The sequence below is a fragment of the Streptomyces sp. 6N223 genome (assembly GCF_052246635.1).
Classification (GTDB): domain Bacteria; phylum Actinomycetota; class Actinomycetes; order Streptomycetales; family Streptomycetaceae; genus Streptomyces.
In genome coordinates this window covers 1-57,671 of record NZ_JBQQCA010000045.1, presented here as the reverse complement: position 1 = coordinate 57,671, position 57,671 = coordinate 1, and the positions used below count along the sequence as shown (strand labels likewise).

Here is a 57,671-nt window from a genome sequence, read left to right as displayed (position 1 = left end):
CGGGATGGCGAGGCGGTGGCGGGAGGCGGCGTACGCGTCGCCCGGTCGCCAGCTGCTGGGGGGCCAGGCGTCGCGCAGCTCGGCCCGCAGCGGGCGGCCCGAGGGGTTGGTGACGGTCAGGTGGACGCTCGCCGTCTCGCCCAGGCGCACGGTGGTGGCGCCGCCGCGGTCGAAGCGGAGCGCGCGCACGGGGGCGGCGAGCGCCAGGTCGCACAGGACCGCGGCGAGCAGCGGAAGGCCCACCGCGAGGATGCCGTGCCAGCCGGGGAGCAGTCCGACGACGAGGGCGCCGAGGGCCGCGAGGAGTGCGGTGCGTCCGGTGAGCGCCATCAGCGGGGGACCGGGACACGGGCGAGCAGGCCGGTGATGACGCCGTCGGCGGTGACGCCCTCCATCTCCGCCTCCGGGCGCAGCCGGACGCGGTGGCGGAGGGTGGGCAGGGCCAGGGCCTTCACATCGTCGGGGATGACGTACTCGCGGCCCGACAGCCAGGCCCAGGCGCGCGAGGTGGCGAGCAGGGCGGTCGCGCCACGCGGCGAGGCGCCCAGGGAGAGGGACGGGGACTCGCGGGTGGCGCGGCAGAGGTCCACGACGTATCCGGTGACCTCGGGGGAGATCGCGACCTTGGCGGTGGCGGCGCGGGCCGCGGCCAGCTCCGCCGGGCCGGCGACGGGGCGTACGCCGGCGGCCGTCAGGTCGCGGGGGTCGAACCCGGCCGCGTGGCGGGTGAGCACGTCGATCTCCTGCTGGCGGCTGGGGAGGGGGAGGTTGAGCTTGAGGAGGAAGCGGTCGAGCTGAGCCTCGGGGAGGGGATAGGTGCCCTCGTACTCCACGGGGTTCTGGGTGGCGGCCACCATGAAGGGCTCGGGGAGGGCGCGGGGGACGCCGTCGACGGAGACCTGGCGTTCCTCCATGGCCTCCAGCAGCGATGCCTGGGTCTTGGGCGGGGTGCGGTTGATCTCGTCGGCGAGGAGGAGGTTGGTGAAGACGGGCCCGGTCTGGAAGGAGAACTCGGCGGTGCGGGCGTCGTAGACCAGCGAGCCGGTGACGTCGCTGGGCATCAGGTCCGGGGTGAACTGGACACGCTTGGTGTCGAGTTCGAGGGCGGTGGCCAGGGCGCGGACCAGCAGGGTCTTGGCGATGCCGGGGACGCCTTCGAGGAGGACGTGGCCCCGGCACAGCAGGGCGACGACCAGGCCGGTGACGGCCGCGTCCTGGCCGACGACGGCCTTGCCGATCTCCTCGCGCAGGGCCTCCAGGGCGGCGTGCGGGCTTCCGGATGGTGGGGCGGCGGTCACGGGGTGTGGTCCTTGTCCTTGGTGTCCTTGGTCGGGTCGAAGGCGTCGAGAGGGGCGAGACGGCGTTCGAGGGCGTCGAGGTCGTCGGCGAGGCGGACGAGGGCGGTGTCGTCGGCCGGGGGCGGTCCGAAGAGGAGGGCGTGCACGGCGGCCGGGGCCTCGCCGGTGCGGGCGGCGACCGCCGGGGGCAGGGCCTCGGGGGAGTGCGCGGCGGCCGGCGGTACGCCGGTGAGGGGTGCCAGGCGGGTGCGGGTGGCGGCGCGCAGGGCGTCGGCGGCGCGGTCGCGGGCGTTGGTCTGGTGGTAGAGGCGGGCCCGGCCCTCGGTGGTCTCCGCGGCGCGGACGGCGACGGGGAGGCGTTCGGGGACGACCGGGCCGAGGCGGCGGGCGCGCCAGAGGGCGGCGAGGGCCGCGGCGATGGCGAGTTGCAGGGCCGCCCAGCGCCAGCCGGGGTCGATGAGGCCGGTGATGCTCTCCTCGTCGCCGGAGGCGGGGGCCTCGCCGGAGGGCAGGTACCAGACGAGGTGGGGGCGGGAGCCGAGGAGTTGGAGGGCGAGGGAGGCGTTGCCGTCCTCGTCGAGGTTCTGGTTGTAGAGGATGTCGGGGGCGCCGAGGAGGACGGTGTCGCCGCCCGCGTCCTTCTGGATGCCGAGGAGGGTCGGCACGGTGTAGGGGACGCCGGGGATCGGGTAGCAGGCGAGGACGGCGTCGGTGGGGGCGCCGGCCTGGACGTAGCCGTAGCCGCCGAGGCGGGCGCCACCAGCGCGGCGGGCCGCGGGCACGTCGCAGTCGGGTTCGAGCTCCTGCGCCTCGACCGGGTCGATGGCGCGGACGCCGGGGGCGAGGTCGTCGAGGGTGACCTGGCCGGGGGCGACGAGCACGGTACGGCCGCCGGTGCCGGCCGTGGCCTCGGCCAGGGTGCGGCGCTGCCCGTCGGTGAGCGCCTCGGGGCGCGCCACGAGCAGCGTGGTGTCGGGGCCGGCGGCGCGGGCGGCCTGGGCGGCGGTGGTGGCCAGGGTGGTGTCGACGCCGCGGTCGGCGAGGAGCTCGGCGACGGCGCGGCTGCCGTGCTGGGTCGCGGAGCGGGGGTGGAGCGTGCCGTCCTCGCCGGCGCCCAGCAGGGCGAGCAGCAGGCCGGCCAGCACCAGGGCAGCGACCGCGACGAGCGGGCCGCGGCCGCGTCGCCACAGCTGGCGTGCGTCGGGGGAGACGGCGGTCGTGGTCATGGGGTGGCCGTCCCGGCGGGGGCGGTCAGGTCCGGCTTGCTGCGCTGGAGGCGTTCGTCGAGCTCGCGCAGCCGGGCGTGGTCGGCCTGGGTGGCGTGCAGGCCGCCGTAGGTGACGGCGTCGAACGTGGTGGCGGCGGCGCGCAGGTCGGCGGCGAGGGCGGGCATGGGGCGTGCGGCCTCGGCGGCGGCCTCGTCGGCGGTGCGGCCGGGGCGGGGCTGCAGCAGGGCGCGTTCCTCCAGGGAGCGGACGATCGCCCGCAGCTGCTCCTGGACGGCCTGGTCCCAGCGGGCGGCGCGGGCGTGCTCGGCGGCGGCGGCGCGGTGCTCGGCGGCGCTGCGGGGGCCGTCGGTGAAGAGCGCACCGCCGCCGCGGCCCGGCCCGGCGGCGGTGCGCAGAGCGCCCATGCGCAGCCGGAGCGCGACGATCAGGGCCACGACGAGGGCGAGGATGATGAGCAGGCCGAGCCAGCCGCCGGGGGTGGCGAAGGCGGCGGATTCGAGCGTGCCGACGATGCGGTCCCACAGCCAGTCCCAGACGCGGCGGGCCAGGCCGGGTTCGTGCTCGGCGTAGATCTGCTTGGACAGCTCGCGCTCTGCCGCCTCGCGGGCCGGGTCGCGGTCCACGACGACCGGCGGGCCGGGGTCGTCCACCGCTGGGCCGGCCAGCAGCAGGGGCATGGGCGTCAGCTCCCCCGGACGGGCTCGCTGCCGGTGCCGCCGATGCCCGCGGCGCGGGCCAGCTCCAGGTCGAGGGCCTCGCGGCGTATGCGCTGGTCGATGTAGAGCAGGGCGGTGACGCCCGCGCTGATCGGGAGGGTGATGGTGGAGGAGATGACCGCGCCGACGCCGGAGATGGCGAGATAGGTCCAGCTCAGCTCGCTGAAGGAGCCCTCGAAGAAGCTGTCGGCGCCCTGGCCCGCGACGATCCCGGCGAGGATCGACACGGGGAACTCGATGATGCCGGCGACGATCGTCACCAGCACCTGGATCAGGAGCAGGATGCCGAAGATGCGCCACCAGGCGCCGCGCACCAGCTTCCAGGAGCGGCGCATGGCGGCGTTGATGCCCTGCCGCTCCAGCATCAGGGCGGGGGCGGCGAGGGAGAGCCGGACCCACAGCCAGACGGCGAGGACGACGCCGCCGAGGACGGCGAGGACGGCGAGCGGGAAGCTGCCGGTCAGGGCGGCCAGCAGCGTGGGCAGGCCGACGGCGATGACGGCGGCGAGGGTGACGAGGACGACGAGCGCGAGCAGGCGCAGCAGCCGGCTGCGCGAGTCCTGCCAGGCCTCGGCCATGGTGACGCTGCGGCCGAGCACCGCCCGGCTGACGACGATGGTGAGCATGGCCGTGGCCAGGACGGTGCCGAGGAGGGTGACGACGCCGGCGACGGAGAAGAAGGCGAAGAGGTCGCCGAGGGCGGCGCGCAGCTCCTCCTCGGTGGGCTCCGGGTTGTTCTCCAGAGCCTCGAGGCCGGAGCTGTCGCTGAGCCAGACGCGCGTGGCGATGGTGGAGATGAGCTGCGTGACGATGGCGATGCCCAGCGCGATGGCGAGGACGGTGCGCCAGTGGGCGCGGGCGGTGGAGACGGCGCCGTCGAGGATCTCGCCGACGCCGAGGGGGCGCAGCGGGATGACGCCGGGCTTGGCGGTGAGGGCCTGCGGGTGCCAGCCGCCCCAGCCGGTGGGCTGCGGGCCTCCCCAGCCCTGCTGGGGAGGCTGGGCTCCCCAGCCGCCGGGCTGCTGGCCGCCCCAGCCGGGGTGATAAGGCTGCTGCTGCGGCGGCTGGCCCGGCTGTTCCGGGGGCGGGGCGCTGCCCCAGCCCTGAGGTGCGCTGCTCCCGGACGGGCCGGCGGGCGGCGTCGCGCCGCTCCTCGGGTCGTCGTCCTCCGGCGGTGGCGATCCGGGCGAAGTCCAGCCCGGCGTGTCGCTCACGGTGAATCCCTGCCCCTGTGCCTTCTCGGATTTCTGCTCGCTCGCCGCGTGCCGCCCGCCGTTCGCCGGCCGCTCGCGCTCGCGTTCCTGTGGTCCTTCAACTGTTCCTTCAACGCCGTCCTGGCGCCCATCGTGCCATGGCGGAACGGGGTCGTCGCCCGGAGCACTCGGCACTCCCGGTTTCGCCTGGCGCGCGCGGACGGGCAGACTGTGCGGACGGCTGAATTCGCACCCCCCGGAAGCGCGCGGTGACCTGTGGTTGACCAGCAAACCCGGCGGAAGTGTGTTCCAGGACACGTTCGGCAAAGTCACGATCAGGTAAATGGGATGATGATGGCATGAAGGGACGCGTACTCGTCGTCGATGACGACACCGCGCTGGCGGAAATGCTCGGCATCGTGCTGCGCGGCGAGGGGTTCGAGCCGTCGTTCGTAGCCGATGGGGACAAGGCCCTGGCCGCCTTCCGGGAGATCAAGCCGGATCTGGTGCTGCTCGATCTGATGCTTCCCGGGCGGGACGGCATCGAGGTCTGCCGGCTCATCCGGGGCGAGTCGGGGGTGCCGATCGTGATGCTCACGGCGAAGAGCGACACGGTCGACGTGGTCGTGGGTCTGGAGTCGGGCGCGGACGACTACATCGTCAAGCCGTTCAAGCCGAAGGAGCTGATCGCCCGCATCCGGGCGCGGCTGCGGCGTTCGGAGGAGCCCACGCCGGAGCAGCTGGCCATCGGCGATCTGGTGATCGACGTGGCCGGGCACTCGGTCAAGCGCGGCAGCCAGGCGATCTCGCTGACGCCGCTGGAGTTCGACCTGCTGGTGGCGCTGGCGCGCAAGCCGTGGCAGGTCTTCACCCGCGAGGTGCTGCTCGAGCAGGTGTGGGGGTACCGGCACGCCGCCGACACGCGGCTGGTGAACGTGCACGTGCAGCGGCTGCGTTCGAAGGTCGAGAAGGACCCCGAGCGGCCGGAGATCGTGGTGACCGTGCGCGGCGTCGGCTACAAGGCCGGGTCGAGCTGAGGGCCCGGCTGACGTGACGGACCGGCTGTGGCGGCACGGCTCCCGGTTGCTGTCCGAGAGCGCGACGGCGACGGGCGGCCGGGCGCAGCCCGCGATACGGATCTTCGGCCGCTGGGCGCGGGGCCCGCTGCTGTCCGTGATGCGGCTGTGGCGGCGGAACCTCCAGCTGCGGGTGGTCACCAGCACCCTGGTGCTCTCGGCCGCGGTGGTGCTGGTGCTGGGCGTCGTGGTGATCGGCCAGGTGCGCAACGGGCTGCTGGAGGCCAAGCGGCAGACGGCGCAGAGCCAGGCCGAGGGCGGCTTCGCGTGGGCGACGAACCTGGCCAACGACCCCGAGGATGCGGCGGAGACCGGCGCGGGGCAGGTGACGGACCCGGGGCAGTGGGTCACGGACGTCGTGGAGCAGCTCGCCAGCGGCGGTCAGGGCGTGTACTCGGTGGCGGCGCTCCCCTCCGAGATGGCGGCGTTTCCCAGTGACGACGGCGCGGCGCCGCCGCGCGCGTCACGGGCTTCGACCGACGTGCCGCCGGAGCTGAGCATCTCGGAGGAGCTGCGGGAGGAGCTGGACCACAGCGCCGGCACGCACATGCAGTACGGCACGATCCACGGGCCGGAGGGCCGCACCGAGGCGGGGCTGATCATCGGCAAGCGGCTGACGGACAACCGGGGGAATCAGTACCAGCTGTACTACCTCTTCCCGTTCACGCAGGAGGAGAAGTCGCTCGGTCTGGTCACGGGGACGATCGCGACGGCCGGGCTCTTCGTGGTGGTGCTGCTGTGCGCCATCGCGTGGATGGTGGTGCGCCAGGTGGTGACGCCGGTGCGGATGGCGGCGCGGATCGCCGAGCGGCTGGCGGCCGGGCGGCTGCGGGAGCGTATGAAGGTCAGCGGCGAGGACGACATCGCGCGGCTGGGCGAGTCGTTCAACAAGATGGCGCGGAACCTGCAGCTGAAGATCCACCAGCTCGAGGACCTCTCGCGGATGCAGCGGCGTTTCGTCTCCGACGTCTCGCACGAGCTGCGTACGCCGCTGACGACGGTGCGGATGGCGGCGGACGTGATCTACGAGTCGCGCGGCGAGTTCGATCCGGCGACGGCGCGCTCGGCGGAGCTGCTGCTGAGCCAGCTCGACCGGTTCGAGTCGCTGCTCACCGACCTGCTGGAGATCAGCCGCTTCGACGCGGGCGCGGCCCATCTGGAGGCGGAGCAGACCGACCTGCGGGACGTGGTGCACCGGGTCGTCGAGGGCGCGGAGCCGCTGGGCGAGCGGAAGGGCAGCAGGCTGCTGGTGCGGGGCGACGCGCTGCCGGTGGCCGCGGAGGTCGATCCGCGGCGCATCGAGCGGGTGGTGCGGAATCTCGTCGTCAACGCCATCGAGCACGGGGAGGGGCGCGACGTGGTGGTGCGGCTGGCGGCCAGCCGGGACGGCGGGTCGGTGGCGATCGCGGTGCGGGACTACGGCATCGGGCTGCGCCCGGGGGAGGCGGAGCGGGTCTTCAACCGCTTCTGGCGGGCGGATCCGGCGCGGGCGCGCACGACGGGGGGGACGGGTCTCGGGCTGTCGATCGCGATGGAGGACGCGCACCTGCACGGCGGGCGGCTGGAGGCGTGGGGGGAGCCGGGGGGCGGGGCGCAGTTCCGGCTGACGCTGCCCCGGTCGGTGGGCGGGGCGTTGCGGGGGTCGCCGCTGCCGCTGGAGCCGCACGACGCGCGGGGGAGGCGGGCGGCGGTCGGTGGCGGGGGGATTCCGGCGCAGCCGGGGAGCTCGGGCGCGGCCGGGTCGGCGTCGACGCCGGGGGTTTCGCCGGCGGTCTCGTCGGCGTCCGCGGCGGCGGGCGGCGCGCCGGGGCGCGGAGAGAGCGGGAACAGGGAGGGCGGACGTGAGGGCTGAACGCGGACGGGCCGCGGGCGGCCGGCTGCCGCTGCGGGGCCGGCGCCGGCGTGGCACGGCGTTGCTGACGGCGGCGGGCCTGCTGCTGGCGGGCTGCGCCTCGATGCCGGGCAGCGGCCCGGTGCAGCGCGTGGAGTCCTCGCAGCGCGCCGACGGCGACGGCGAGTCGCAGACGCGGGTCTTCGGCGTTCCCCCGGAGGAGCGGGCGCAGCCGCAGGAGATCGTCAGCGGCTTCCTGGAGGCGGTCACCAGCGACGAGGCGGGGTTCGACACGGCGAAGCAGTACCTGACGCCGGAGCGGCGCGAGGAGTGGGACCCGTTCCTGGGCATCAGCGTGCTCTCCGCCGGTCCGACGGTCGCCACGCCGGTCAGCGAGACCTCGCTGGACGGATCGGGGGAGACCGTGCTCGTCGGGGTCAGCGGCACGCAGCTCGCGGCGGTGGACTCCTCACAGGTGTACGTGCCGCACGAGGGCGACTACCAGACGGTCTTCGAGCTGCGGCAGGTGCGCGGTGAGTGGCGCATCGACTCCATGCCGGAGGGGCTGGTCATGCGGGAGGCCGACTTCCGCCGCAACTACCGCTCGGTGAACGCCTACTACTACGCCGACCTGGGGCCCGAGACCGGGCGGGTGGCCAACGGGGACAAGGTGCTGGTCGCCGATCCCGTCTACGTGCGGAAGCGGATCGGCACCATCGAGGAGGTCGTCGCCTCCCTGCTGAACGGGCCGAGCGACTGGCTCGGCCCGGCCGTGCGCACCGCCTTCCCGCCGGGTGTCAGCCTGGCCGACGGCGGCGCGCCCGAGATCGACGAGTCGGGAACGCTGACGGTGCGGCTCGCCGGCGTTCCCCGCGAGTGGTCGGAGCACCGGTGCGAGCGGATGGGCGCGCAGCTGCGGTACTCCGTGCAGGAGCTGGCCACGGTGGACGTGGGCGATGTCCGGATCGCCAACCCGGCCGGGACCCAGCTGTGCCTGCTGACCGCGGACCGGGCCGAGCAGTACGCGCCGGGCCTGCTGGACGGCGAGGCGCGGCGGGCGTACTTCATCGACGAGGAGCACCGCCTGGTGTCGGTGTCCGAGGACCCCGCGGTGGGGCGGACGACGCCGGTGTCCGGGCCGATGGGCCGGGGCGAGGTGGAGCTGGAGGACGCGGCGGTCGCCCGGGGCGAGGACTGGGCGGCGGGGGTGTCCGCCGACGGCATGTCGCTGTACGTGGCGCCGCTGTCGGGGGGCGAGGTGATGCCCGAGCCGGTGTACGCCAGGGCGGCGGTGCCGGAGGGCGACGAGGGGCTGACGGCGCCGAGCTGGGACGGGCTGGGGGACCTGTGGTTCGCCGACCGCGACCCGGCCGGGCAGCGGCTGCTGCGGCTGCCGAGCGGGCGGGGGACGCCGCAGGAGATCCCGGTCCGCGGGCTGCGCGACGAGCAGCGGATCGAGGCGGTGCGGGTGGCCTCGGACGGCGTGCGGATCGCGATGCTGGTCAGGGAGGACGATCGCACCACGCTGCTGCTGGGGCGCGTCGAGCGCACGGAGGGGGCGACCGGGGAGGGCTCGGAGGTCGTCGTCGGCGGGCTGCGGTCGGTGGCGCCGCAGCTGGAGAGCGTGGCGGCGGCGTCGTGGGCGGGCGACAGCCGGCTGGTGGTGGTGGGGCGTCCGGCGGACGGCGTGGAGCAGTGGCAGTTCGTGACGACGGACGGGTCCCTGGCGACCACGCCGACGGTGCCGGGGCTCAACGACGTCACGGGTGTGGCGGCGGCGGAGGACGAGGACAAGCCGCTGCTGGCGGAGACGGAGGACGGCATCGCGCGGCTGGAGGACGACGCGCAGTGGCGCCTGGTCGCGCCGGAGAACGAGTCCGGGCCGTTCTATCCGGGCTGATCCGTGCCGGCGGCCCTGCCTGGTCGGGCAGGGCTGGTCAGGGCTGGTCAGGGCTGGTCAGGGCTGGCTGGGCTTGCTGACCGGCGGGACTCACTCGTGTGAGTGATGACTGACCGTGGATTCCATGTCACGCTGAGTGACATGTGGGCCTGGGATTGGTGTCAGGAGATCGTCGGGCTGGTGCTGCCCGTGGCGTGCTCGGGGTGCGGCGAGGGGCGCGTCGTGCTGTGCGAGGAGTGCCGGCGCGTGCTGGGCGCCGGGCCGGCGCGGCGGGTGCGGCCGTGGCCGGAGCCGCCGGGGCTGCCGCCGGTCTACGCCGTTGCCGAGTACGCCGACCGGGCCCGCGCCGTGCTGCTGGCGCACAAGGAGCGGGGCATGCTGGCGCTGGCCGTGCCGCTCGGCCGGGCGCTGGCGTTGAGTGTGCGGGCCGCCTGCGGCGAGGGCCGGGGCGGTCCGCTGAGCCTGGTGCCGGTGCCCTCGGCGCGGGCCGCGGTGGCGCGGCGCGGTCACGACCCGGTGCGCCGGATAGCGCGGGCGGCGGCGGGCGTGCTGCGGCGGGAGGGCATGGCGGCGCGGGTGCGCCCGGTGCTGCGGCAGCGGCGCGGCGTCGCGGACCAGGCGGGGCTGAGCGCCCGGCAGCGGCTGGCCAATCTCTCCGGGGCGCTGGCGGTGACGCCGGGCGGCCTGGCCGGGGACGAGCCCGTTCTGCTGGTGGACGATCTCGTCACCACCGGCGCCTCCCTGACGGAGGCGGCCCGGGCGGTGCGGGCGGCCGGCGGCATGCCCCTCGGCGCCGCGGTGGTCGCTGCCATGCCGGTGCGAGCGCTGGGGTGTACGCGCCGGTAAGGGTGCCGCGCCTGGGCCATTGGAGGTACGTTCGGAACAAGACGGGACATCGCTTTCTCTAGATAAGTGCATATGGGTTTTTTACTCTTCACCACTTGACGCGACTGTGCCGATCGCGCCGATCAGGCCAGGCGCCGAGGGGGTTTCGATCTTCTCGCCGGGGGAGAAGGAGGTGAAAGTCGCAACCCCGAGGTAGCGCCGGACGGGTGCCGGTGAGGTCCCTCCGGTTCGAGTGCACCAAAGGAGGTCTCCGCCTCCCAGGCGGAGTCATCCGGGAACGGAGTTCTGCGTGGACATCGTCGTCAAGGGCCGTAAGACAGAGGTGCCGGAGCGATTCCGGCGGCACGTGGCCGAGAAGCTCAAGCTGGAGAAGATCCAGAGGATCGACGGCAAGGTGACCCGCCTGGACGTGGAGGTGTCCAAGGAGCACAACCCGCGCCAGGCCGACCGTTCCGATCGAGTCGAGATCACGCTCAGGCATCGGGGCCCGGTGGTGCGGGCCGAAGCCTCGGCGGCCGACCCGTACGGGGCGCTGGACCTCGCGGTGGAGAAGCTGGAGTCCAGGCTGCGCAGGCAGCACGACAAGCGGCGCTCCCGTCGGGGGCGCGGGCGGATTCCGGCCAGTGAGGTCGGCGAGGTCGTGCGCGACGCCGCCTCGCTGAACGGCGACGGCGAGTTGGCCCCGCAGGCGATCCCCGAGGAAGGGGCGCCGGAGGTGCGCAGGCTGGGAGGCCTGGAGGTCCAGGGCGAGGGCCCGCTCGTGGTCCGCGAGAAGACGCACACCGCGGCACCCATGTCGCTCGACCAGGCACTGTACGAGATGGAGCTCGTCGGCCACGACTTCTTCCTCTTCGTCGACTCGGACACCAAGCTCCCGAGCGTCGTCTACCGGAGGCACGGCTACGACTACGGGGTGATTCACCTGGAGCCCGATCCGTTCGCGGAGACCGAGCCGGGCGCCGCGGGCGGCGCCCTCGGCGGCTGAAACAGCGCGTCAACCCCTGGCCGGACACCGATCCGGCCAGGGGTTGGTCGTGGAATCATGAGCGTGCGTGCCAAGCGGCGTCGGGCGCCTTCCGGTTGGCACGGCTGGCGAGCGTCGGGTGTGTAGGGGGACGAACGGATGGTGGACGGCTTCGGGCCGACGATGCACAGGGGGCTGATCGGCGGTGGCCCGTCGGAGTCCGCCGATGCCGGGACCGCCGGCGAGCAGCGGGAGCCGATCCGGGTGCTGGTGGTCGACGACCACGAGCTCTTCCGGCGTGGGCTGGAGATCGTCCTCGCCCAGGAGGAGGACATCCAGGTCGTGGGGGAGGCAGGCGACGGCGCGGAGGCGGTGGAGAAGGCGGCGGACCTGCTGCCCGACATCGTGCTGATGGACGTGCGGATGCCCAGACGCGGCGGCATCGAGGCGTGCACCTCGATCAAGGAGGTGGCCCCCAGCGCGCGGATCATCATGCTGACGATCAGCGACGAGGAGGCCGACCTCTACGACGCGATCAAGGCCGGCGCCACCGGGTACCTGCTGAAGGAGATCTCCACCGACGAGGTGACGGCCGCGATCCGGGCCGTGGCGGACGGGCAGTCGCAGATCAGCCCCTCGATGGCGGCGAAGCTGCTGACCGAGTTCAAGTCGATGATCCAGCGGACCGACGAACGCCGCCTGGTGCCCGCCCCGAAGCTGACCGACCGCGAGATGGAGGTGCTCCGCCTCGTCGCCACCGGCAGGAACAACCGCGACATCGCCAAGGAGCTCTTCATCAGCGAGAACACCGTGAAGAACCACGTGCGCAACATCCTGGAGAAGCTGCAGCTCCACTCCCGGATGGAGGCGGTGGTCTACGCGATGCGCGAGAAGATCTTGGACCTGGAGACCGGCTGAGCGACACCCTGGCCGGGCTGGCCCGACGGGCCTGCGGCGTCGGGTGGCGCGCCTCGCGAAGCGGGTGACGACGGCACCGCAGCCCGGTTGGGGTGCCGGAGCGCGGGCGGCGGGGGTCCGGGGGCGGAGCGACCCCGGACGCTTCCTCGCGGCGCGGGCGGAGGATGCCCATGTCCGGCGCGATCGCCCGGCCAGGGATTACGCGGAGAGCGCCCGCCCGACGGCCGCGGCCAGCGGCTCCCGCAGCCCGGCCGGCGTGGTCCGCTCCACCCGCACGTCGTGGCACCGCACCCAGCGCGCCGCCTCGACCAGGGCGTCCGCCATCGCCGGCACCGCCTTCGCGGCCCGCGTCAGGGGCCCCTCGAACGCGGCGTGCCGGGCCACCAGCGTGCCGCCCTCCCGGGCGGGATCCACCCGGCCCAGCAGCCTGCCGCCGGCCAGCAGCGGCATCGAGAAGTACCCGTAGATCCGCTTCGGACGCGGCACGTACGCCTCGAGCCGGTGCGTGAAGCCGAACATCCGCTGCGTGCGCGGCCGGTCCCAGATCAGCGAGTCGAACGGCGACAGCAGCGTGGTCCGGTGCCGCCCGCGCGGCGGCGTGGCCAGGGCGGCCGGGTCGGCCCAGGCGGTCTCGCGCCAGCCCTCCACCGACACCGGCACCAGGCCCGAGCCGGGCAGCGCCGCCTCCACCTGGGCGACCAGCAGCCGGTGGTAGTCCGCGAGGTCGGCCCGCGTGGCGACGCCGAGCGCCGCCCCCGCCTGGGCGACCAGGCGCCGCAGGCACTCCCCGTCGTCCAGGTCGTCGTGGAACAGCTCGTCGGGCACGGCCCGCTCCGCCAGCTCGTACACCCGCTTCCAGCCGCGCCGCTCGCGGCAGACCACCTCGCCGGTGTCCAGCAGCCACTCCACGGCGATCTTCGTCTCCGACCAGTCCCACCAGGGCCCGCCGTTCTTCGCGCCGCCCAGCTCGGTGGCGGTCAGCGGCCCGTCGTCCGCCAGCCGCTTGCGTACCTCGGCCAGGGACCGCTCGCCCTCCGCCAGCCGGTGCCAGCGGTGCCCCCGGGCGCGCAGCTTCCGCCGGCGGAAGGCGAACAGCGGCCACTCCTCGATCGGCAGCACGCAGGCCGCGTGCGACCAGTACTCGAAGGACATCCCGCCCTCCCAGTACGCCGACTCCACCGCGCTCCGCCCCACCGGGCCGAGGCGGGCGTAGGGCACCAGCTCGTGCGAGCGGGCCAGCACCGAGATTGTGTCCAGCTGTACTGTGCCCAGGCGGCGCAGCATCCCGCGCACCCCCGCTCTGCGGTCGGGGGCGCCCAGCAGCCCCTGAGCGCGCAGCGCGACGCGGCGGGCCTCATCGGCGGACAAATCGACGGACGGAGGGGTCACAGCGGCAGTCATGCGGGCGATCGTACGGTCGAGCACTGACACTCCTCCCGGCACTCGCATACCATGGCCGGTGCGGCGGGGCCATGCTCGCTGTGCCCGCGCGTAACTCGCGTACTAACTCAAAGGCCCCTGGGCCTGCCCCCCGACCGGCAAGGAGACCAGCCCTCGTGTCCGTCTTCGACAAGATCATGCGTGCAGGCGAAGGCAAGATCCTGCGCGAGGTGCAGCGTGAACTGAAGTGGACCAACTCCGTCGAGGAGGAGCTCGTCGACCTCAGCGACGCCGAGCTGAGGGCCCTGACCGACAAGTACCGCGAGCGCCTGGCCGACGGCACCGACACACTCGACGACCTGCTGCCCGAGGCGTTCGCCACCGTCCGCGAGGCGGCCCGCCGGGTGCTGGGCCAGCGGCACTACGACGTGCAGATCATGGGGGGCGCCGCGCTGCACAAGGGGTACGTCGCCGAGATGAAGACCGGCGAGGGCAAGACCCTGGTCAGCACGCTGCCGGCGTATCTCAACGCCCTGGCCGGCAAGGGCGTTCACCTGGTGACCGTCAACGACTACCTGGCGACGCGCGACTCCGAGTGGATGGGCCGCGTCCACCGGTTCCTGGGCCTGTCCGTCGGCTGCATCACCGCGGGCATGGCCCCGGCCAAGCGCCGCGAGCAGTACAACTGCGACATCACCTACGGCACCAACAACGAGTTCGGCTTCGACTACCTGCGCGACAACATGGCGTGGTCGAAGACGGACCTGGTGCAGCGCGGCCACGCCTACGCCATCGTCGACGAGGCGGACTCCATCCTCATCGACGAGGCCAGGACCCCGCTGATCATCTCGGGCCCCGCCGACCAGGCGACCAAGTGGTACGCGGACTTCGCCAAGCTGGTCAAGCGCCTGGAGCGCGGCGAGGCGGCGGTCCCCACCAGGCAGGTGGCGGAGACCGGGGACTACGACATCGACGAGAAGAAGCGCACCGTCGCCATCCATGACGCGGGCGTGAGCAAGGTCGAGGACTGGCTGGGCATCGACAACCTCTACGAGTCGGTCAACACCCCCCTGGTCGGGTACCTCAACAACGCCATCAAGGCCAAGGAGCTCTACAAGCGGGACAAGGACTACGTCGTCCTCGACGGCGAGGTCGTGATCGTCGACGAGCACACCGGCCGCATCCTCGCCGGCCGCCGCTACAACGAGGGCATGCACCAGGCGATCGAGGCCAAGGAGGGGGTGAAGATCAAGGACGAGAACCAGACGCTCGCCAAGATCACCCTCCAGAACTACTTCCGCCTCTACGACAAGCTCGCGGGCATGACCGGTACGGCCATGACCGAGGCCGCGGAGCTGAACCAGATCTACAAGCTGGGCGTGGTCCCGATCCCCACCCACCGCCCGATGGCCCGCCTCGACCAGCCCGACCTCATCTACCGCACCGAGGTCTCCAAGTTCGAGGCGGTCGTCGAGGACATCGTGGAGCGGCACGAGGCCGGGCAGCCGGTGCTCGTGGGCACCACCTCGGTCGAGAAGTCCGAGTACCTCTCCCAGCAGCTCAACAAGCGCGGCGTGCGGCACGAGGTGCTCAACGCCAAGAACCATGCGCGTGAGGCGGCCATCGTCGCCAAGGCGGGCCGTAAGAAGGCGGTCACGGTGGCGACCAACATGGCCGGCCGCGGCACCGACATCAAGCTCGGCGGCGACCCCGAGGCGCTGGCCGAGGCCGACCTGCGCGCCAAGGGCCTGGACCCGGACGACCCCGAGCACCTGGAGCAGTGGACCGCCGCCCTCCCGCAGGCGCTGGAGCGCGCCGAGAAGCAGGTGGCGTCCGAGTTCGAGGAGGTCAAGGAGTTCGGCGGGCTGTACGTGCTGGGCACCGAGCGGCACGAGTCCCGCCGCATCGACAACCAGCTGCGCGGGCGTTCCGGACGCCAGGGCGACCCCGGCGAGTCCCGCTTCTACCTCTCCCTCGGCGACGACCTGATGCGGCTGTTCAAGGCGCAGATGGTCGAGCGCGTGATGTCGATGGCCAACGTGCCCGACGACGTGCCGATCGAGAACCGCATGGTGACCCGGGCCATCGCCTCCGCCCAGGGCCAGGTCGAGCAGCAGAACTTCGAGATCCGCAAGAACGTGCTGAAGTACGACGAGGTTCTCAACCGGCAGCGCGAGGTGATCTACAGCGAGCGGCGCCGGGTGCTGGAGGGCGCGGACCTGCACGAGCAGGTGCGGTTCTTCATGGACGACACGATCGAGGCGTACGTGCACGCCGAGACCGTGGAGGGCTTCGCCGAGGAATGGGACATGGACCGGCTGTGGGGCGCGTTCAAGCAGCTCTACCCGGTGACCGTGACCGTCGAGGAGCTCGAGGAGGAGGCCGGCGGGCGCGACGGGCTGACGGCCGAGTTCATCGCCAGCTCCATCAAGGAGGACATCCACAAGCAGTACGACAAGCGCGAGGAGGAGCTCGGCTCCGAGGTGATGCGGGAGCTGGAGCGGCGCGTGGTGCTGTCGGTGCTCGACCGGAAGTGGCGCGAGCACCTGTACGAGATGGACTACCTCCAGGAGGGCATCGGGCTGCGCGCGATGGCGCAGCGCGACCCGGTGGTGGAGTTCCAGCGCGAGGGCTTCGACATGTTCACGGCGATGATGGACGGCATCAAGGAGGAGTCCGTCGGCTACCTGTTCAACCTGGAGGTCCAGGTGGAGCGGCAGGTCGAGCAGGTGCCGGTGCAGGGCGGCGCGAAGCAGGCGGTCGCCGCGGGCACCGCGGGCACAGCGGGCCAGGGGCAGGACGGCCCGCCGCAGGACGCGGTGCCCGCCGGGGCGCCCAGGGCCGCGGCGGCGCAGCAGGGCAGGCCCGCGATCCTCGCCAAGGGCCTGGAGGCGCCCAAGCGCCCCGACCGGCTGCACTTCTCCGCGCCGACGGTGGACAGCGCCGGGGGCGTCGTGGAGGGCGACTTCAGCGCCGACGGGGCGCCCGCGGGCGCCGCGACGCGCGCGTCAGGCGCGGGCGGCGCGGGCGCGGGCGGCGGCCAGCAGGGCGAGCAGGGCCAGCAGGGGATGAGCCGCGCGGAGCGCCGCAAGGCCCAGAAGGGCCGCCGTCGCAAGAAGTGACGAGCGCGGGGTGGGGGGCATGCCTCCCACCCCGCCGCTTTCCTGGTTCCTCGCGGGCAGGCGGGCCCCGTGGGCGCCGGCCGGCAGGCATCAGCGCACCGTGTCGAGCTCGACCGCGCAGCACAGCCAGCGGCCGTCCTCGCCTCGCTCCAGGCGGAAGGCGAGCGCCCGCGTCCTGCCGCCCGTCGCGATGCGTGCGAACGCCTCGATGGCGTCCGGATGCGGACGGCACGCCCCCACACCCCGCAGCATCGGCGTCGCGCGGTGGCCCGGCGGCGGGCGCAGCGGGGTGCGCGGCGCGATGCGGCCGAGCTGCTCGTACGCCCCCGGGCGCGTGTGGCGCATCAGCGCATGGACGGGCCGGTGGCCGCTGAGCACCATCAGCAGTTGTTCGGCGAACCAGTCGTGCGGCAGGCGCCGCCGCCCGGGCCTGCCCGTGGCGGCCGGGCGCCGCCCGTCGGCGCGGCCCGGCGGCGCGACCGGTCCGGGACCGCGCCTGCTCGTCCTCACATGGCTCATACGACCACCCCCGTGACACTACTGAACAGTAACTAGCGCGGATCGTAACCAAGTGGGCACGGAACGGCAAGGGGAGCGCGAAGCGCGGAAGCCCGTATTCTTGCCCGGGTGCGCGTCTACGTTCCCCTCACGCTCCCCGGCCTCGCCCGGCTGCACCGGACCGGGCAGGCGGGACCGGCGCCCCTGACGGCCTACGCCGTGACGCCGGCGCTGCGCGAGTGGTATCGCGAGGGCAACCAGGAGGAGCTGGAGTACGCCGCCCTCAGCCGGGCCGCCGAGGCCTCGCTGCGGCTGCTGGCCGCCGATCCCGACGCGCCGCGGCGGCGCGTGGTGCTGGCGGCCGACGTGCCGGACCGGACGGCGGTCGCCGACCCGGCCCGGGCCCTGTCGGCCGAGGCGCTGGGCGAGGTGCGGCTGAGCGAGCCGGTTGCGGTGGCCGCGGCCGCGTCGGTGCACGTCGACGCCGCCGACGCCGAGGCGGCGGTCGCGGCCGCCTCCGCCGCCGTGGCCGACGCCGACAAGGGCGACGAGGACGCCCGGTTCACCGTGGACGGCGCGGCCGACCACGAACTGCTGTGGTACGCGGTGCAGGAGATCGACCGGCTGGTCTGAGCACGCGCCGGTGCGCGCAGCGCTGCGGCGCGCGGGCCCCGGCGCGCGCTGCTCGGCGCCCAGCGCGCGGCGCCCGCGTTTCCTCGCGTTCCCGGGCCGGTCACCGCCGCGGGCGCAATCCGCTTCGCGGTTGTCAGTGGCGGCCTTTACCGTCGAAGGCATGGCTGAACCGACGCGACCACCGACCTCGACCCGGGCCGACGCCCCCCGCCCGGCCCACATCATCTGGGACTGGAACGGCACGCTGCTCCACGACATCGACGTGGTGATCGAGGCCACCAACGCCTCATTCGCGGAGGTCGGCATACCGCCCATCTCGCTGGAGCGGTACCGGGAGCTGTTCTGCGTGCCGATCCCGCGCTTCTACGAGCGGCTCATCGGGCGGCTGCCCAGCGACGAGGAGTGGGCCGTCATCGACAGCGCCTTCGACCGGCACTACACCGCCCGCGCCGAGGCGGCCTGCCTGGCGGAGGGGGCCGCCGGGCTGCTGGCGTCCTGGCAGGAGGCCGGACAGACGCAGTCGGTCTGCTCCCTGGCGTCCCACGAGCGGCTGCGGCCCTGGGTGGCGCGGCTCGGCATCGACCGGCACTTCGTGCGGATCGACGGGAGCAACGGACGGGGCGCCATCAACGGAAAGTCCCGCCAGATGGCCCGTCACCTCGCAGCGCTGCACGAGACGCTGGACGGGCTCGACCCCGGGCGGACCGTCGTCATCGGCGACGCCACCGACGACGCGCTCGCCGCCGCCCACGCCGGCGCCCGGGCCGTCCTGTACACCGGGGGCTCCCACAGCCGCGGCAGCCTGCTCAGCGCCGGGGTGCCCGTCGTGGACACCCTGGCCGAGGCGGTGGCCGTGGCGGCGGACCTCGTCGGTGCCCGGGGAATAGCGCCCTGACCCCACACGCCCCGACGGGGAAGAGTAACTTTAGCTACGTGATCAGCGTGAGCTCCCTCGTGGAGGCGGCGGGAGGCGGCGAAGACGACCGCCCGCCCTCCCGGGATCGCGCTGCGCAACCTTATCCCGACGTCACGCAACGGCGCGCGACGTGCGCGGCAGGAGAGCCACAGGAATGCAGACCAAGCAGCTGGACGAGGCCAAGAGCAATCTGCTGGCGCAGGCAGCCAAGGTGGCCGGGCAGGCCCCGGTCGGCGGGCAACCCGCACACGGCATGGACGCCCCAGCCCTCAGCGCCTTTCTCCAGCGCTACTACCTGTATGTCGCCCCCGAGGACCTGACCGACCGGCAGCCCGAGGACATCGCGGGCGCCGCCATCTCCCACTGCAAGCTGGGCGCGCACCGCCCCCAGGGCACGGCCAACCTCCGCGTCTACACCCCGACCGTCGACGAGATGGGCTGGACCAGCACCCACACCGTCGTCGAGGTCGTCACCGACGACGTGCCCTTCCTCGTGGACTCGGTCACCAACGAGCTGACGCGGCAGGGGCGCGGCATACACCTCGTCATCCACCCGCAGATCGTCGTGCGCCGCGACGTGACCGGGCGGCTGCTCGAGGTGCTCGACGACGGCCAGGACCCGCACGGCCCGGCCGCCACCACCTACGACCGGGCCGGGCTGCCGGCCGACGCCGTGATCGAGTCGTGGATCCACGTCGAGACGGACCGCGAGACCGACCCCGACGACCTCAGGCAGATCGAGGCCGACCTGCGCCGGGTGCTCGGCGACGTGCGCGAGGCCGTCGAGGACTGGCACAAGATGCGCGCCGCCGCCCTGCGCATCGCCGAGGGGCTGCCCGACGAGCCGCTGTCGGAGAGCATCGAGCGGGGGGAGGTCGGGGAGGCCGCCGAGCTGCTGCGGTGGCTGGCCGACGACCACTTCACCTTCCTCGGGTACCGCGAGTACGAGCTGGTGCGGAGCAACGGCGGCGAGCAGGACGCGCTGCGCCCCATCCCCGGCACCGGGCTCGGCATCCTGCGCTCCGACCCCAGCCACGACCCCGGCGCGCCCCACCCGACCGCCTCCGCGGCGTTCAGCAGGCTGTCCCCCTCGGCCCGCGCCAAGGCGCGCGAGCCGCGGCTGCTGATCCTCACCAAGGCCAACAGCCGTGCCACCGTCCACCGCCGCTCCTACCTGGACTACATCGGCGTCAAGACCTTCGACGACCAGGGCAGGGTCGTGGGCGAACGCCGCTTCCTCGGGCTCTTCTCCGCCGCCGCCTACACCGAGTCCGTCCGCCGGATTCCCGTCGTCCGGCGCCGCGTCGAGCGCGTGCTGGCCGCCGCCGGGTTCGGCCCCGACAGCCACAGCGGGCGGGACCTGCTGCAGATCCTGGAGACCTACCCGCGCGACGAGCTGTTCCAGACCCCGGTCGGCACGCTGCGCAACATCACCACCGCCGTCCTCCAGCTCCAGGAGCGGCGCAAGCTGCGGCTGTTCCTGCGTCAGGAGGAGTACGGGCGGTACTACTCGGCCCTGGTGTACCTGCCGCGCGACCGGTACACCACCCACGTCCGGCTGCGCCTGACCGAGATCCTCACGGAGGAGCTGGGCGGCACCGGCGCCGACTTCACCGCCTGGAACACCGAGTCGGTGCTGTCCCGGCTGCACTTCGTGATCCGCGTCGAGCCCGGCACCGAGCTGCCCGAGCTCACCGACGGGCAGGTGGACCGCATCGAGGCGCGGCTCGCGGAGGCCTCGCGCTCCTGGACCGACGGCTTCGCCGACGCGCTGGTGGCCGAGTGCGGCGAGGAGCAGGCCGCCGAGCTCGCCCGCCGGTACCTCGGGGCGTTCCCCGAAGGCTACAAGGCGGACTTCCCGCCGCGCGCCGCCGTCTCCGACCTGCAGTACGTGATCGGCCTGTCCCCGGAGGTCGCCGGCCGGGACTTCGCGCTCAGCCTGTACGAGCCGGTCGGCGCGGCGCCCGGCGAGCGGCGGTTCAAGATCTACCGCACCGGCGAGCCGGTCTCCCTCTCCGCCGTGCTGCCCGTGCTGCACAACCTCGGCGTCGAGGTGGTCGACGAGCGCCCCTACCTGCTGCGCCCCGCCGACGGCCCGACGGCCTGGATCTACGACTTCGGGCTGCGCATCCCCGAGACCCTCGCCAGGAACCTCGGCGGCGCCGCCCGCGAGCGGTTCCAGGACGCCTTCGCCGCCGCCTGGACCGGCTCGGCCGAGAACGACGGATTCAACGCCCTGGTGCTCACCGCCGACCTCACGTGGCGTCAGGCGATGGTGCTGCGCGCCTACGCCAAGTACCTGTGGCAGGCCGGCGCCCGGTTCAACCGGGAGCGCATGGAGGCCACGCTCCGCAGGAACCACCACACCACCCGGCTGCTGGTCAAGCTCTTCGAGGCCCGCCTCTCCCCGCAGCGCCAGGTGGCCGGCCTGGAGCTGACCGACGCGCTGCTGGCCGAGCTCGACGGCGCCCTGGAGGACGTGAGCAACCTCGACGAGGACCGCATCCTGCGGGCCTTCCTCACGGTCATCAAGGCCACGCTGCGCTGCAACTACTTCCAGAACGCCAGCGACGGCCGGCCGCACACGTACCTGTCGATGAAGCTCGACCCCAAGGCCATCCCCGACCTGCCCGAGCCGCGCCCGGCCGTCGAGATCTGGGTGTACTCGCCGCGGGTCGAGGGCGTTCACCTGCGGTTCGGCAAGGTCGCCCGCGGCGGGCTGCGCTGGTCCGACCGCCGCGAGGACTTCCGCACCGAGATCCTGGGCCTGGTCAAGGCCCAGGAGGTGAAGAACACCGTGATCGTCCCGGTCGGCGCCAAGGGCGGCTTCGTCGGCAAGCGGCTGCCCGACCCGGCGGTCGACCGCGACGGCTGGCTGGCCGAGGGCATCGCCTGCTACCGCACCTTCATCTCCGGCCTGCTGGACCTCACCGACAACCTGGTGGACGGCGAGGTCGTGCCGCCGCAGGCCGTCGTGCGGCACGACGGCGACGACACCTACCTCGTGGTCGCCGCGGACAAGGGCACCGCCTCCTTCTCCGACATCGCCAACGACGTCGCCCAGTCCTACGGCTTCTGGCTCGGCGACGCCTTCGCCTCCGGCGGCTCCGCCGGGTACGACCACAAGGGCATGGGCATCACCGCCCGCGGCGCCTGGGAGTCCGTCAAGCGGCACTTCCGCGAGCTGGGCCACGACACCCAGACACAGGACTTCACGGTGGCCGGCATCGGCGACATGTCCGGCGACGTCTTCGGCAACGGGATGCTGCTCTCGGAGCACATCAGGCTCATCGCCGCCTTCGACCACCGCCACATCTTCCTCGACCCCGACCCGGACACCGCCGCCTCCTACGCCGAGCGCCGCCGCCTCTTCGAGCTGCCCCGCTCCTCCTGGGCGGACTACGACGCCCGGCTCATCTCCAAGGGCGGCGGGGTCCACCCGCGCACCGCCAAGTCGATCGCGCTGACCCCGCAGGTCCGCGAGGCGCTGGGCATCAGCACCGGGGTCGCCGTGATGACGCCCGCCGAGCTGATGCGGGCGATCCTCAAGGCCCCCGTCGACCTGCTGTGGAACGGCGGCATCGGCACCTACGTGAAGTCCGCGGCCGAGTCCCACGCCGACGCGGGCGACAAGGCCAACGACGCCATCCGCGTCAACGGCCGCGAGCTGCGCGCCAAGGTGGTAGGCGAGGGCGGCAACCTGGGGCTCACCCAGCGCGGGCGCATCGAGTACGCCCAGGCGGGCGGGCGCTGCAACACCGACGCCATCGACAACAGCGCCGGCGTCGACACCTCGGACCACGAGGTGAACATCAAGATCCTGCTGAACTCGGTGGTCGCCTCCGGCGACCTGACGGTAAAGCAGCGCAACGAACTGCTGGCCGGGATGACCGACGAGGTGGCCGCCCTGGTGCTTCGCAACAACTACGCGCAGAACGTGGCCCTCGCCAACGGCCAGACCACGGCGCCCGGCCTGATCCTCACCCATCAGCGCCTGATCCGCCGCCTGACGGAGGACGGCCGCCTCGACCGGGAGCTGGAGTTCCTGCCGTCGGACGAGGAGATCGCCGAGCGGCGCGCCGTCGGCAAGGGCCTGACCCAGCCCGAGCTGTCGGTGCTGCTGGCCTACGGCAAGCTCGCGGTCACGGCCGAGCTGATCGGCACCGAGCTGCCCGACGACCCGTACGTCGGCCGCCTGCTCCACGCCTACTTCCCGACCGCCCTGCGGGAGCGGTTCCCCGAGCGCATGGAGTCCCACGCCCTGCGCCGCGAGATCATCACCACACTCCTGGTCAACGACACGGTCAACGTCGGCGGCTGCTCCTTCCTCCACCGCATGGGGGAGGAGTCCGGGGCCTCCACCGAGGAGATCGTGCGCGCCCACACGGCCGCCCGCGCCATCTTCCGCATCTCCGACATCTGGGACACCACCGAGCGGCTGGACAACGAGGTCAGCGCCCACGTCCAGACCCGCGTCCGGCTCCACGCGCGGCGGCTGGTCGAACGCGGCGCCCGCTGGCTGCTCAACAACCGGCCGCAGCCGCTCAAGCTGACCGAGACCATCGAGCTCTTCGCGGAGCGCGTCGGTCAGGTCTGGGCGGAGCTGCCGAAGCTGCTGCGCGGCCAGGAGCTGGAGTGGCACGGCAAGATGCACGACGAGCTCGTCGCCAGCGGCGTTCCCAGGGACCTGGCCCGGCGGGTGGCCGGATTCTCGGCCGTCTTCCCCGCGTTGGACATCGTCGCCGTCGCCGACCGCACCGGCAGCGCGCTGATGGACGTCGCGGAGGTCTACTACCACCTCGGCGACCAGCTCGGCATCTCGCAGCTCCAGGACCGCGTCAGCGCGCTGCCCAGGGCCGACCGCTGGCAGTCGATGGCGCGCACCGCGATCCGCGAGGACCTCTACGCCGCGCACCAGCTGATCACCGCCGACGTGCTGGCGGCAGGCGGCGCCGACGCCACGCCCGAGGAGCGCTTCGCGGCGTGGGCGCACCGCAACGCCGCGATCCTCGGCCGCGCCCGCGCGACGCTGCGGGAGATTCAGGCCTCCGACACGTTCGACCTCGCCAACCTCTCGGTCGCGATGCGCACGATGCGGACGCTGCTGCGCACGAACCGCTGAGCGGAGCCGCGTGGCGGCCCGCACAACGCCAGGGCCCCTTCCGCCGCGGAAGGGGCCCTGGCGTTGTGCGGGTTACGCGGTTACCGGGTTCGCGGGCGACGGGGGAGGAGGCTCACTTCACCGCGCCCGCCATCACGCCCGAGACGAACTGCCGCTGGAAGGCGAAGAAGACCGCCAGCGGGATGACCATCGTCAGGAACGCCCCCGGGCCCAGCACCTCGATGTTGCTGCCGAACTGGCGGGTCTGCTGCTGGAGCGCCACCGTCATCGGCTGCGAGTCGGCGTCGGCGAAGATCAGCGCCACCAGCAGGTCGTTCCACACCCACATGAACTGGAAGATCGACAGCGCCGCGATGGCCGGGCCGCCCAGTGGGAGCACCACACGCGCGAACAGCCGCACCTCGCCCGCACCGTCCAGCCGCGCCGCCTCAAGCAGCTCGCGCGGGATCTCCGCGAAGAAGTTCCGCAGCAGGAAGACGGCGAACGGCAGCCCGAACGCCGCGTGGAAGAGGACGACGCCGATGATCGACCCGAAGATTCCCAGGTTGTTGAAGAGCTTCGACACCGGGATCAGTGCCACCTGCACCGGCACCACCAGCAGCCCCACGACCACCAGGAACCACCAGTCGCGCCCGGGGAACTCCAGGCAGGCGAAGGCATACGCGGCGAGCGCGCCCACCACGACGACCAGGACGGTGGCGGGCACCGTGATCGCGATCGTGTTCCAGACGGAGTTGGTGAAGGTGTCGCTCTCCAGCAACTCCTCGTAGTTGGCCGTGGTCCACTGGCCGGGATCGGTCAGCGCCTCCCACCAGCCCGAGGCCGCGATGTCGCGCGGGTCGCGGAAGGACGAGGCGAGCAGCCCGGCGGTGGGCATCAGCCACACCAGGGCGATCACGATCAGCACCACCCGCATCGCGCCGCCCCCGGCGAGGGAGGCCAGCCGCGAGGCGAGGGACGGCTGGGGCGGCCCGCCGGCCTCTGCCCCGGCCCCCTGCTTCGGTTCTGGCAGCTGAGCGGTCATGGTGGGAGTGGTCACCGCTTGTTCTCCCGTCGCAGCCGTCGGATGTTGTAGACCATCACGGGCACCACCAGCAGCAGGAGGAACACCGCGATCGCGCTGCCCACGCCCTGGTTGCCGCCGCTGGTGAAGGACTCCTTGTACAGCGCGAGCGCCAGCACGTTGGCGTCCGCCTGACTGGAGGTCGGGGGGATGACGAGCACCAGGTCGAAGATCTTCATCACGTTGATCATCAGCGTCACCACCACCACCCCCAGCACGGGCGCCAGGATCGGCACCGTCACCCGGCGGAAGACCTGCCACTCGTTGGCACCGTCAACCCGTGCGGCCTCCAGCGTCTCGCGTGGCACGCTGGCGAGGCCCGCGGCGATGAGCACCATGGCGAATCCGGACCACATCCACACGTACGAGCCGACGATGGCCGGAGTGACGAGGCTCGGGCCCAGCCAGTCAACGCCGTTGTAGGGCGCGGCGAAGCTGTCGGCGGCCAGCCGCAGCTGAGCGCCGTCCGCCTCGGCGGGGAGCGCGAACGTTCCGTCGTCCCCCGTCGTGTCCGAGGCGACCACCTCGCCGTCCTTCACCGCCTCCACGGTGATCCCGGCCAGCGCGGGCTCCGCGGCGTCCACGGCGTTGTCCGTGCCCTCGCCTCCCGGGGTGAAGTCCATCCAGACCGTGCCTGTGACCTGCTCCGGGTCTCCCGCCCGGGGCTCCTTCGCCGGATCCGCGCCCTCAAGCTCCGGCGGCGGCACCGCGACCAGCGGCAGCAGCGCGGGCTCCCCGGCCGCGACGGGTGCGTCCAGCAGATAGGAGCCGTCGTCCTGCGGCGTCAGCGGGCCGTCGGGGCGCGGCTCGGCGTCCGGCCACTTGGAGGTGGGGGAGAAGGTGTCGTGCACCGCGGTGACCACGGCGTTGGCCACGCCACGATCCGGGTCCTGCTCGTAGACCAGCCGGAAGATGATGCCGGCCGCCAGCATCGAGATCGCCATCGGCATGAAGACGATCAGCTTGAACGCCGTGGCCCAGCGAATCCGTTCGGTCATCACCGCGAATATCAGGCCCAGCGTGGTGCAGACGGTGGGAGCGACCACGATCCAGATCACGTTGTTGCGCAGCGCGGTCTGGATGTCGTCGTTGGTGAAGATCTCGCCGAAGTTCTCCAGCCCGACGAATCCCTCTCCCGACTTGTCGAAGAGGCTGCGCCACAGCGTGTACACGATCGGGTAGACGACCAGCGCGCCGAGCAGCAGTAGTGCGGGCAGCAGGAAGCACACGACCACCCAGGAGCGGGCCTTGATCACCGCATTGCCGGATGCCATGGGATTCAGTCTCCGTCCGTCCGCTCATTCGTCAGCGAGTTCGTGTCCATCGGCGGGGCCGTCACTCCTCGTACGCCCTGTTCGCCTGCGCCTCCAGGTACTGCTGGGCGCCCTCGACGTCGTCGGGATCGCGCAGGAAGTTCTGCAGGCCCTGCCACATCCCCTGTCCCGTGGTCCCGCCGAAGGCGGCCGGAGTCTGGTCGGACATGTCGAACCGGAAGTCGTTGCCCGCCTCGACCAGCGCCTCGCCGATGGTGCGCTGCACCTCATTCGGGTAGGCGTCCAGGTCCATGTCGCTGTTGGGCGAGATGTAGCCGCCCGGCTCGGCCCAGATCCGGGCGGCGTCGGGGGTCGCGAGGAACGCCAGCAGTGCCTCCTGGGCCTCGCTCACCTTGCCGTCCGGGGTCACCGCGACCGCCGCGTCCCCCGCCGTCACCACCGGGGACTGCCCGCCGCCGACCGCCGGGAAGGGAAAGACCTGGGCGTTCTCGCCGACCACCGCGTCGGTGCTGTCGTTGATGACCGCCCCCACGAAGTCCGCCTCGAAGACCATCCCGGCCAGCGGGGTCTGAAGGTCGGTGAACGTGTTGGTGACGGAGGTGGGGAAGTCCGTCTGCAGCGCGCCGTCCGTGCCGCCGGCGATCAGCTGCTCCTCCCCGAACAGCGCGCCGAGGGTGGTGAGGGCCTCGGCGACGCTCGGGTCGGTCCAGGGGATCTCGTGAGCCGCCAGCCGGTCGTACATCTCGGGGCCGGCCTGGGAGAGGTAGATGTTCTCGAACCAGTCGGTCAGCGGCCAGCCGTCGGCGCCCGCCACCGAGACGGGGTCGGTGCCCGACTCCCACACCGTCCACGCGGTGTCGATGAAGCCGTCCCAGGTCTGCGGCGGCTCCACTCCCGCGTACTCGAAGGCTGTGGTGTTGTACCAGATCAGCGACTTGTTGGCCGCCTTCACGTACACGCCGTACTGCTCGCCCTCGTAGGACCCGAGGTCCCGCCAGCCCTGGGCGTAGTGGGCTTCGAGCTGCTCCTCCACCATCTCGCCGACCGGCGCGATCCAGCCGCTCTCGGCGAACTCCCGCAGGACCCCCGGCTGCGGCACCATCACCACGTCCGGCGGTGCCCCGCCCTCGATCCGGCTGCCGACGAAGCTGGAGACGTTGTCGCCGCTGGGCACGTACGTGACCGACGCGCCGGTCTCCTGCTCGAACGCCTCGACGACGCGCATGAAGTTCTCCTGCTCGGCGCCGGTCCACACGGCGGCGACCTCCAGGCTCTCCCCGCCGAGGTCGGGCAGCTCGATGGAGGAGATCCGGACGTCGGTCCCGCCTCCGCTGTCGTCGCTGGAGCAGGCTGTCAGCGTCAGCGCGCAGGCCGCCACGGCCGCCGCGACCGCACGGGTGGCCTTCCGCCCCGGATTCCGGACCGAACCGCGCATGAATCCCTCTCCATCCGGCTCCACGGTCATCAGGCACGGCGCGGCACCTTCACAACCGGCACAGACCTGCCACGCCGCACGTCCTGTGCCGAAAGTCCTACGCCCGCCCGACCGGGCAGGCAACCCCGACCACATTGTCAAGTGTTCTTTGTGACCGCCCTGTTACCCCTGACCAGGTCATATCGGCCCGTGTCACCCCCCGGCATCGCCTAGACGAGGCTGGCGGTGGCGGCCTGACCCGACTGCGCGGCCCGGGCGGCGGCGCTGGCGAGCAGCGCCACGTCGGTCGGGCCGTTCCCCAGCTCACGGACCGGCCGCCGGGCGGGCGGGTCGCCGACGCGGGCCCAGTCCAGCCGCACCACGGTCGGCCGCAGCGTCGAGGTGCGCGGGATCCGGCCGGTCACCCGGGCCGCCTGGAACGCCACGGTCCCGCCGTCGGCGCGCCACAGCTCGGCCCGGCCGGGTGTCCTGCCCGTCAGCGCGACGCGTATGCCCCCGCCGGTCGTGTCCTGCGGCAGCACGCTGCCCGGCGTGCCGGCCGTGACGAGCCGGACCCCGAGCCGGTGCCCGTCGCGGACCGCCGCGTCCAGCGCCCGCACCACCGAGCCCGCGGCCTGGCGGCCGGGGGCGCCCAGCGGCGGCGACAGCAGCGCGTCGATGTCGTCGACGAGCACCACCAGCCACGGCAGGGGGCCACTGCCCGCCACGCGCATCGCCGGGGTGTCGCCCTCGCCGCGCGGCTCCCCGCGCGCCTCCTCGCCCGAGGAGCGCTGCCCCACCACACGAGCGCCCCCCGCCCGAGCGCCCCCCGCCCCGGATCCCGAGGCCGCCGACTTCGCCGAGGTGCCCGCCGCCGAGGCCGAGAACGCCGTGAAGTCCGCCTCGCCCAGCAGCGCGGCCCGCCGCTTCAGCTCGTCGCGCAGCGCCTGCGCGAACGCCCGCAGCCGCACCGGGTCGGTGGCCCCCACGTAAGAGGCCACATGCGGCAGCTCGGCGCCCGGCCGCAGGCCCTCGCCAGCGCCCTCGACCAGCAGCAGCGAGAGATCCGCGGGCGCCTGCGCCGCCGCGAGGGAGGCGGCCAGCGAGCACAGCAGCTGCGTCCGGCCCGAGCCCGGCTCGCCCTCCACGCGCAGCGGCCCGGCGGCCTCGGCCAGCTCGGCCATCGCCAGGCCCTCGGCCGTCGCGCCGAGCACCAGCGGCAGCCCCGCCCGACGCCGCCACCGCTCCCGCAGCGCGCCCGGCGTCACGCGTGGCAGCTGCAGTACGTCCAGCAGGCGGCAGCTCGCGGGCGGCCCGGCGGCATCCGCGGCCGCCGCCTCCCCGGCGCTCTCCTCGCGGACGGGGGCCAGCGCCCGCGCGAACCGCTCGGCCCAGGCGGCCGACACCGCGTCCACCGTCGCCACCGGCCCGTGGCCGCCGCCGTGCGCCCCGGCCGCGCCGGTCCCGGTCAGCCGCAACGCCGAGGCCACGGCCCCGCTCAGCAGCCCGACGGCGCCGCAGGCGGCGAAGGCGGGGGAGGACTCGCGGGCAAGGGTCAGGGTCTCGGCCAGCGGCGAGGCCGGCGTGGCCGCGGGCGCCTCGGCCAGGCACAGCAGGTGTATTCCGGCGGCCGGGCCCGTCACCGCGAGCCGCGCCAGCGCCTGCGCCAGCGCCGGGGCGCTCCCGACGTCGCCGTCGACCAGCACCACCGTGCGCCGCCCGGACCCGTCCCGGCCCGCCTCGCGCTCCGCCAGCTCCCGGACGCGGGCCGCCGCCTGATCCCGGTCGAAGCCCATCAGCAGCCCGCAGTCCTGCCCGCGCGTGGGGCGCAGGTGCGGCAGCCATCCCAGCCACGACCACTCCTCGGCCCGGCCGGGCGCCACCACCACCAGCTCCAGCGCGCTCGGCGGGTGCAGCGCGGCGAGCTGGGCCAGCAGCGAACGGGCCAGGCCGGTCAGCCGCTGCCGCGGCCCGGCCAGCCCGAGCGAGCCGGCCTCGGGGAGGCCGACCACGACCGGGGCCAGCCGCCCGCCGGGGCGCTGCGTGGTGCCGAGGCGCAGGCCGAAGGCGTCGGGGTGGGCGGCGTCGCGCTCCCACAGCCGGGGTGCCGCGCCGCCGCCGGGCTCCAGGGCCGTCAGCAGCAGCGTGGCGGGGTCCGGCCAGCGCGCCTCCTCGGCCGCGTCCGCCGGGTCCGCGGGCGGCGGTGCCTGCCGCGCGGGCTCGGAGGAGCCCGGCGCGACGCGGGGCAGCGGGAGCCCGGCGTGCGTCTCGCCGGACCCGCCCAGCCGCCTGGCCCACCCGGCCAGCCCTCGCGTGGTCCGCCGTGCCGCGGGCGGGCCCGGCTGCCGCGGCGGGCCGGGCGGCTGCGGCGGCACGGGCGGCCCGGGTGGCACGGGTGGCACGGGTGGGGACGGCGGCCCCGCCGGAACGGCCGGATCGCCGGGCCCGCCCGCCGCGGAAACGCCGGCCGACGCGCCTCCGGACACCAGCCGCAGCGTGGTCTCGCCCAGCCGCAGCGCCGCGCCGAGCGGCACCCGCACCGGACCGCCGACCACCGGCTCGCCGCCGAGCAGCGTGCCGTTGGTCGAGCCCAGGTCGGTGACCGTGACCGAGCCGTTCTCGCCCAGCGAGACCGAGCAGTGCAGCCGCGACACGTCCGGATCGTCTATCGGCACGTCGGCCCGGGCCGACCTGCCGATGCGCACCTCCCCGCCGCGCAGCAGGTGCACCCCGCCCGCGTCCGGGCCCGAGACGACCAGCAGCCGGGCCGGAACCGGCTCGGGAACGGGCATGGCCACGGGGCGGTCGAACGCCAGCACCGCGCCGTCCACCAGCGGCGGGTGTCCCAGCAGCGCGCGCCGGGGATCGAGCCGCAGGTCGCCGCAGAAGAGCGCCGCCGGCGTGCCGGAGCCCGGTGCGGCGGCGGCCGACAGCCCGCTGAGCACGTCGGCGAGCGGCGTGTTCTCCGGGGCGGTGAGCTGCACGTCGGCGCCGCCCCGGCCGCCGGGCTCGCCGGGCGCGCCACGGCCACCCGGCTGCCCGAGCACGGTCACCCTGATCTGGATCGGCATCGGCCCCCTCCCGGTCACCTCACTGGCCCAGGCTGCTACGGCGTGGCGAATGGCTGGCGTCTTGCTTGGCTGTCCTGCATGGCTGACGCATTCAGATGGTGATGCTGAAAGCATCCTCGCACCCGCCACCGACAGTCCGTCCCGCCAGCGGCAGTTAGTGATCTTGATTGGCCAGATCTGACCAGATCTGATCGATGACGGCCCGGTGCACCGGCCGGTCACACGGCCCTGGCCTGGCCGTCCCGCCGCCTGCCCGGTGGCCGGGATCGACCAGAAACAGCCCCACCGCGCAGGCGCCCGGCCCTCAGCGGTGCCCCCAGCGGTCGGGCGGCGTACGGCTGCGTTCGGCGGCGTTCGGCTGCGTTCGGCGGCCCGGGGGCAACCGCCCGGCCGACCCCCCGCGTCCCACCAGGAACACCGTCGGCAGACCGAACTGACGGCCGTCCGGAGGTTCGGCGGGCGGCATTACAGTAGGGAACTCGGGCCCGATCCCCGGGATCACCAGCCGGATCACCAGCAAACACCAGGGAGCGCACGTGCGGCCGGTAGGCAGCAAGTACCTGCTCGAAGAGCCGCTTGGGCGCGGCGCCACCGGCACCGTCTGGCGCGGCCACCAGCGCGAGACCGCCGGCGAGGAGGCCGCGGTCCCGGGACAGCCCGGCGAGCAGGTCGCCATCAAGGTGCTCAAGGAGGAGCTCGCCCACGACGCCGACGTGGTCATGCGCTTCCTGCGCGAGCGCTCGGTGCTGCTGCGGCTGAGCGAGGCCAACCACGACAACATCGTGCGCACCCGCGACCTCGTCGTCGAGGGCGACATGATCGCCCTGGTCATGGACCTGATCGACGGGCCCGACCTGCACCACTACCTCCGCCGGAACGGCCCGTTCAGCCCGGTGGGCGCGGCCCTGCTCACCGCCCAGATCGCCGACGCCCTGGCCGCCGCCCACTCCAAGGGCATCGTCCACCGGGACCTCAAGCCCGCCAACGTGCTGCTGGCCGGCGGCGGCGAGGTCACCGGCAGCGAGCCGCTGCGCCCGATGCTCACCGACTTCGGCATCGCCCGCCTCGCCGACTCCCCCGGGGTGACCCGCACCCACGAGTTCGTCGGCACGCCCTCGTACGTGGCGCCCGAGTCGGCCGAGGGCCGCGAGCAGACCTCGGCCGTGGACATCTACGGCGCCGGCGTCCTGCTGTACGAGCTGGTCGCCGGCCACCCGCCGTTCGTGGGCGGCAGCACCCTCGACGTGCTGCGCGGCCACCTCAGCGCGCAGCCGCCGCGCCCCGAGGGCGTTCCCGATCCGCTGTGGACCGTCATCGAGCGCTGCCTGCGCAAGAGCCCGGACGAACGCCCCGGCGCCGTCAGCCTCGCCCGCGCCCTGCGCACCGTGGCCGCCGGGATCGGCGATCACGCCACCGGCGAGCAGTGGTCGGCGGCGGCCGGCGTCGCGGCGTTGCTGCTGCCCGACTCGGCGCCGGTCAAGGTCCCGGGCACCGGCATCAGCCCGCCCGGCTCCGCCGAGCCGACCCGGGCGATGCCCGGCGGCTCCGCGGCCGTCGACCCGGCCGCCCCCACCAGCGTCCTGCCGCACGCCGGCGCCCCGGCCGCCCCCGCCGGCGGCGACGCCGACCCCACCCGGGTGATGCCCCCGCAGGGCCCCTCGCAGCCCGACGGCCCGCACCCGTGGGAGGAGCAGATGCGGGCCGCGCGCGACCGCAACGAGCCGACCCGGGTGCAGCCCATCGACCCGGCCCAGGACCCCCTCTACCGCCGCCCCCAGCGCCAGCCGCAGCGCCGCCCGCGGCAGCAGCCCCAGCAGCCCGGGTACGGGTACCCGCCGCAGCAGCCCCAGCAGCCGGGGTACGGGTACCCGCCGCAGCAGCCCGCGCCGTACCAGCAGCAGTACGCGCCGCCGCAGCAGCCCGCGCCGTACCAGCAGCCCGTGCCGCCCCCGTACGCCGAGCCGCAGCCGCGCCGGGGCGCCGAGCCGCGCCGCGAGCGCGAGCCGCGCTCCCGCTCGCGCGGCGGCAGCCCCATGCGCATCCCGGGCATGGGCTGCCTGAAGGGCTGCCTCTTCGTGGTGCTGCTGCTGGTCGCCGCCGGCTGGGCGGTGTGGAACTTCACGCCCATGCAGGACTGGATCGCCGACGGCAAGGACTTCTGGACCGCCACCAAGGACTGGTTCAGGGACGTGCGGGAGTGGCTCGGCCTCATGGAGGAGGCCAAGCAGACCCAGCAGGACCTCGAGAACACCACCGGCAGCGGTGGGTGACCTCGGGGATTTATCGACTTCCGAGGGTGGTTTTCCGCCCTGACATGGCATCAAAGCAGGGCAAACCTGGCGCGGTGTCCCGACGTTGTCAGACGGGCGTCGTAGCCTCACGCCATGGCACGGAACATCGGCAGCCACTACACCGCACACCGCGTCCTCGGCCGCGGCAGCGCCGGCACGGTGTGGCTCGGCGAGGGGCCCGAGGGCCCGGTGGCCATCAAGGTGCTGCGCGAGGACCTGGCCGCCGACCGCGACCTCGCCGAGCGCTTCGCCCACGAGCGGCACGCCCTGCTCGGCCTTGAGCACCCCAACATCGTCGGCGTCCGCGAGCTGGTCATCAACGGCGGCCACGGACCCGGCCACGTCCCCTCCCAGAGTGGCGCGCCGGACGACATCCAGGACATCGCCCTGGTGATGGACCTCGTACGCGGCCCCGACCTGCGCAGCCACCTGCGGCGCGAGCGGCGCCTGGCCCCCCGCGAGGCCGCCGGGATCACCGCCGACGTGGCCAGCGGGCTCGCCGTCGCGCACGCCGCGGGCATCGTCCACCGCGACGTGAAGCCGGAGAACATCCTCCTCGACACCGGGGGCGGCCGCACGACCGCGCTCCTCACCGACTTCGGCGTCGCCAAGCTGATCGACGAGCCGCGCCACGGCGGCCGCGGCGGCGTCGTCGGCACCCCGGACTACATGGCGCCCGAGATCGTCGAGGGCCTGCCGCCGCGCGCGGCCGTCGACATCTACGCCCTGGTCACCGTCCTGTACGAGCTGCTGGCCGGGTTCACCCCCTTCGGCGGCGGCCACCCCGGCGCGGTGCTGCGCCGCCAGGTCACCGAGAAGGCGGCCGAACTGCCCGGCCTGCCGCGCGAGCTGTGGGAGCTGATCCAGCAGTGCCTGGCCAAGGCCCCCGCCTCCCGGCTGCGGGCGGTCGAGCTCGCCTCGCGGCTGCGCGAGATGCTCCCCGCGCTCGATGGGCTGCCACCCCTGGACATCGGCGACGTCTCGGACGCCGAGGCGGAGGCCGGGCACCAGCCCGGTGCCCACGTCGGCGCCGCCGTGGGCGCGGTCCTGTCCGCCCAGGCGGCGGAGGAGAGCCCGCCGCGCGGGGCCGTGCCGCTGGTGCGCGGCGCCGCCCCGGACTCCGAGCGCGCCACCCACACCAGGATGCGGGTGCCGGACGCCGACGAGCTGGCGGGCGGCGCCCACGGCACGGCCCGCGCTCCCCGGGCGCCGGGCGAACGCCGCGCCGGCTCGGCCCGGCACCAGACCTCCTCGGCCGCCCGCCGCCGGCGGCGCCTGGCGGTGACCGCGGCCGGCCTGGTCGGCGTGGGCGCCCTGGGCGGCTGGCTGATCTTCGGCGGCGGGGACGACGAGGGCGGCGGAACGGGGGATTCCCCTGAAGTGGAGAACGTCGAGGAGCCGCGTGCTCCGTAACGGTTAGGCTGGGGATGTGGCAGTCGTCGATGTATCCGAAGCTCTGAAGTCCCTCAGCTCCACCATGGAGTCGGTCGAGGCCGTCCTGGACCTCAAGACGATGAGGGACGAGATCGCCTCGCTCGAGGAGCGCGCGGCCTCCCCGAACCTGTGGGACGACCCCGAGAGCGCCCAGCAGGTGACCAGCAGGCTCTCGCTGCTTCAGGGCCAGGTGCGCAAGGTCGAGGAGCTGCGCGCGCGCATCGACGACCTGGAGGTGCTCTTCGAGCTGGCCGAGTCCGAGAGCGACGCGGAGGCCCGCCGCGAGGCCGACGCGGAGTTGGTCGCGGTCAAGAAGGCCGTGGACGAGCTGGAGGTGCGCACCCTCCTGTCGGGCGAGTACGACCAGCGCGAGGCCATGGTCAGCATCCGCGCCGAGGCCGGCGGCGTCGACGCGGCGGACTTCGCCGAGCAGCTCCAGCGGATGTACCTGCGCTGGGCCGAGCGGAGGGGCTACCCGACGGAGGTCCTCGACACCTCCTACGCCGAGGAGGCGGGCATCAAGTCGACGACCTTCACGGTCAAGGCCCCCTACGCCTACGGCACCCTCTCCGTCGAGCAGGGCACCCACCGCATGGTGCGCATCTCGCCGTACGACAACCAGGGGCGCCGCCAGACCTCGTTCGCCGGAGTGGAGGTGCTGCCCGTCGTGGAGCAGACCGACCACATCGAGGTCCCGGAGAACGAGATCCGCGTCGACGTCTTCCGCTCCTCGGGCCCCGGCGGCCAGTCGGTGAACACCACGGACTCCGCGGTCCGCATCACGCACCTGCCCACCGGCATCACCGTCTCCTGCCAGAACGAGAAGTCCCAGATCCAGAACCGCGCCGCCGCGATGCGCGTCCTGCAGGCCCGCCTGCTGGCCCGTCAGCGGGAGGAGGAGCAGGCGAAGATGGACGCCCTCAAGGGCGACGGCGGCAACTCCTGGGGCAACCAGATGCGCAGCTACGTGCTGCAGCCGTACCAGATGGTCAAGGACCTGCGCACCGAGCACGAGGTGGGCAACCCGCAGGCCGTACTCGACGGCGACATCGACGACTTCCTCGAGGCCGGCATCCGCTGGCGCAAACAGCGGGACAAGTAACTTTCACGCAACTTCCACGCGGGATGCGTTATTTAAGGGACATCCCAACTTGACGCCTGTCGGATCAACAGGAAAGCTTGCCGCCTGGCCTGCCTATGTTGTGAGGTGCGTGTTGCGCAAGGGGCGCGTAGGAGCAACGGACAAGCCCCCGGCACCACCACTCCCTTGCGTGAGGCTGTGCCAAGAGACAGAGACAACCTAGGAAGCTGTCGCGAAGTGATCAGCTACAGGGGGTAGTGCATACATGGCCAGTCCCAAGACACGGGCCAACGTGGCGCGGGTCGCCGCTGCCGCGGTCTTCGCCGCCGGGGCCTCCCTCGCCATCGTCGGTACGGCATCGGCCGGCGACAAGGCGTCGACCAAGACGGAGGAGCCCACCAGCCGCGGGGGCACCCTCGCCGGCATCATCTCGGGCAGCTCCGAGGGCACCGAGGGCGTCGCCGTCGGTGTCGCCGAGGGCAGCGAGTCCGAGGGCACGGCGGTCGGCTTGATCGTGGGTTCCAGTGAGGGCTCCGAGGGCGCCGACGAAGGCACGGACGAGGGAACCGACGAGGGGACCGACGCCGGTACCGACGAGGGCACCAGCGAAGGCACCGACGAGGGCGCCGACGAAGGCACGGACGAGGGAACCGACGCCGGCACCGACGAGGGCACCAGCGAAGGCACCGACGAGGGGACCGACGCCGGTACCGACGAGGGCACCAGCGAAGGCACCGACGAGGGTGTCGACGAGGGCGCCACCTCGCAGGGCGCGACCGGCGGCGTGGACGAGGGCACGGTCTCCGGCAACGAGCCGGAGCCCGCCGACCAGGGCAGCAGCAGCGGCCCGATCGAGCAGGAGCCGCCGACCGAGGGCGACGTGCCCGTCGAGGAGGTTCCCGTCGAGGAGCTTCCCGCCGAGGAGGACGAGGGCGGCGAACTGGCCGAGACCGGCTCCTCCAGCAACGAGACGCTGCTGATCATCGGCGCCGCCACCATGATCGCGGGCGGCGTCGGCTTCCGCTACCTGCCGCGTCTGATCAACAAGAACGTCACCCCGGCCTGACACCACCAGGGCCGGCCGGCAGACGGCACGGCGTAACGGGCCCGGAGCGCGCAGTCGCTCCGGGCCCGTTCTCGCGTCGGCTCAGGCGGGCCGCGTCACCAGCAGCGCGACGGCCGCCAGGGTCAGGAGCAGGGCGACCAGCGCCCCCGGGCTGCTGAGAACGGCCCAGGGCCCGCGCTCGGCGCGCAGCCGCGCCAGCTGTGCCCGGCACACGGAGCACCGGCCCTCGCTCACCCGCCCCGCGCAGTTCGCGCACACCAGCCAGTCGGCGGTCATGGACAAGTCTCCTCTCACTTCCCCCTCGGTCTCTACTGTGCCAGGCTCCGGCCGGGAACGCTTCGGGCCGGTGCGAATCGGGACAGACCCCCCAGCAGGCGTTCGGCGCCTGCGCCCGTACGCGCGCTTCGCGTATGGTCTGCCCCAGCGAGGGGGGAGCCTCCCGCTCGTACCCAGTCCCGGCATGGTGTAACCGTGATTCGATTCGACAACGTCTCCAAGACATACCCTCGGCAGAACGCTCCGGCGCTCCGCGACGTTTCGCTGGAGGTCGAACGAGGCGAGTTCGTCTTCCTCGTGGGCTCCTCCGGTTCGGGCAAGTCCACCTTTCTGCGGCTGATCCTCCGCGAGGAGCGCGCCACCCACGGCAGCGTCCACATCCTCGGCAAGGACCTCGGGCGGCTGTCGAACTGGAAGGTGCCGCAGGTACGCCGCCAACTCGGCACCGTCTTCCAGGACTTCCGCCTGCTGCCGAACAAGACCGTCGCCGAGAACGTGGCGTTCGCCCTGGAGGTCATCGGGAAGTCCCGTGGCCAGATCCGCAAGACCGTGCCCGAGGTGCTCGACCTCGTCGGCCTCGGCGGCAAGGAGGACCGGATGCCCGGCGAGCTGTCCGGTGGTGAGCAGCAGCGCGTGGCGATCGCGCGCGCCTTCGTCAACCGCCCCATGCTGCTGATCGCCGACGAGCCGACCGGCAACCTCGACCCCCAGACCTCGGTGGGCATCATGAAGCTGCTCGACCGGATCAACCGCACCGGCACCACCGTGGTGATGGCGACCCACGACGCGCAGATCGTGGACCAGATGCGCAAGCGCGTGATCGAACTGGAGAAGGGCCGACTCGTCCGCGACCAGACGCGCGGCGTCTACGGCTACCAGCACTGATCCCCTCCGGCTCTCGCACGCCCACGCCCTCACGGAAAGGCCGTCGTCATGCGCGCCCACTTCGTCCTGTCGGAGATCAGCGTCGGTCTCCGCCGGAACCTCACCATGACCTTCGCGGTGATCGTCTCGGTCGCCCTCTCGCTGGCCCTGCTCGGCGGCTCGCTGCTCGCCCGCGAGCAGGTCAACAGCATGAAGGACTACTGGTACGACAGGGTCGAGGTGTCGATCTTCCTCTGCAACGAGAACGACGCCGAGTCCGACCCCAACTGCTCCACGGGCGCCGCCACCGAGGAGCAGAAGCGGGAGATCGAGGCCGAGCTCAGGGAGTTCGACATCGTCGACGAGGTCTACTACGAGACGGCGGAGGAGGCGTTCGAGCACTACCAGGAGCAGCAGGAGGACAATCCGATCGCCGCCGTGGTGACGCCCGACCAGATGCAGGACTCCTTCCGCGTCAAACTGGAGGACCCCACCAAGTACGAGGTGGTCTCCACCGCCTTCGCCGGGCGCGACGGTGTGCAGGACGTGGTGGACCAGAGCGACCTGCTGGAGAACCTCTTCAACCTGCTGAACGGCGTCAACTACGCCGCTCTCGGCCTCTTCGCGCTGATGCTCATCGTGGCGCTGCTGCTGATCGTCAACACCGTGCGCGTCTCGGCGTTCAGCCGCCGCCGCGAGACCGGGATCATGCGGCTGGTGGGCGCGTCGAGCTTCTACATCCAGCTCCCCTTCATCATGGAGGCCTCGATCGCCGGCGTGATGGGCGCGGTGCTCGCCTGCGGACTCCTCGTCGGCGTCAAGTACTTCATGATCAACAACTTCCTCGCCCAGGAGATCCCGCTCATCACCTTCGTCGGCTGGGACGCGGTGATCGAGGTGCTGCCCTTCGTCCTCGCGGTCGGCGCGCTGATGCCCGCCCTTGCAGCTTTTTTCGCTCTGCGCAAGTATCTGAAGGTGTAGTTCGGGTGTGATTTATCCCCCGCGCGCCGTGACGTTCATCTCCCGTACGTCCTCTCCATCTGTCCTACACTCCGCAGCATGCCCCGATCCGCTCCACTCCTTCCGGCCCGCCGGGGCGCGGTGTTGGCATGTGTCTTCGCGAGCGTCCTCGTCACCGGGGCCGCAACCGGCTCCTGGCCGCCGGGCGCCGACGGCACGGAGCTGTCCGCCATGGGCGGCACCCCGCAGGACGCGCGCGGCGGCGGTGAGGGCGACGCCGGGCAGGCCGAGGCGCTGGTCGGCGAGGACGACCGCTGGGCCGCGGTGTACTCGCCCGAGGAGTACGCCGAGTTGCAGTCCGGCCTCGAAGGCGAGTACGTCGGCACCGGGATAGCGGTGACGCGTACCCCCGACGGCCGCATCGAGGTGAGAGAGGTCCACGAGGACAGCCCCGCCGAGCGCGCCGGCGTCCTCGCGGGCGACGAGATCCGCACCATCGACGGCGACCGCCTCGACGGCGACCCCGTCACCGACGCCGTGAGCCGGCTGCGCGGCAGCGACCGGCCGGAGCGGGCGGGCCCGGGCAGCACCGTGCTGCTGGGCCTGGAGCGCGACGGTCGCCACTGGGAGGTCGAGGTCGAACGCGCCCGGCTCACCACCGAGACCGTGACCGTGACACGGGACGCCCCCGGCGTGACCCGCATCCACGTCTCCTCCTTCACGCGCGGCTCCGCCGAGCAGCTGCGCTCCGCCGTGGAGAGCGTCCCGGCGGGCGACGGCATCGTGCTCGACCTGCGCGGCAACGCCGGCGGGCTGCTCGCCGAGGCCGCCGCCGCGGCCTCCGTCTTCCTCGACGGCGGCCTGGTCGCCACCTACGACGTGCGCGGCGAGCAGCACGCGCTGCACGCCGAGCGCGGCGGCGACACCGGCACGCCCCTGGTGGTGCTGGTGGACGGCGGCACCATGAGCTCGGCCGAGATGCTGACCGGCGCCCTCCAGGACCGCAACCGGGCGGTCATCGTGGGCTCCCGCACCTTCGGCAAGGGCACGGTGCAGATGCCGAGAGAGCAGCCGGACGGCTCGGTGGCGGAGCTCACGGTGGGGCACTACCTCACGCCCTCGGGCCGCGCCATCGACGAGGTCGGCATCGCCCCCGATCTGGTCGTCGATCCGGGTGAGGACGCGGAGGCCGAGGCCCGCATCGTGCTCGGCGGTCTGTCCTGATCGCCGGCATCGCGGGCCGTTAAACCGGCTGACCGCGCGTCTCGCGCCAGTAGACTGGCTGGGTTATGGCTAAGGAGACCGGTCGCAAGCTCATCGCGCAGAACAGGCGGGCGCGGCACGACTATCACATCCTGGAGACCTATGAGTGCGGGCTCGTGCTCACCGGCACCGAGGTGAAGTCGCTGCGGCAGGGCCGCGCCTCCCTCGTCGACGGCTTCGGGCAGCTCGACGGCGGCGAGCTGTGGCTGCACAACGTGCACATCCCCGAGTACGCGCAGGGCACGTGGACCAACCACAGCGCCCGGCGCAAGCGGAAGCTGCTGCTGCACCGCTCCGAGATCGACAAGCTCATCGGCAAGACCCAGTCGACCGGCGTCACCCTGGTGCCGCTCCAGATGTACTTCGTGGACGGCCGGGCCAAGGTCGAGCTGGCCCTGGCGCGAGGCAAGCGCGAGTACGACAAGCGGCAGACGCTGCGCGAGCAGCAGGACCGGCGCGAGGCCGAGCGGGCCATCTCCGCCGCTCGCCGCAGGCAGCGCCGGTGACGTATACTGGCGGAGGTTCTTAACTCAACAGGGGGATGATCGGTTTCGACAGCGGATGTCGAAGCAGGGGAAGCGAGCCGAGGAACGCGGCAATGATCTCGTTAACCATGTGCCGCAAAAAAATAATCGCCGACAACAAGCGCGATTCCTTCGCCCTCGCTGCCTGAGCAGCGACCTGCGAAGTGTCAGCCCGGGGTCGTTCCCGACCCGGTACCTGGCATCAGCTAGGGAACTCACCGTTTGCTCCGGTCACGGGAGCAACCGGGACACTTAACAGTGACTGAGCCCGTCGGAGACTTGTCCGCGTGATCTCCGGGGCTGAGAAAAGCACAGCGGACTGCGCTCGGAGAAGCCCTCCTTCCGCTCCGTTGGACGCGGGTTCGATTCCCGCCATCTCCACTGGAACCTTGACAACGGCCCCACCGCCCCAGGCGGTGGGGCCGTTGTCATTTCCGGGCGGTAGTGTGCGCGCATGGGGAATATGGGGAGCAACATCGCACCGGGCGCACCGGGCGCACCGGGGGCGGGGTGGGGGCCGGCCGGGAGCCGGCGTGCCGGCAGACGGAACAGGATGATCGTGGCCGGCGTCGTCGCGCTCGCGCTCGTGGCCGCGGCGGGCGCCTTCGTGCTGCTGCGCGGCGGGGGCGGCGACGAGCGGGCCGAGGCGGCGCGGGCGGAGACCGAGGCGTTCCTCGACGCCTGGGCCGCCGGCGAGCTGCGGAACGCCGCCGACCGCACCGACGACCCCGAGTCCGCGCTGTCCCTGCTGGAGTCCGTGCGGACGAACACGCGGCCGGAGGAGCTCAGCTTCGAGATCGCCGACGACGCGGGCGAGGAGACGGGCGAGGACGGGCAGGGCATGACCGTCCCCTTCACCGCCACCTTCACGCTGGAGGGCGTGGGGGAGTGGTCGTACGACTCCGCCGCCTCCGTCCGGGAGGGCGAGGAAGCCTGGACCCTGCACTGGGAGTCGACGCTCGTGCACCCCGAGCTCACCGAGGGGCAGACCCTGGTGCTCACGACCGAGGAGCCCGAGCGCGCGCCGATACTCGCCGCCGACGGCAGCCAGCTCGCCGGGTCCGCGAAGGTGTGGCACATCAGCATCTGGCCCGCGCTGCTCAGCGACCCCGACGCCGCCTACGCCACGCTCGACGGGCTCGACGCCGGCATCGACACCGAGGACCTCGCCGCCGAGGTGGAGACGGCCGACCCCAACCAGGCGGTGCCGGTGGTGACGCTGCGGGACGAGGCCTACCAGGAGCACGCCGCCGAGCTGCGCGCCACCGAGGGGCTCCAGTTCGAGGAGGACACCCAGCCGCTGGCGCACGCCGCCCGCCCGCTGGTCGGCGGCGTCGACCCGGAGACCGGCGAGGGCACCTCCGGCCTGCAGAGCCGGTACGAGGAGCAGCTCGCCGGGACCCCGGCCGCCGCCGTGGTGATCGCGGACCGGGAATCGGGGAGCGCCGTGGAGACCCTGTATGAGCAGGAGGGCGGCGAGGCGGGCGCGCCCGTGCGGACGACGATCGACCCGGCGGTGCAGCGCGCGGCCGAGAACGCCCTCGACGGCCTGGACCAGGACGCCGCGATCGTCGCGGTGCGGCCCTCCACCGGGCACATCCTGGCCTCCGCCGACTGGCCCTCCAGCGGCTTCAATCTCTCGTTGCAGGGGCAAATGGCGCCCGGCTCGACCTTCAAGATCCTCTCGGCCGCCGCGCTGCTGGAGGGCGGCACCGCGCCCGGCGACGCCCTCGGCTGCCCGCAGTTCGTCAACGTCGACGGTCAGGTCTTCGAGAACCAGAACGAGTTCGAGCTGGGCCCGGACACCACGCTGCACGAGGCGTTCACCGCCTCCTGCAACACGGCGTTCATCGACAACCGCGACCGCTTCGAGAACGACACCCTCAGCCGGACCGCGCAGGCGTTCGGCATCGGCTCGGAGTGGACCGTCGGCGCCGTCACCTTCGACGGCGCCGTGCCGGCGGCGGAGAGCGAGAACGAGCTGGCCGCCTCGCTGATCGGGCAGGGCCGGGTGCAGGCCAGCCCGCTCGTCATGGCCTCGGTCGCCGCGACCGTCGCCGAGGGCGGCTTCCACCAGCCGGTGCTCGTGCCCGCCGCCGTCGAGGAGCCCCACGGGGCCACGGCGGAGCTGAGCGGCGGGACGTACGAGGCGCTGCGCACGATGATGCGCGACACCGTGACCGAGGGCTCGGCCTCGGCGCTGGACGGCGTTCCCGGCGAGCCGCACGCCAAGACCGGCACCGCCGAGTTCACCGACGAGAACGGCGAGCTGTCCACCAACGCCTGGATGGTCGGGTACCTCGGCGAACGCGACCTGGCGTTCGCCGTGGTGCTCACGGGCGGCGGCTCCGGCGGGGCGGACGCGGGCCCGGTCGCGGCCGGCTTCCTGCGCGGCCTGTCCTGACGGCGGCGGCGACGGCGGCCGCGAGCGCGGCCGCGCCGGCCGGCAGCCAGTAGCCAGAGGCCGCGCCGTGCACGGTGTCCACGGCCCAGCCGCCGGCCGCCGCGCCCAGCGCGACGCCGCCGAGCAGCGCGGTCACCGCCAGCGTCATGCCCTCGTTGATCCGGTCCGGCGGGGTGAGGCGCTGCACCAGCGTCATCCCCGTGACCATCGTCGGGGCCGTGGCCATCCCGGCGACCAGCAGCGCGGGCGCCAGCCAGGCCAGCTCCCCCGTTCGCGAGGCCGCCAGCGGCACGCTCATCAGCACCGCCATCGCCGCCACGCACGCCGTGAACCGTGCCCGCACCGAACCCGAGAACCGCGCGAGTCCGAACGCCAGCCCCGCCACCGCCGACCCGGCGGCCTGCGCCGACAGCACCAGCCCGGCCCAGGCCCGCTGCCCGCGCTCGTCCGCGAAGGCGATCGTCACCACCTCCACCGCGCCGAAGACCACGCCGGTGCAGCCGAAGGTCACCATCAGCGCGCCCAGGCCCGGTATGCGCCCCGGCCGCCGCCCGCCCGGCGCGCGCGGGCGCGGCGGAGGCTCGGTGCCGCGCTGCGCGGCGAACGCCACCATCCCGCCGAGCAGCAGCGCGGCCGCGGCCAGCGTGCCCGCCTCCGGGAACAGACGCGTGCACAGCAGCGTCGCCAGCACCGGCCCGCCGAGGAAGCACAGCTCGTCCACGGCCTGCTCGAAGGAGTTCGCGGCGTGCCGGGCGGCCGTGTGCTCGCGCGAATCCTCGCGGTAGATGCGGGCCCAGCGGGCGCGGGACAGACCGCCCGTGTTCGGCTGCGCCGCGGTCAGCAGCGCGCAGCCGTAGTACGCCCACACCGGCGCGCCGAGCAGCAGGCATGCCACCAGCGCCAGGTGGCCGGCGGCGCACACCGCCGCCGCCGGGACGGCGACCCGGGCCTGGCCGTGCCGGTCCACCAGGCGCGCGACCAGCGGCCCGGCCACCGCCGAGGCCAGCAGGCCGGCGGCCACCACCGAGCCCGCCAGCGCGTAGGAGCCGTGGCGTGCGGTGATCATGATCACGGCGGAGACGCCGAACATGCCCATGGGCAGCCGGGCGACCACGTTCGGCACGGTGAAGGCGAGCGCGCCGGGCGCGGCGAACAGCCGGGCGTAGGGGCCCCGCCGGCGCGCGGCGCGCCGCCTCCGGGGTCCGGGCCCCGGAGGCGGCTCCGGAGGATCGGGGAACGCGGCGATCAGCGTCCCGCCGACGAGCCCCAGCAGCGGCGCGCGGCGCGGCTCATCGGCGTGGGAGCGCGGGGAACGTGCGGAGCGCGGCATGGCCAGAACACTCGCCGCCGCCCGCCCACGCCGTCCAACACCTGTCCGGGTCCGATTAACACGGCAGAGTTGTGAATCGGCGCCACCCAGGGAGAATGGCGCCCATGGGCTCCTCCTCCCGCGACACCGAGCCACGGCTGCTGCGCGCCTTCGTCGCCGTCGCCGAGGAGCTGCACTTCACCCGCGCCGCCACCCGCCTCTACCTCGCCCAGCAGGCCCTCAGCCGCGACATCCGGCGCCTGGAGCGCGAGTGGCACACCACGCTCTTCGTCCGCAGCACCCGCCGCGTGGTGCTCACCCCCGAGGGCGAACGCCTGCTGCCCGAGGCCCGCCGCGTGCTGGCCGCGTACGAGGATCTGGCCGCCGCCGTCGGCTCCGGGGCCGGCCGGCCGCTCGTCGTCGACGTCGGCGCCCCCGTCTCCACCGGGCAGCGGGTGCTGAACGCCGCCCGCCGGGCCGCCCCCGAGCGGGAGTTCGTCGCCCGCTTCCACAGCGGCCTCACCCGGGCCGCCGCCGAGATCGGCGCCGGGAGCCTCGACGTCTCCTTCGGCCGCTTCGCCGGGCTCGACCCGGCGTCGCGCTCCCGCCTGGAGCACCGCCTGATCCGCTACGAGCGGGTGGCGGTGCTGCTGCCCGAGGACCACCCGCTGGCCCGGCGCGAGGCGGTGCCGCTGGCCGCGCTCGCCGGGGAGACGCTCTACGCCGGGGCGGGCAACGCCGACACCGCCGAGTGGACCGACTTCGCCCGCCGCCTCTTCGCCGGACGCGGCATCGCCCTCGCCGCACCCTTCCCCCGGATCGAGGGCGAACCGGAGTTCCGCCGCATCGTGCGCCGGCAGGGCTGGTCGGTGCTGGCCAGCGAGGTCTTCACGGGCGTGCCCGGCATGGTGCTCCGGCCGCTGACCGACCCGGTGGCGCTCTCCCCGGTCTCCATGGTCTGGGGCGCCGGCCTGCGCCACCCCGGGCTCACGGCGCTGACCGACGCCGCCCGCGAACTGGCCGCCGAGGGCGGATGGCTGCGCCGCCCCGCCGGCGCATGGCTGCCCGAGGCCGACCGCCGCCTGCTCGGGGACGACGCGGGGACCTGAGACCAGGGAGGGGCGCGGGTCCCCGCCGCTACGCCGGAGGCACCGACGCCAGCCAGCCGAGCCTGGCCGCGCGGGCCCCGGCCTGGAAGCGGTTGGTCGCGCCCAGACGGTCCATCAGCCGCCCCACCAGGCGGCTCACCGAGCGCCGGGAGATGCCGAGCTGGAGCGCGATCGCCTCGTTGGTCTTGCCCGCCGCCATCAGCAGCAGCACGTCCCGCTCGATGCCCCGCAGCTCACCGCCCACCTCCTCCGGCGGCGCCGCCTCATCGCACTCCGGGTCCGCCAGGAAGTCCTCGGCCGTCCTCCAGTAGTGCGCGAAGAGCCGCCCGAGGAAGCCCATCACCGAGGTGTCGCGGATCAGCGCCACCCCCACGCCCGTGTGCTCCGGGTCCACCGGCAGCACCGCGCAGTGGCGGTCGTAGATGAGCATCCGCGACGGCAGCACGCCGGTGCACCGCACCTCGGCGCCAGCGGCCACGATCGTCTCCACGTACTGCGCGGTGGCCCGGTGGCCGCGCGCGCTGTGCTGGAGCAGCATCCGCAGTCGCACGCCGCGCCCGAGCACGTCGAGGTCGAGCGGGAGCGCCGCGCGCATCGCCTCCTCGTTCTGCCCGCCGCCCGGCGAGAGCACCTCGATGGAGGAGGCGCAGGTGCGCGCAAGGTCGTCGATGACCGACCGGATGTTGCCGAGGTCCTTGACGATCTCGATGCTGCCCTTGGCCGAGCGCATGCCGCGGGCCTCCAGGTAGTCCCCGGACAGGGCGTGGAGCTGCTCGCGGGTGGCGGCCATGGTGATGCGGCGTTCCAGGATGTCCTGCTCGACCGGGGCGAGCAGCGACTCCGCCGCGCTCTCGGGGTTGACCGCGACCCAGCCCCCGCCGGGGGAGGGCTGGAGCAGGCCGAGACGGGCGAGGTGCCGCTCGGCCCGGGCCACCTCGGCGACCTGAAGGCCGGCGCGTTCGGCGAGTTGGGCGACGAGATCCGTGGGGTGCGCCACCCGGAGCTGATATACGCGGACCGCCACGGCGTCGATCTCGGCGATCTCGGCCAGATGCGCGTGTATGTCCGCTTCTATGTCGGCGATATCGCTGGTGTCCTGGTCAGGCATCCGCTTCCTCCAGCGCGGTCACGGCTGGCGCGGCCATGGTAGCAACGGGTCACATCGCGTCGAACGGCAGCCGAGGCGGGCGTTCAGTCATCGGACAGCCAGCCGTTCAGCGCCGCGCGGGCGCCCGCCTGGAAGCGGCTCTCGGCGTTCAGGCGCTCCATCAGGCGGGCGACGATGCGGCTCACCGACCGGGGCGACATGCCCAGCTGGTGGGCGATCGCCTCGTCCTTCTTGCCCGCCGCCATCAGCATCAGCACGTCCTGCTCGACCTCGGTCGGCTCCGGCCCGTCACGCTGCTCCTCCGCCGTGAACTCCAGCGCGCGGTCCCAGTAGTGCTCGAAGAGCTGCTGCAGGAAACTGAGCACGGTAGGGTCGCGGATCAACGCGGCGCCCGCTGCCGCTCGGTCGGGGTCCAGGGGGAGGACGGCGCAGCTGTGGTCGTAGATCTGCAGGCGGGAGGGGAGCACGCTGGTGCTGCGCACCTGGGCGCCCGCGGCGGTGATGATGCTGACGTGACGGACCTGGGCCCGGTTCTTGCGCGCGCTGTGCTGGAGCAGGCTGCGCATCTTGACGCCGCGTTCGAGGATCTCCATGTCCAGGGGGGTGGCGGCCTCCACGGCCGCCTCGCTCAGGCCGCTGCCCGGGACGAGCGCGTCCATCGACTCGGAGCAGGTGCGGGCGAGGTCGTCGATGACGGCCCGGGTGTTGTCCATCCCCTCCACGATCTCGATGCTGCTCTTCGCGGAGCGCATGCTGCGGGCCTCCAGGTAGTCCCCGGACAGGGCGTGCAGCCGGGCCCGGGTGGCGGCCATGGCGATGCGGCGCTGGAGGATGTCCTGTTCCATCGGGGCGAGCAGCGTGTCCGCCGCGGTCTCGGGGCTGACGGCGACCTGGCCGCCGGTGGGGGAGGGGCGCAGGAGGCCCAGGGCGGACAACCGGGACTCGGCTTCGGCCGTCTCAGACGGGGTAAGTCCCGCACGCGCGGCAATCTGTTCCACGGAGTCGGTGGGGTGGATGACACGAAGTCGGTAGACACGGGCCGTGGCCGCGTCTATTTCGCCGGTTTCCTGCACGTTCTACTTCCTTGAACGACGTCAGCCAGCCCCTGGCGTCAACCTGACAGGCGAGATAATGCCATAGGAACGCTCTCGACTTCGCTACCCATGCTTGTGAGCATCAACTGCACCAGCATGTCACTGATGTTCGGCCATGTGGACACGGAAGAGGGAACCCGTGAAGAAGATTGCTCTGAGCGTAGCCTCGGCTTTGCTCATCGTAGTGGTCTCGGGGGGCGTCGCCACCGCAAAGACGGTCGCCGCGCAACCGGAGAGCGGGCCCGCCGTAACCAAGAGCGCGGAGCCCCTTACCACTGGGTGGGGCTAGAGCCGGCCGCGCGGCCGAAAGGACTCCGACGCCACTCACCGCGGTGATACCGCGTTGTTCGACCCCCGTACGCCCGGCCACGGCCCGGCGGCCAACGAAGCGGTCCGGCCTGGCCTGAATCAACCCGGGGTTCCTCCGCTCGAAGGACGCCCCACGGACAAGGAGGCGGCACCATGACGCCCCAGCTGCCGCTTGCCGTCCTGCTCAGCCCGCGGCCCGAGGTCGTCGAGGCGGCCAAGCGGGTCGGCGCCCGCACCCTGGTGCTCGCGCCCGACCTCTCCGCCCCGCGCATCCGGAAGGCCGTCGCCGCCGCGGACGGCTCCCTGACCGTGGACTGGACCGATCACCCCCAGCTCATGATGGCCATCGGCCATCTTGCGGACATCCTCGCGAGGGCGTCAGTCTTCGGCTTCACCGAGGCCAGCGCGCTCGTCGCGGCCAGGGCCAACGAGGCCCTGCGCTTTCCAGGCAATCCCCATGCGGCCGTCGCGTACCTCACGGACAAGGCGGCCCTGCGCGGCAAGGTCAACCAGCTCACCCGTTCCCCCGTGCGGTATGAGCACTGTGACCGAGCCGCGCACCTGGTGGCCGTCGCCGATCGCGTCGGCTACCCCTGCGTGGCCAAGCCACGCACCGGTTCCGGCGGCCAGGACGTCCACCTGCTGCGCGGCCCCGCCGACGCAGCCGTCCTGGCCGCCGGGCTGCCGGGCGAACCCGCCCTCATCGTCGAGGAGTTCCTCGACGGCCCGGAGTACAGCGTGGAGGCGGTCTCGCACGCCGGGGAACACACCATCCTCGCGGTGGGCCGCAAGTACACGACGGGCGCGCCGGACTTCGCCGAGACCGGGTACGACCTTCCCGCGGATCTCGACGAACCCGTCAGGGCTCGGATACACGAGCTCGTCACCGCCACCCTGGGCGCCGCCGGCCACCGCAGCGGCCCCTCGCAGACCGAGGTCGTCCTCACCACCCATGGGCCACGGCTGATCGAGTCCCATGCCCATCCGGGCGCCGACTGCGTCGCGGACCTGCTCCTGACCGCGACCGGCACGGACATCGCCGCCCACACCATCGCCACGGTGCTGGGTCTCCCCGTGCCCGAGCCCGCGCCCGCCGCGGGCGGCCGCTTCGCCGGCATCCGCTTCCTGCGGCTGCCGCCCGGCCAGCTCCGCGCCGTGCCGGGCTCGGCCGAGGCGCGGTCGCTCGCCGGGGTGACCGGCCTGAAGATCACCGTTCCCCTCGGCAGTCATGTTCCGGAGGCCACCAGCCGGGTCGCCGGGCATGGCTATGTCACGGCCGTCGCCGACAGCCCCGAGGAGCTGGAGGCGGTGCTGCGCAAGGCGCTGGACCTGCTGCGTCCGGTGGTGGGTCCGGTGGCGGTCACCAAGGGGTCCAAGGGGAAGGCGCGCTCGGCGTCTCCGAAGGAGGAGGAGCATTCTGCCGCCTGAGCTGTTCCCCGGCACGATTCCTCCCGGAACGCCGGCCCCACGGACAGATCTGCTTCTCCCCTTCCACGGCGTACTGGCCGAGCCCCTGGGCCGCTCCAGCTACTACGTGCTCGAACGCCGGGACCGCACCGGTGCGGTCGAGCAACGCGGCGTGATCGGTGCGCTCAGCCTCCACGGCGTGGAGACCGGGCACGTGCTGCGCCACCAGCAGGTGGGGGAGTCGGACGTGACCCTGCACACCCGCCTGCTCCAGCAGCGCGGCGGCACCATCGAGCCGCTGCTGCTGGCCGCGCCCGACCTGGGCTCGTTCCAGGAGTGCATCGACCGCACGATCGATGAGCCCGTCATTCAGGAGCTGAAGACGCCGGAGGGCGGCATCCAGCGGCTGTGGGCGTGCGACGCCCGCTGGAACGCCGACCCGCCGGCGCTGCCGCCGGTGCTGCTGGCCGACGGCCACCACCGCCTGGAGGCCGCCCGCCGGCTGCACCGCGCCCATCCGGGCGCGGCCGGTGACCGGCTGCTCGCCCTCGTCGTGGACCACCGCCACTTCCCGCTCACGCTGCGGGCCACCCACCGGGTGGTGCCCGGCCTCGACATCGGCAAGGCCGTGCGGACCGCCTCCCGCATCGCCCGCGTCAGCGAGCGCGTCGGCGGGCGCCCGCTGCCGCTGCCGCCCCGCGGCGCCTTCCTGCTGACCGGCGGCGGCCAGGCGTGGGGCGTGTCGGAGATCTCCCCCACGGCGATGGCCGGGCGGCTGCGGTTCCTGCCGCCGGAGTGGGTGGAGCTGCCCGCCGCCATCAGCGACCACGTGATCATCCCCATGCTCTGCGAGGACCAGGGCGTCGTGCCCGCGCCCCGCTTCACCGGCCAGTACCCCGAGCCCGGCGAGGTCGGGCTGATCCTGCCGCCGCCGACCTGGGACCAGATCTGGTCGGGCGCGGCCAACGGCACGGGCATGCCGCCCAAGAGCACCAACCTGGGCCCGGCGCCGATGCCCGGGATGCTCGCGCGGGTCGGCTGACCCGGCCGGCGTCCCACCCCCGGCGGCCGGCCGCATCGGGTACCGTCGACGGACGGCGGGCGCGCCGCCCCCGGCCCGCGCCCCCCACCCTTCCCCCCCGCGCTCACCTCCACCGGCCGAGCCGGGTGAGAGCAAGGTTTCGTCCGCGTCACCTACCGCCACAGCACCGAAACGCGGCCTCCCTACCTTCGGGCAGCACGACCACTCCTCCGATTCCCCGTACAACCCTTGAACGCTCACTGCCCGAGCACCCTGGAGGCCCACATGTCAGCCCCGGAGACCGCAGCCCCCCGCCGCCGAAGCGGGCGCTGGATCGAAGAGTGGGACCCCGAAGACGAGGTCTTCTGGCGCGAGAAGGGCGAGAAGATCGCCAACCGCAACCTGGTCTTCTCCGTCCTCGCCGAGCACATCGGCTTCTCCATCTGGACCCTCTGGTCGGTCCTGGTCCTCTTCATGGGCGACGAGTACGGCATCGACCCGGCCGGAAAGTTCTTCCTCGTCTCGGTGGCCACCCTGGTCGGCGCCTGCGTGCGGGTGCCCTACACCTTCGCGGTCGCCAAGTTCGGCGGGCGGAACTGGACGGTCATCTCGGCGTCGATGCTGCTGCTGCCCACCGCCGCCGCCTGGCTCGTGATGGAGCCGGGCACCTCCTACACCACCTTCATGCTGGTCGCGGTGCTCACCGGCGTCGGCGGCGGCAACTTCGCCTCCTCGATGACCAACATCAACTCCTTCTTCCCGCTGCGCCGCAAGGGCTGGGCCCTCGGCCTGAACGCCGGCGGCGGCAACATCGGCGTGCCCGTCGTCCAGCTCGCCGGCCTCCTGGTCATCGCCACCGCGGGCGACGGCAGCCCCCGGGTGCTGCTCGCGGCCTACACCCCGCTGATCGTCGTCGCCGCCGTCCTCGCCTGGCGTTACATGGACAACCTCGGCCCGGTCACCAACGACACCGGGGCCGCCAAGGAGTCCGTGCGCGACGGCCACACCTGGATCATGTCCTTCCTCTACATCGGCACCTTCGGCTCCTTCATCGGCTACAGCTTCGCCTTCGGCCTGGTGCTGCAGAACCAGTTCGACCGCACCCCGCTCCAGGCCGCCTCGGTCACCTTCATCGGCCCGCTGCTCGGCTCGCTGATCAGGCCCTTCGGCGGCTGGCTCGCCGACAAGTACGGCGGCGCGAAGATCACCCTCTACACCTTCGCCGGCATGTCGGCCGCCACCGGCGTGGTGATCGCCGCCTCGGTGCAGGAGTCGCTGCCGGTCTTCCTCGTCGGCTTCATCTGCCTCTTCACCCTCAGCGGCCTCGGCAACGGCTCGACGTACAAGATGATCCCCGGCATCTACCGCGCCAAGGCCGACGCCCTGGGCCTGACCGGCGAGGAGGCCGCCGCCTACGGACGCCGCCTGTCCGGCGCGGCCATCGGCCTGATCGGCGCGGTCGGCGCCCTCGGCGGCCTCGGCATCAACCTCGCCTTCCGCCAGTCCTTCGAGACCGCAGGCACCGGCACCGGAGCCTTCGCCTCCTTCCTCGCCTTCTACGCCGCCTGTTTCGTGGTCACCTGGGCCGTATACCTGCGCGGCGCCCGGCGTCCCGCCGCGACGCCGGCCGAGACCGCCGAGGCGGACGGGTCCTCGGAGCGGCAGCCGGCGTACGCGGGCGTGTGATCCGCGGGATTGGGGGAGCCGCCGGGCGTAACGCCCGGGAAACCCGGCGGAACCGAGCCTGTCACTACCCGTTGACAGGCTCGGCTTCCGCGTCTCGATGACTCTGGGCGGAGCGGATACGAGAATGCAGCACCACCACGACCTGACCACCCCCGCGCACGCGAACGCCGCCGACCCCGAGCCGGCGATCCGGCCGCTCGCGGGGTTCACCATCGGCGTCACCGCCGCGCGGCGCGCCGAGGAGCTCGGCGCCCTCCTCAAACGCCGCGGCGCCGAGGTCCAGCACGCCCCCACGCTGCGCATCGTGCCGCTCGCCGACGACGACCACCTCATGGCGGCCACCCGCCAGCTCATCGAGCACGCCCCCGACGTCGTGGTCGCCACCACCGCCATCGGCTTCCGCGGCTGGGTCTCGGCCGCCGACGGCTGGGGCCTGGGCGAGGCGTTGCTGCGCACCCTCGCCAAGGCCGAGGTGCTCGCCCGCGGCCCCAAGGTCCGCGGCGCCATCCGGGCCGCCGGCCTCATCGAGGAGTGGTCGCCGGCCTCGGAGTCCATGGCCGAGGTGCTGCAACGCCTCCTCGACGAGGGCGTCGAGGGCCGCCGCATCGCCCTCCAGCTCCACGGCGAGCCGCTGCCCGGCTTCATCGAGGCGCTGCGCGGCTCCGGCGCCGAGGTCGTCGACGTGCCCGTCTACCGCTGGATGCCGCCCACCGACATCGCGCCCGTGGACCGGCTCATCGACGCCGTGCTCTGCCACGCCCTCGACGCCGTGACCTTCACCTCGGGACCGGCCGCCGCCTCGCTGCTGCAACGCGCCGAGGAGCGCGGCGTCGCCGACCAGCTGCTGACCGCGCTGCGCAAGCACGTGCTGCCCGCCTGCGTCGGGCCCGTCACCGCCCTGCCGCTCCAGGCGCGCGAGGTGCCCACCTGCCACCCCGAGCGGTTCCGGCTCGGCCCGCTCGTGCAGTTGCTCTGCCACGAGCTGCCCGCCCGCGCCCGCCGGCTGCCGGTCGCCGGGCGCCACCTGGAGATCCGCGGCCACGCCGTCATCGTCGACCGCGAGCTGCGGCCGGTGCCGCCCGCCGGCATGGCGCTGCTGCGGCTGCTGGCCCGCCGCCCCGGCTGGGTGGTGCCCCGCGCCGAGCTGCTGCGCGCGCTGCCGGGCTCGGGCCGCGACGAGCACGCCGTGGAGACGGCGATGGCGCGGCTGCGCACCGCGCTGGGCGCGCCCATGCTCATCCAGACCGTGGTCAAGCGCGGTTACCGGCTCGCGCTCGACCCCACCCTGGAGGGGCGCAAGTACGGCGAATGAGCGGGACGCTGCCGTTCCGTGTGCGCAAACCGCCCCGATCTCGCGTACGGTGGACGGCCGCCCTGCCGACCGAAGAGAACAGGGGGCCGAAGCGGTGGAGAGCGTGCGAGATCGGGAGACCCGCCACGAGCAGGACCATCTGGAGGCGGTCTACCGCCGCCTCGAGGAGAAGATCCACGAGGCGGAGTTCCTGGTGGCCGACGCCGCCCGCCGGGTCCAGGTGGGAACGCCGGGCGCGCTGGCCGAGCGAGACGCCCAGGTGTTCCAGGCCGGGCTCCACCTGAACCGTCTCAACAGCGAGTTCGAGGACTTCCTCTTCGGCCGGATCGACCTGCTGGCCGGCAAGGACGGCCAGCGCGGCCCGGACGGGGCGTACACCTCGGTCGAGCCCGCCGACGACGCGATCCGGGTCACCGACGGCGGGGACACCGCCGATATCGCCGAGACGCTGCACATCGGGCGCCTCGGCGTGCTCGACGCCGAGTACGTGCCGCTCGTCATCGACTGGCGCGCGCCCGCCGCCGCCCCCTTCTACCGGGCCACGCCCGTCGCCCCGGGGCGCGTGGTGCGCCGCCGCGTCATCCGCAGCAAGGGCCGCCGGGTGCTCGGCGTCGAGGACGACCTGCTCCGCCCCGGGCTGCGGGCCCTGCTCGACGGCGCCGAGCTGCCGGTGGTCGGCGACGGCGCGCTGATGGCCACGCTCGGCCGTGCCCGCGGCCACCGGATGCGGGACATCGTCTCCTCCATCCAGGCCGAGCAGGACCGCGTCATCCGCGCGCCCGCGGGCGCCGTCACCGAGGTCACCGGCGGCCCCGGCACCGGCAAGACGGCCGTGGCGCTGCACCGGGCGGCGTACCTGCTGTACCAGGACCGGCGGCGCTACGCCGGCGGCATCCTCATCGTCAGCCCGACCCCGCTGCTGGTCTCCTACACCGAGGGCGTGCTGCCCGCGCTCGGCGAGGAGGGCCAGGTCGTCATCCGGGCCCTCGGCTCCCTGGTGGAGGGCGTGGAGGCCGACTCCTACGACGAGCCGGCCGTCGCGCGCGTGAAGGGGTCCGCGCGGATGGCGCGGGTGCTGCACCGGGCCTCGCGCGGCGTGGCCGACGCGGCCCAGGCGCCCCGGCGGCTGCGGGTGGTGGCGTTCGGCAGCCGCGTCGAGCTGGACGCCGAGGAACTGGCGGAGGTGCGCGAGCAGACCCTCGGCGGCACCGCGCCCGTCAACCTGCTGCGGCCCCGGGCCCGCCGGCTGCTGCTGGAGGCGCTGTGGCGCAAGTCCGGCGGGCCGGGGCGCTACCCGGAGGCGGAGCTGGCCGAGGAGGCGCGGGAGGCCTTCTTCGAGGACATCGGCGCCGAGGACGTCTTCCGGGACTTCCTCGCCGCGTGGTGGCCGGAGGTCGCGCCGCTTCAGGTGCTGCGGGCCTGCGCCGACGAGCGGCGGCTGGCCCGCTGGGCGCGGCGGGTGCTGCGGCAGGGCGAGGTGCGGCAGCTCGCGCGCTCGCTGCGGCGGGTCACCGCCGACGGCGCGGGGCTGTCCGTGCACGACGTCGCGCTGCTGGACGAGCTGCGGGTGCTGCTGGGCGCCCCGGCCCGGCCCGAGCCGGCGCGCGAGGCCGGGCCGCTCGACCCCCTGGAGCAGCTGAGCGGCCTGGAGGAGCTGACGACCTACGCCGAACGCCTGGCCGGCGGCGGCGCCCGCCCCCAGCCGCGCGAACGCCCGGAACAGCCCGCCGACTACGCGCACGTCATCGTCGACGAGGCCCAGGACCTCACGCCGATGCAGTGGCGCATGGTCGGGCGGCGGGGGCGGCGCGCCACCTGGACCATCGTCGGCGACCCGGCGCAGAGCTCCTGGGCCGCGCCGGAGGAGGCCACGAGGGAGCGGGACGCGGCGCTGGGCAACCGGCAGCGAAGACGCTTCGAACTGACCGTGAACTATCGCAACCCCGCCGAGATCGCGGCCGTCGCCGACCGCGTGCTGCGGCTGGCCATGCCGGGTGCCCGGGCGCCCCGAGCGGTGCGCGCCACCGGCGTCGAGCCGGCGTTCGCCGCCGCGCCGGACGGCGGGGCCGGTCTGGGCGAGGCGGTGCGGGAGGCGGCGAAGCGGCTGCTGGACGAGGTGCCGGGGACGGTGGGGGTGGTCCTGGCGATGGCCCGCCGCGAGGAGGCCAGGGGCTGGCTGGCGGGGCTGGGGGACGGCCGCCTCGTGGTGCTCGGCAGCCTGGAGGCGAAGGGCCTGGAGTACGACGCGACGCTCGTCGTCGCGCCCGGCGAGATCGCGGCGGAGTCCCCGGCGGGGCCGCGCGTCCTGTACGTGGCGCTGACGCGCGCGACGCAGCGCCTCGTGGTGCTCGCCGTCCCGGCGGACGCGCCGGACGCCGCCGGCGTGCCGGCGTTGCTGCGCGACTGACCGCCGGGGCTCCGCCCTCGGACCCCCGGACCCCCGGACCCCCGGACCCCCCGGATCTCCGGCCGGTGGCCGGCCGGCGTCGTTGGCCTGCCCGGCCAGGGACCTGTAGCCTGGGGAAGGCGCCGGCCCGTTCCATGCCCCCGGGCCCAACCTTTGTCGCTGCGAGCGACCACTTGCCGCGAGGCGAGCTGGCGGGTCGGTGCCTTTAAACGATCACAAGCTTTATGACCACAAAGTCTGGCCGACACGCATCCCGGCATACGCTGGTCCGACCGGAAGCGCACCGAAGCGCTACGCGAAGGAACGAAGGAAGTCGGCCATGGCAACCGCGCCCAGCGTCTCGTACTCGATGACCGTCCGGCTGGAGGTTCCCGCCAGCGGCACGGCGGTCAGCCAGCTCACGACCGTCGTGGAGTCCTCAGGCGGCACCGTCACCGGCCTGGACGTGACCGCCTCCGGACACGAGAAGCTGCGCATCGACGTCACGATCGCGGCCAGTTCCACCGCGCACGCCGACGAGATCGTCCAGAAGCTGCGCGGCATCGAGGGCGTCGCCATCGGCAAGGTCTCGGACCGGACCTTCCTGATGCATCTGGGCGGCAAGATTGAGATGAGGTCAAAGCACCCCATTCGCAATCGTGATGAGCTCTCGATGGTGTACACGCCGGGCGTGGCCCGCGTCTGCACGCAGATCGCGGCCAATCCGGACGACGCGCGGCGGCTGACGATCAAGCGCAACAGCGTCGCCGTGGTGACCGACGGCTCCGCCGTGCTGGGCCTGGGCAACATCGGCCCGGCCGCCGCTCTGCCGGTCATGGAGGGCAAGGCCGCCCTCTTCAAGCGCTTCGCCGGCATCGACGCCTGGCCGCTCTGCCTGGACACCCAGGACACCGACGCCATCGTCGAGGTCGTCAAGGCCATCGCCCCCGGCTTCGCCGGGATCAACCTCGAGGACATCTCCGCGCCCCGCTGCTTCGAGATCGAGGCGCGGCTGCGCGAGGCGCTGGACATCCCCGTCTTCCACGACGACCAGCACGGCACCGCCATCGTCGTGCTCGCCGCGCTGCACAACGCGCTGCGCGTGGTGGGCAAGGAGCTCGGCGAGGTGCGGGTGGTGATGTCCGGCGCGGGCGCGGCCGGCACCGCCATCCTCAAGCTGCTGGTCGCCGCGGGCGTGCGCCACGCGGTGGTGGCCGACATCCACGGCGTCGTGCACGCCGGGCGCCCCGACCTGGTGGCGGCCGACGGCGACTCGCCGCTGCGCTGGATCGCCGAGAACACCAACCCCGAGGGCGTCACGGGCACGCTCCGCGACGCCGTGGCCGGGTCGGACGTCTTCATCGGGGTCTCCGCCCCCGACGTGCTGAGCGCCTCCGACGTCGCGACGATGGCGGACGACGCCATCGTCTTCGCGCTCGCGAATCCTGACCCGGAGATCGACCCGATCCTGGCCCGCCAGACCGCGGCCGTCGTCGCCACAGGTCGCTCCGACTTCCCCAACCAGATCAACAACGTTCTCGTCTTCCCAGGCATCTTCCGTGGCCTGCTCGATGCGCAGTCGCGCACGGTCAACCACGCGATGATGCTGGCCGCGGCGCGGGCGCTGGCGGACGTGGTGGGCGAGGAGGAGCTGAACGCCAACTACATCGTGCCCAGCGTCTTCAACGAGCGCGTCCCGGCCGCCGTGGCGGGCGCCGTCCGGGAGGCGGCACACGCGGGGCAGGCCGCGGGCGGCGAGTCGGTTGCCACCCGCGTGTGACGCACCCTTAGGGTGACCGGGAGGCGGCGGACCCCGACCCCCGGGGACGCCGATTGGCCTTCCCGCCGCGCGTAGGGGCAGGATGCGTAACCGGGCGCGAGGGGCCCTCAAGACGGCCCCGGTCCCGGGACTGTCAGTGGGCCCTGGCAGCATCGGCTTCGATCTCACGCCTCAATGGCAAGATGAACACGGGAGTACGAAAACTATGAACCGCAGTGAGCTGGTGGCCGCTCTGTCCGAGCGCGCCGGGGTGACCCGGAAGGACGCCGATTCTGTGCTGGCGGCGCTTGCCGAGACCGTCGGGGAGGTCGTTGCCAAGGGAGACGAGAAGGTCACCATTCCCGGATTCGTGACCTTCGAGCGGACCATGCGCGCCGCCCGCACCGCCCGCAACCCGCAGACCGGCGAGCCCATCCAGATCCCCGCCGGGTACAGCGTGAAGATTTCCGCGGGCACCAAGCTCAAGGACGCCGCCCGGGGGAAGTGAGCCCTGCCGGGGGTGGCCCCGGCCGGTCGCCGGCCG

At 73.4% G+C, this 57,671-nt stretch carries 42 protein-coding genes and 1 other RNA gene (1 of these 43 running past the window's edge); 28 read left to right on the top strand and 15 right to left on the bottom strand.

All coding sequences use genetic code 11. The features are described from left to right. The 5 genes in view from ACTWQH_RS24275 to ACTWQH_RS24255 are tightly spaced (at most 5 nt apart) and all read right to left on the bottom strand, a layout consistent with a single transcriptional unit that may run on beyond the window. Positions 1–330: the 5' end (the start) of a DUF58 domain-containing protein gene (locus ACTWQH_RS24275; RefSeq protein ID WP_443288847.1), read on the bottom strand. It extends 978 nt beyond the left edge of the window; only the first 330 of its 1,308 coding nucleotides appear in the window; its start codon is at positions 328–330; its stop codon lies beyond the left edge, outside the window. Continuing rightward, entirely contained in the window at positions 330–1,298 is a 969-nt protein-coding gene (locus ACTWQH_RS24270) for an AAA family ATPase (RefSeq protein WP_443288846.1), read from the bottom strand. The genes ACTWQH_RS24275 and ACTWQH_RS24270 overlap by 1 nt, the downstream gene beginning before the upstream one ends. Next, positions 1,295–2,524, bottom strand: coding sequence for a DUF4350 domain-containing protein (locus tag ACTWQH_RS24265; RefSeq protein ID WP_443288845.1), 1,230 nt, complete (start codon positions 2,522–2,524; stop codon positions 1,295–1,297). The genes ACTWQH_RS24270 and ACTWQH_RS24265 overlap by 4 nt, the downstream gene beginning before the upstream one ends. Beyond that, entirely contained in the window at positions 2,521–3,204 is a 684-nt protein-coding gene (locus tag ACTWQH_RS24260; RefSeq protein ID WP_443288844.1) for a DUF4129 domain-containing protein, read from the bottom strand. The genes ACTWQH_RS24265 and ACTWQH_RS24260 overlap by 4 nt, the downstream gene beginning before the upstream one ends. 5 nt (positions 3,205–3,209) lie before the next feature. After that, complete coding sequence (locus tag ACTWQH_RS24255; protein WP_443288843.1) at positions 3,210–4,457, bottom strand: DUF7544 domain-containing protein; 1,248 nt, start codon at positions 4,455–4,457, stop codon at positions 3,210–3,212. A gap of 338 nt (positions 4,458–4,795) precedes the next feature. Here ACTWQH_RS24255 and mtrA point away from each other — a divergent pair, with 338 nt between their 5' ends. From mtrA to ACTWQH_RS24225, 6 genes are all read left to right on the top strand, one after another. Further along, complete coding sequence (mtrA, locus tag ACTWQH_RS24250; protein ID WP_347584395.1) at positions 4,796–5,473, top strand: two-component system response regulator MtrA; 678 nt, start codon at positions 4,796–4,798, stop codon at positions 5,471–5,473. Positions 5,474–5,486: 13 nt separating this feature from the next. After that, positions 5,487–7,364 carry an MtrAB system histidine kinase MtrB gene (gene mtrB, locus ACTWQH_RS24245; protein ID WP_443288842.1) on the top strand — a complete coding sequence of 626 codons (1,878 nt, stop codon included), beginning with the start codon at positions 5,487–5,489 and terminating at the stop codon, positions 7,362–7,364. After that, positions 7,354–9,243, top strand: coding sequence for an LpqB family beta-propeller domain-containing protein (locus tag ACTWQH_RS24240; protein ID WP_443288841.1), 1,890 nt, complete (start codon positions 7,354–7,356; stop codon positions 9,241–9,243). The genes mtrB and ACTWQH_RS24240 overlap by 11 nt, the downstream gene beginning before the upstream one ends. A 141-nt stretch (positions 9,244–9,384) precedes the next feature. After that, complete coding sequence (locus tag ACTWQH_RS24235) at positions 9,385–10,089, top strand: ComF family protein (RefSeq protein WP_443288840.1); 705 nt, start codon at positions 9,385–9,387, stop codon at positions 10,087–10,089. A 289-nt stretch (positions 10,090–10,378) separates the two neighbouring features. After that, on the top strand, positions 10,379–11,074 hold the full coding sequence (gene hpf / locus ACTWQH_RS24230) for a ribosome hibernation-promoting factor, HPF/YfiA family (RefSeq protein WP_443288839.1): 696 nt from the start codon (positions 10,379–10,381) through the stop codon (positions 11,072–11,074). A gap of 138 nt (positions 11,075–11,212) precedes the next feature. Next, the gene (locus tag ACTWQH_RS24225; protein WP_443288838.1) at positions 11,213–11,971 is read left to right on the top strand and encodes a response regulator; all 759 of its coding nucleotides are present in this window, start codon (positions 11,213–11,215) and stop codon (positions 11,969–11,971) included. Between the two features lie 198 nt (positions 11,972–12,169). Here ACTWQH_RS24225 and ACTWQH_RS24220 read toward each other — a convergent pair whose 3' ends face one another. Beyond that, positions 12,170–13,372 (bottom strand): winged helix-turn-helix domain-containing protein, encoded by a 1,203-nt coding sequence (locus ACTWQH_RS24220; RefSeq protein ID WP_443288837.1) that lies wholly within the window; start codon positions 13,370–13,372, stop codon positions 12,170–12,172. A 155-nt stretch (positions 13,373–13,527) separates the two neighbouring features. Here ACTWQH_RS24220 and secA point away from each other — a divergent pair, with 155 nt between their 5' ends. Next, complete coding sequence (secA, locus tag ACTWQH_RS24215) at positions 13,528–16,473, top strand: preprotein translocase subunit SecA (protein ID WP_443288836.1); 2,946 nt, start codon at positions 13,528–13,530, stop codon at positions 16,471–16,473. A 90-nt stretch (positions 16,474–16,563) separates the two neighbouring features. Here the strand turns inward: secA and ACTWQH_RS24210 are convergent, their stop codons facing one another. Next, positions 16,564–16,992 (bottom strand): Rv3235 family protein, encoded by a 429-nt coding sequence (locus tag ACTWQH_RS24210; RefSeq protein ID WP_443288835.1) that lies wholly within the window; start codon positions 16,990–16,992, stop codon positions 16,564–16,566. A gap of 108 nt (positions 16,993–17,100) precedes the next feature. Here ACTWQH_RS24210 and ACTWQH_RS24205 point away from each other — a divergent pair, with 108 nt between their 5' ends. The 3 genes from ACTWQH_RS24205 to ACTWQH_RS24195 all read left to right on the top strand — a co-directional run bounded on the left by ACTWQH_RS24205 (position 17,101) and on the right by ACTWQH_RS24195 (position 23,642). Next, positions 17,101–17,604: a DUF6912 family protein gene (locus tag ACTWQH_RS24205; RefSeq protein ID WP_443288834.1), complete on the top strand. Its 504-nt coding sequence runs from the start codon at positions 17,101–17,103 to the stop codon at positions 17,602–17,604. Positions 17,605–17,764: 160 nt separating this feature from the next. Further along, entirely contained in the window at positions 17,765–18,499 is a 735-nt protein-coding gene (locus ACTWQH_RS24200; protein WP_443288833.1) for an HAD family hydrolase, read from the top strand. Between the two features lie 175 nt (positions 18,500–18,674). Next, positions 18,675–23,642: an NAD-glutamate dehydrogenase gene (locus ACTWQH_RS24195; protein WP_443288832.1), complete on the top strand. Its 4,968-nt coding sequence runs from the start codon at positions 18,675–18,677 to the stop codon at positions 23,640–23,642. 112 nt (positions 23,643–23,754) lie between these two features. Here ACTWQH_RS24195 and ACTWQH_RS24190 read toward each other — a convergent pair whose 3' ends face one another. From ACTWQH_RS24190 to ACTWQH_RS24175, 4 genes are all read right to left on the bottom strand, one after another. After that, positions 23,755–24,666 carry a carbohydrate ABC transporter permease gene (locus ACTWQH_RS24190; RefSeq protein ID WP_443288849.1) on the bottom strand — a complete coding sequence of 304 codons (912 nt, stop codon included), beginning with the start codon at positions 24,664–24,666 and terminating at the stop codon, positions 23,755–23,757. Between the two features lie 11 nt (positions 24,667–24,677). Continuing rightward, on the bottom strand, positions 24,678–25,979 hold the full coding sequence (locus tag ACTWQH_RS24185) for a carbohydrate ABC transporter permease (RefSeq protein ID WP_443288831.1): 1,302 nt from the start codon (positions 25,977–25,979) through the stop codon (positions 24,678–24,680). 61 nt (positions 25,980–26,040) lie between these two features. Then, positions 26,041–27,414: an ABC transporter substrate-binding protein gene (locus ACTWQH_RS24180; protein ID WP_443288830.1), complete on the bottom strand. Its 1,374-nt coding sequence runs from the start codon at positions 27,412–27,414 to the stop codon at positions 26,041–26,043. A 209-nt stretch (positions 27,415–27,623) separates the two neighbouring features. Further along, the gene (locus ACTWQH_RS24175) at positions 27,624–30,464 is read right to left on the bottom strand and encodes an FHA domain-containing protein (protein ID WP_443288829.1); all 2,841 of its coding nucleotides are present in this window, start codon (positions 30,462–30,464) and stop codon (positions 27,624–27,626) included. A gap of 536 nt (positions 30,465–31,000) precedes the next feature. Here ACTWQH_RS24175 and ACTWQH_RS24170 point away from each other — a divergent pair. From ACTWQH_RS24170 to ACTWQH_RS24155, 4 genes are all read left to right on the top strand, one after another. Further along, positions 31,001–32,734: a serine/threonine-protein kinase gene (locus ACTWQH_RS24170; RefSeq protein WP_443288828.1), complete on the top strand. Its 1,734-nt coding sequence runs from the start codon at positions 31,001–31,003 to the stop codon at positions 32,732–32,734. Between the two features lie 114 nt (positions 32,735–32,848). Further along, entirely contained in the window at positions 32,849–34,168 is a 1,320-nt protein-coding gene (locus ACTWQH_RS24165; RefSeq protein WP_443288827.1) for a serine/threonine-protein kinase, read from the top strand. 16 nt (positions 34,169–34,184) lie between these two features. Continuing rightward, on the top strand, positions 34,185–35,291 hold the full coding sequence (prfB, locus tag ACTWQH_RS24160) for a peptide chain release factor 2 (RefSeq protein ID WP_443288826.1): 1,107 nt from the start codon (positions 34,185–34,187) through the stop codon (positions 35,289–35,291). Positions 35,292–35,535: 244 nt separating this feature from the next. Next, positions 35,536–36,336 carry an LPXTG cell wall anchor domain-containing protein gene (locus ACTWQH_RS24155; protein ID WP_443288825.1) on the top strand — a complete coding sequence of 267 codons (801 nt, stop codon included), beginning with the start codon at positions 35,536–35,538 and terminating at the stop codon, positions 36,334–36,336. Between the two features lie 81 nt (positions 36,337–36,417). On the opposite strand, the gene ACTWQH_RS24150 is transcribed toward ACTWQH_RS24155, so the two are convergent. Further along, a complete protein-coding gene (locus ACTWQH_RS24150) occupies positions 36,418–36,612 on the bottom strand; it encodes a hypothetical protein (RefSeq protein ID WP_443288824.1) in 195 nt (64 codons plus the stop codon). Between the two features lie 195 nt (positions 36,613–36,807). Between ACTWQH_RS24150 and ftsE the strand changes: the two genes are divergently transcribed. The 6 genes from ftsE to ACTWQH_RS24120 all read left to right on the top strand — a co-directional run bounded on the left by ftsE (position 36,808) and on the right by ACTWQH_RS24120 (position 42,627). Then, positions 36,808–37,497 (top strand): cell division ATP-binding protein FtsE, encoded by a 690-nt coding sequence (ftsE, locus tag ACTWQH_RS24145; protein ID WP_443288823.1) that lies wholly within the window; start codon positions 36,808–36,810, stop codon positions 37,495–37,497. Positions 37,498–37,545: 48 nt separating this feature from the next. Further along, entirely contained in the window at positions 37,546–38,457 is a 912-nt protein-coding gene (gene ftsX, locus ACTWQH_RS24140; RefSeq protein ID WP_443288822.1) for a permease-like cell division protein FtsX, read from the top strand. A gap of 78 nt (positions 38,458–38,535) precedes the next feature. Beyond that, positions 38,536–39,660: a S41 family peptidase gene (locus tag ACTWQH_RS24135; RefSeq protein ID WP_443288821.1), complete on the top strand. Its 1,125-nt coding sequence runs from the start codon at positions 38,536–38,538 to the stop codon at positions 39,658–39,660. A gap of 65 nt (positions 39,661–39,725) precedes the next feature. Next, positions 39,726–40,205 (top strand): SsrA-binding protein SmpB, encoded by a 480-nt coding sequence (gene smpB / locus ACTWQH_RS24130; RefSeq protein ID WP_443288820.1) that lies wholly within the window; start codon positions 39,726–39,728, stop codon positions 40,203–40,205. A gap of 31 nt (positions 40,206–40,236) precedes the next feature. Next, positions 40,237–40,607: a transfer-messenger RNA gene (gene ssrA, locus ACTWQH_RS24125) on the top strand. A 169-nt stretch (positions 40,608–40,776) separates the two neighbouring features. Then, complete coding sequence (locus ACTWQH_RS24120) at positions 40,777–42,627, top strand: penicillin-binding transpeptidase domain-containing protein (RefSeq protein WP_443288819.1); 1,851 nt, start codon at positions 40,777–40,779, stop codon at positions 42,625–42,627. Here the strand turns inward: ACTWQH_RS24120 and ACTWQH_RS24115 are convergent. Further along, positions 42,557–43,957, bottom strand: coding sequence for an MFS transporter (locus ACTWQH_RS24115; RefSeq protein ID WP_443288818.1), 1,401 nt, complete (start codon positions 43,955–43,957; stop codon positions 42,557–42,559). The two genes, ACTWQH_RS24120 and ACTWQH_RS24115, sit on opposite strands and share 71 nt — an antisense overlap. A 104-nt stretch (positions 43,958–44,061) precedes the next feature. Between ACTWQH_RS24115 and ACTWQH_RS24110 the strand changes: the two genes are divergently transcribed. After that, positions 44,062–45,045: a LysR family transcriptional regulator gene (locus tag ACTWQH_RS24110; protein ID WP_443288817.1), complete on the top strand. Its 984-nt coding sequence runs from the start codon at positions 44,062–44,064 to the stop codon at positions 45,043–45,045. Positions 45,046–45,073: 28 nt separating this feature from the next. On the opposite strand, the gene ACTWQH_RS24105 is transcribed toward ACTWQH_RS24110, so the two are convergent. Beyond that, on the bottom strand, positions 45,074–46,153 hold the full coding sequence (locus ACTWQH_RS24105; protein WP_443288816.1) for a LuxR C-terminal-related transcriptional regulator: 1,080 nt from the start codon (positions 46,151–46,153) through the stop codon (positions 45,074–45,076). Between the two features lie 83 nt (positions 46,154–46,236). Next, positions 46,237–47,088, bottom strand: a complete 852-nt coding sequence (locus tag ACTWQH_RS24100) for a LuxR C-terminal-related transcriptional regulator (RefSeq protein ID WP_443288815.1) — start codon at positions 47,086–47,088, stop codon at positions 46,237–46,239. Positions 47,089–47,709: 621 nt separating this feature from the next. On the opposite strand from ACTWQH_RS24100, the gene ACTWQH_RS24095 reads away from it, so the two are divergent. The 7 genes from ACTWQH_RS24095 to ACTWQH_RS24065 all read left to right on the top strand — a co-directional run bounded on the left by ACTWQH_RS24095 (position 47,710) and on the right by ACTWQH_RS24065 (position 57,635). Beyond that, complete coding sequence (locus tag ACTWQH_RS24095) at positions 47,710–48,984, top strand: ATP-grasp domain-containing protein (RefSeq protein WP_443288814.1); 1,275 nt, start codon at positions 47,710–47,712, stop codon at positions 48,982–48,984. After that, complete coding sequence (locus ACTWQH_RS24090) at positions 48,971–50,005, top strand: DUF1015 family protein (RefSeq protein ID WP_443288848.1); 1,035 nt, start codon at positions 48,971–48,973, stop codon at positions 50,003–50,005. The genes ACTWQH_RS24095 and ACTWQH_RS24090 overlap by 14 nt, the downstream gene beginning before the upstream one ends. A gap of 264 nt (positions 50,006–50,269) precedes the next feature. After that, entirely contained in the window at positions 50,270–51,670 is a 1,401-nt protein-coding gene (locus ACTWQH_RS24085) for a nitrate/nitrite transporter (protein WP_443288813.1), read from the top strand. 124 nt (positions 51,671–51,794) lie between these two features. Continuing rightward, positions 51,795–52,982, top strand: a complete 1,188-nt coding sequence (locus tag ACTWQH_RS24080) for a uroporphyrinogen-III synthase (RefSeq protein WP_443288812.1) — start codon at positions 51,795–51,797, stop codon at positions 52,980–52,982. Between the two features lie 49 nt (positions 52,983–53,031). Continuing rightward, positions 53,032–55,389 carry a HelD family protein gene (locus tag ACTWQH_RS24075; RefSeq protein WP_443288811.1) on the top strand — a complete coding sequence of 786 codons (2,358 nt, stop codon included), beginning with the start codon at positions 53,032–53,034 and terminating at the stop codon, positions 55,387–55,389. 319 nt (positions 55,390–55,708) lie between these two features. Continuing rightward, positions 55,709–57,148 carry an NAD-dependent malic enzyme gene (locus ACTWQH_RS24070; protein WP_443288810.1) on the top strand — a complete coding sequence of 480 codons (1,440 nt, stop codon included), beginning with the start codon at positions 55,709–55,711 and terminating at the stop codon, positions 57,146–57,148. A gap of 205 nt (positions 57,149–57,353) precedes the next feature. Then, positions 57,354–57,635 (top strand): HU family DNA-binding protein, encoded by a 282-nt coding sequence (locus ACTWQH_RS24065; protein ID WP_443288809.1) that lies wholly within the window; start codon positions 57,354–57,356, stop codon positions 57,633–57,635. Positions 57,636–57,671: the final 36 nt, after the last annotated feature.

Coding starts and splice junctions, on each gene's coding strand:
- mtrA (WP_347584395.1), top strand. CDS start 4,796: ATGAAGGGACGCGTACTCGTCGTCGATGACGACACCGCGCTGGCGGAA.
- ACTWQH_RS24080 (WP_443288812.1), top strand. CDS start 51,795: ATGCAGCACCACCACGACCTGACCACCCCCGCGCACGCGAACGCCGCC.
- ACTWQH_RS24180 (WP_443288830.1), bottom strand. CDS start 27,414: ATGCGCGGTTCGGTCCGGAATCCGGGGCGGAAGGCCACCCGTGCGGTC.
- ACTWQH_RS24260 (WP_443288844.1), bottom strand. CDS start 3,204: ATGCCCCTGCTGCTGGCCGGCCCAGCGGTGGACGACCCCGGCCCGCCG.
- ACTWQH_RS24120 (WP_443288819.1), top strand. CDS start 40,777: ATGATCGTGGCCGGCGTCGTCGCGCTCGCGCTCGTGGCCGCGGCGGGC.
- ACTWQH_RS24165 (WP_443288827.1), top strand. CDS start 32,849: ATGGCACGGAACATCGGCAGCCACTACACCGCACACCGCGTCCTCGGC.
- ACTWQH_RS24175 (WP_443288829.1), bottom strand. CDS start 30,464: ATGCCGATCCAGATCAGGGTGACCGTGCTCGGGCAGCCGGGTGGCCGT.
- ACTWQH_RS24155 (WP_443288825.1), top strand. CDS start 35,536: ATGGCCAGTCCCAAGACACGGGCCAACGTGGCGCGGGTCGCCGCTGCC.
- ACTWQH_RS24110 (WP_443288817.1), top strand. CDS start 44,062: ATGGGCTCCTCCTCCCGCGACACCGAGCCACGGCTGCTGCGCGCCTTC.
- ACTWQH_RS24095 (WP_443288814.1), top strand. CDS start 47,710: ATGACGCCCCAGCTGCCGCTTGCCGTCCTGCTCAGCCCGCGGCCCGAG.
- ACTWQH_RS24220 (WP_443288837.1), bottom strand. CDS start 13,372: ATGACTGCCGCTGTGACCCCTCCGTCCGTCGATTTGTCCGCCGATGAG.
- ACTWQH_RS24065 (WP_443288809.1), top strand. CDS start 57,354: ATGAACCGCAGTGAGCTGGTGGCCGCTCTGTCCGAGCGCGCCGGGGTG.
- ACTWQH_RS24185 (WP_443288831.1), bottom strand. CDS start 25,979: ATGGCATCCGGCAATGCGGTGATCAAGGCCCGCTCCTGGGTGGTCGTG.
- ACTWQH_RS24190 (WP_443288849.1), bottom strand. CDS start 24,666: ATGACCGCTCAGCTGCCAGAACCGAAGCAGGGGGCCGGGGCAGAGGCC.
- ACTWQH_RS24210 (WP_443288835.1), bottom strand. CDS start 16,992: ATGAGCCATGTGAGGACGAGCAGGCGCGGTCCCGGACCGGTCGCGCCG.
- ACTWQH_RS24115 (WP_443288818.1), bottom strand. CDS start 43,957: ATGCCGCGCTCCGCACGTTCCCCGCGCTCCCACGCCGATGAGCCGCGC.
- ACTWQH_RS24225 (WP_443288838.1), top strand. CDS start 11,213: ATGGTGGACGGCTTCGGGCCGACGATGCACAGGGGGCTGATCGGCGGT.
- ACTWQH_RS24085 (WP_443288813.1), top strand. CDS start 50,270: ATGTCAGCCCCGGAGACCGCAGCCCCCCGCCGCCGAAGCGGGCGCTGG.
- ACTWQH_RS24200 (WP_443288833.1), top strand. CDS start 17,765: ATGGCTGAACCGACGCGACCACCGACCTCGACCCGGGCCGACGCCCCC.
- ftsX (WP_443288822.1), top strand. CDS start 37,546: ATGCGCGCCCACTTCGTCCTGTCGGAGATCAGCGTCGGTCTCCGCCGG.
- smpB (WP_443288820.1), top strand. CDS start 39,726: ATGGCTAAGGAGACCGGTCGCAAGCTCATCGCGCAGAACAGGCGGGCG.
- ACTWQH_RS24195 (WP_443288832.1), top strand. CDS start 18,675: ATGCAGACCAAGCAGCTGGACGAGGCCAAGAGCAATCTGCTGGCGCAG.
- ACTWQH_RS24135 (WP_443288821.1), top strand. CDS start 38,536: ATGCCCCGATCCGCTCCACTCCTTCCGGCCCGCCGGGGCGCGGTGTTG.
- ACTWQH_RS24235 (WP_443288840.1), top strand. CDS start 9,385: ATGTGGGCCTGGGATTGGTGTCAGGAGATCGTCGGGCTGGTGCTGCCC.
- ACTWQH_RS24265 (WP_443288845.1), bottom strand. CDS start 2,524: ATGACCACGACCGCCGTCTCCCCCGACGCACGCCAGCTGTGGCGACGC.
- ACTWQH_RS24070 (WP_443288810.1), top strand. CDS start 55,709: ATGGCAACCGCGCCCAGCGTCTCGTACTCGATGACCGTCCGGCTGGAG.
- ACTWQH_RS24105 (WP_443288816.1), bottom strand. CDS start 46,153: ATGCCTGACCAGGACACCAGCGATATCGCCGACATAGAAGCGGACATA.
- ACTWQH_RS24150 (WP_443288824.1), bottom strand. CDS start 36,612: ATGACCGCCGACTGGCTGGTGTGCGCGAACTGCGCGGGGCGGGTGAGC.